The sequence below is a fragment of the Shewanella sp. SP1S1-7 genome, assembly GCF_031932105.1.
GTDB lineage: Bacteria > Pseudomonadota > Gammaproteobacteria > Enterobacterales > Shewanellaceae > Shewanella > Shewanella baltica.
The window spans coordinates 173,014-230,684 of record NZ_JAUOEU010000005.1; the positions used below are offsets into that span (position 1 = coordinate 173,014).

Here is a 57,671-nt window from a genome sequence, read left to right on the forward strand (position 1 = left end):
CAAATTTAATACCAAAGGCTTTAGACGGACGATAACGCAGCTCGGCCTTTTCGATCATCACCTCTCCTCCAGCTTCGACTTCTGTTTCGAATTCACCGAACTCATCAAAACCATCGTATTCTAAAGCGACGCCTGTGCCACCATGCTCATACTCTATCTCGACTTCCATGCTCCAAGCATCGGTAAACTGATAGCCGAACTCAGTTACAACACGTTCTAAATCGAAACGATTACGGCGCTCTGGTGTGGTGTCTTGGACGTTATCAAAGTACTCATCACTGGTATAAACGGCGGTACCGTAGGATTGAAATGAAAACTTGCTAAGTTTATCGGCGGCGGTTTCAACACGATCTACCGCGACACTGGTCTTAGTTTGATAGTCTGTCTGCTGAACTTGCTGCTGTTTCTGTTGCGCAGCTAATTCTGATAATTGCTGCTTTAATTCTTGTAATTGAGCCTCTTGTCTTGCGATAGCCTGCTCTAAAATCGCAGGGTCCGTCGCTGCCTGTGCAGTGCAATTAACACTACCTATGAACGCAGTGACCATGATGGCCAATGAACTCAACTTTAACTCTGCTCTCATTTCTTTCTCCGCGCTGTGTAACAGCTTCCCCGTAAATGCGCGAACAAAATAGATCAATTGAGAATGATTTGCATTAGAATTTACAATTAAATTTACAAACAAATTACATTAGTATCTGATTGTATAGCGGATCTGACGGCCGTATTTTTATTCAAAGAAATCGCTATATTGATTCATAAACCACACACTCTTTAAGCGTTAAGTGATCTAGCCTATTAGCCAAAAAAGCATTAGCATTTGCACACTTATCGCCTGAGTCCATATCCATGAAATCCATTCAAACCAAAGATCCTAAAGCACTCTTGCTGTGGATGACCTTTGTGATGTCGCTTGTGTTTGCCGTTTGGCAGGCACTGCTCAATAACTTCGTGATTGAAAAAGCCCAGTTCACCGGTGCTGAAATCGGCATGTTACAAAGCCTGCGCGAGATCCCAGGTTTCTTGGCTTTCACCGCCATTTTTGTGCTTTTACTCATTCGAGAACAAGCCTTCGCCCTACTCTCGCTGGCCTTGCTTTGTATCGGCGTGGCGGTGACAGGTTTCTTTCCTCAAGTCATCGGCTTGTATCTGACGACTGTGTTGATGTCCGTCGGGTTTCACTATTTTGAAACCATCAACCAATCACTGACGCTGCAGTGGGTCGATAAAAAAGATGCGGCGGGTTTTATGGGTAAAGCACTGGCGTGGCGCTCGGCCGCAGCCTTAGTGGGTTATGCAAGTATTTGGCTAGTGATGACCTGGTTGAAGTTAGACTATCAACACATGTATTTAATTATTGGTGCGTTAGGTCTGGTCATGATGCTGACCATGACTTGGTATTACCCTAAATTTGAGACCACGGAAGTACAACATAAGAAAATCATTTTGCGTAAGCGCTATTGGCTCTATTACCTGCTGACCTTTTTCTCGGGTGCGAGACGACAAATCTTTATGGTGTTTGCGGGCTTTATGATGGTCGAAAAGTTTGGTTATAGCGTCAGTGAAATCACTGCGCTGTTCTTAATCAACTATGCCGTTAATCTACTGTTTGCGCCTGCTATTGGTCGTTTGATTGGACGTATTGGTGAGCGTAATGCGCTTACTGTGGAATATATTGGACTCATCTTAGTCTTTATCAGCTATGCCCTAGTCGAACAAGCCCATATGGCGGCAGCACTCTACGTCATCGATCATTTACTGTTTGCGATGGCAATTGCGATGAAAACCTATTTTCAAAAAATCGCCGACAGCAAAGACATTGCCGCCACTATGTCAGTCAGTTTCACCATAAACCACATAGCGGCTGTGATTATTCCTGTACTTTTGGGCTTATTATGGTTAACCGATCCCGCCTTTGTATTTTACATAGGGGCGGGCTTTGCCGTATGTTCGTTACTGCTAGCGCTGAATGTTCCGCGCCATCCTGAACCGGGTAATGAAACCTTATGGTCTTGGCCAACTAAAAGTGCGAAATCAATCGCTAAAGTCGTTAAATAAAACGGCATAATAACGAACCAAAGAATTGGCTTAACGAGATGCTCAAACTAAAGAGATGATCATCTAAAGTAAGCTACAACCGAATGTAAGAGTTCACTAAACCCTCATCTCAACCACAGTGCAGGCTCAAGGATTAATAACGCGATGAAGGATTCAGATATTTTACTGTTGGCAGAAGAAGGCGAGTCAGCATCCGAGGTATCCGCTCGCAAAAAAGCCCTGCTACTCGGTCGCCAATTAGGGCTCGCCAGTGAGCAAGAATATCGCCCTGCGAACGCCTCAATAGCCGAGCGAGCTCAACATAGAGCACGCAAGTTATCGAGCCAGTATCAAGCCAATGTGGAAACCATTTTTGCCTTAGCCCTCAGTTATACGCCATCTGATGTGACTGGAGTCGATCTCGATCCCGACTGGAGTCATCAATTCTTTTTGATGGCGGAGCAAATCCATAACCGTAGAATGCAAGACTTGTGGGCACGGATATTATCGAGCGAGATAGTCAATCCCGGCAACTTCAGTCTGCGCACCTTAGCGCTACTCAAGCAACTGACCCACAGGGAAGCACAAATTCTTGAAAAGGCCCTTGGCATGGCGGCTAAGGTCAATAGCGAACAGCGTCTAAAACTCATCAGTGGCTACCGCTTGTCGGGTGGGATTGGCCAATATTTCCGTAAAACAACCTCAGTCAATTTAGGTTTATCCCAGTTTGGCCTACCCTACTCCAGCATTCTGACCTTAGTCGATGCGGGTATACTGCACAGCAGCGAGTTCGAAACTGGTTTACTCAACAATAAAACCCCCATTCAATTTGCCCTGCAAGGCATACAAATGAAGCTTACGCCCAAGAGCGGTAATCTGCTTTTTAGTTATTATCGCTTAACACCGATTGGTGATGAACTCGCCCAACTCGTGCAACCTAAACCGGATCAAGAATACCTCAAGGCACTGCAACTCTTGTTCGCTAAGGATTTTAAGATCGAGTAGCGACATAATCGCTTATATTATTGACTAATAGAAATATTTGCTTGAATAAACTCCATCTGTCGCAAATACTCTATGTATAAAAAATGCTCGTTTTATTTGCTGAGTGAATAAGGATGCGAATGGCATCTCAAGGATGGAGAGAATAATTAGTCAAGAACAAAATGTCTTTTTTTTAGACGAACAACCGTCACCACAACACCTCGAAAATCAAAAAACAGTCAAAATACTCACGGTGGACGATGACTCAAACTTCCAACGTTCGACCGCCTTCGCGTTATCAACCCTCAAAGTATTAGATTGTAAAATTGAGCTGGCCCAAGCCTTTAGCTATGCAAAAGCCTGCCAAGTGTTAACTAAGGAAAATGATTTTGCGATCGCCTTAGTCGATGTGGTGATGGAAACCGAAGATGCAGGGCTACGGTTAGTCCGTGCTATTCGGGAAGTGCTCGGTAACGAAAAAATCCGCATTATACTGCTTACAGGTCAGCCCGGTATGGCCCCTATTTTCGATGTAATGCGAGATTACGATATCAACGACTATTGGACTAAATCCGAGTTATCGGCCGATAGACTGCAAACTATTCTCACGACTAACCTGCGCTCATATCAACAAATTAGCAGTATTGCCAATGCTAAGCGTGGTTTGCAACTGATTGCCGAGTCCAGCGGCGCGCTCTACACCTCACGCAATATCAAAGAACTCTCAGGCAAGATGCTGCGACAATTATCCCAGCTATTAAACCTGCCCCATGGTGGCATTGTGTGCGTGAAATCAATGGGGGAATTAACTGAACAGGGTATTTCCCACCAAATCATTGCCGCATCGGGCGAGTTTGAACCTTATTTTGGCTATGCTTTACAGCAGCTTGAGCAGCAACACATACGGGCACAACTTGAACTTTGCCTGAGCCGCAGGGAATCCCGTATCGAAAATGACTTTACTTGCCTCTTCTTCCCCGACGAACTCGCAGGCGCCGATTACTCCGTTTATTTAGCCACAGGCAGACCACTGGATATCACGGAAACGGAAATGATCCGTGTGTTTAGCATGAATATTTGTGGCGGCCTGCATAGCGTGTCGCTCATGAGCCAACTAGATAAGATTGCTTTTGAAGATCCGCTCGTCAAAATCCCTAATCTCAACGTGTTGCTCCGCACCTTAGAAGGCGTGCTGGCGGAAGATATTCGCGAAAAATTTAATTTATTGATTATTGATATTGATAAGTTTTCCGACTTTAATCGTGTATTTGGTTCGCCCCAAGGTAACGAGATGCTCAAACACGTTGCCTCTTGTTTGCGCGAACACTTTGATGCTTGTGTGTTAGTCGCTCGCCTCAAGGATGATAAATTTGCCGTGCTCGGCCCTAAAACCTTAGTCACCGCTGACATTATTAGTCGACTGTTCATTGAGCCCTATCAGCAAGGAAAATCGAAGATCACGGTTAATATCAGCACTGTCACACTGCCACTAGAATTAGCCGATGGCACTGCGGTCGATGCCATAACGCAAATCAACATGGCCCAGAAAACCGCCAAAAAGTTAGGCATTAGACAACATGTGACTTACCAACAAGCCAATGACGATAATGTGGCCTATCACTTCGAACTCTTACAAGCGCTGCAACACAGTATTACCTGTAATGACATCCATATTGCACTGCAGCCGCAAGTCTGTATTAAAACGGGTGAAGTCGTCGGGGTTGAAGCGCTGGCTCGCTGGACCTTGCCAAATGGTCAAAATGTGCCGCCGTTGGATTTTATCCCCATTGCCGAAGCGACAGGTTTGATCACCCAACTCGGTGAGCAACTATTCGTGCAATCTTGCCAAGCACTCTGCACACTCAATGAGGCGGGTTATACCAATTTATGTATGGGAGTGAACTTATCGGCCATGCAGTTCGAACAGGAGAACATAGTCGATATTTTAAAGCAGCACATTGCCGACGCTAACATGCCTCTAGGTCAGATAGAAGTAGAAGTCACTGAATCGATTGCGATGCAAAATTTCGAAACCATCCGCAAGCAGTTAAATGACTTACGCTCGATAGATATTAGAGTCGCAATTGACGATTTTGGTACCGGATTTTCCTCATTAGCCTATCTCAGCAAACTGACCTTCGACCGCATTAAGATTGATAAATCCTTTATCGACAATGTCACCTCAGATGATGGCGCCGCTGCGATAGTCGATAGCATTATCTTGTTAGGACAACGCTTCCACATGAATGTGATTGCCGAAGGCGTTGAGACTAAAGAGCAAGCGAAATGGCTAAGCGACCGCGGCTGCCACGATGCCCAAGGCTACTTTTATGCTAAGCCAATGCCACTACCGGAGTTATTAACTTGGCTTAAAAACTACCAAAAAACACCACTATGACAGCGCCATCGCAATTGACTCAGCCTACCTTCTGGGGCTACTGGCTCAGATTCATGCTGCCGTGGTTATTGTTGGTGCCCATACTCACCACTTTGCTTTATCAAAAGCGCCATGAAGATGCCATGGTGCCCTTATACCAAGAGGCGAACACCCTTTTAGGTGATGCCGCTAAAACCATTGCCTACCATATTGGTAATATTAAGCGCGACGCCCTATTTCTTGCTAAATATCAAACACTCCTCGATGCGGCGGCGGGAAATGAGCAAGATCTCACTCAGGTCGAACATTTCTTCAAGAGCTTTAGTGCCGCATCACAAAACTACGATCAGGTACGTTGGCTCGATAATCATGCCTTCGAGAAAGTGAGGGTTAACCTTATCCAAGAACGTCCGCAAGTGGTTGCTAAGCCATTATTGCAATCAAAAGCCGAACGCTACTACTCCATCCAAAGCTTACGTTTAGCGCCCAATAGTTTTTACTTTTCGCCCTTAGATTTGAATGTTGAGAAGGGGACAATTGAAACTCCTATCAAGCCCGTATTAAGAGTCACCACTCCCGTGTTTTTACCCTCAGGCGAGCGCCAAGGCTTTATTGCCCTCAATTTTCTCGCCCAATCAATGTTAGACGCCATTGCCAAAATTACGGCTAACAGCAATGTCGAGCTTTCACTGCTGAATAAAGAGGGTTACTGGCTACTCTCATCCAATTCCGAACTCACTTGGGCATTTATGTTTAATCGCCCCGAATTAACCTTAGCTAAGCTCAATCCCGATGCCTGGCAACAGATTACCCAAGATAGCGAAGGTGCTTTTATCACCCCCGAAGGGCTCTGGGATTATGAAAATGTACAAGATGCGACCAACACTTCTGACCAAGATTGGAAACTCGTGATACGGGTTCCCAATGATCAACTTTCAAAGATTAATCAACGCAGCCTGCTGGAAGCGCTCAGTCTAGGGATTTTATTACTATTACTCGGCGGTGGGATCTGCTGGCGCGCAGCAAAGTCCATGCGAGTAAGGGACAAGTTGAATCAAGAGTTAACCGAGCAACAGCAAAAACTCACCCAATCCAATACCGCGTTAGCCGAATCGTTACAGCACTTACACGACACTCAGCAACAACTCATCGAGACGGGAAAACTCTCATCCTTAGGCATGATGGTGGCGGGCGTCGCCCATGAACTCAATACCCCTGTCGGCGCTGCACAGGTCACGTTATCGAGCATGAAAAATGAATGCACTAAGCTACAAAACGCCTTCGAATCGGGTCTTAAGCGATCTGATGTCGATACTTACTTTATTCACTTCCATGAAGGCGCGGAGATAGTGCAAGCCAATTTAAGCAGAGCCGCAACCTTAGTCAGTAGCTTCAAACGCTTAGCCGTGGATAGAACAAGGGAAGAACGCCGTAGTTTTAAGCTCACAAGTCTCGTTCAGGACATGCTACATACCTCATGGCTACGGATGAAGAAGCAATCCCATGAGCTCGAAATCGACATTGATGCCACTATCGAAATGAACAGCTACCCAGGCGCACTCGGACAATCCCTTGAAAACTTCGTCACTAATGCGATAACCCATGCTTTCGAAGGAAGGGGAAATGGCCAGATAAAAATCTCGGCAAAGATGATAGAAGATCAAATAGTCGAAATCACAGTCTCAGACAATGGCATAGGGATGAGCGCGGAAACGATGAAACAAATCTTCGACCCCTTCTTTACCACTCGCAGGGGAAATGGCGGAACTGGGCTGGGGTTACACTTAACTTATCAACTCGTCAGCCAACTTCTTGGCGGGAAAATTACGGTCAGCAGTAAGTTAGGTAAAGGCAGCGTTTTCAGCCTGATAATCCCAGTAACAGCGCCAGAAACCGCCGAGCTGAACCTGAATTAACCGCTTATACGCAACGGCGATAGATAGCCAGTATGCTGGCCGAATATGATGCTAAAACTTGATATCTAACCATGATGCTTGAACTATTCTGTTTGAACGCGGTGCTTAAACCATATTGCTTGAATATCAGCATTGAACATAGTGAACTCATTGCGCCCAAAATAAAACAGGAGCCCAAGGCTCCTGTTTTTTATGAGCATTCAATCACTTGCTAAGGCAAGATTTAATATGGCTAGGCATAACTAGTCATAACACTAGGCGAGTGCTTTAGCCTTATCGGTATTGATAACATTGATTGCCGTCAGATAATCGATTAAGGCGCGCACTTGAGTCGCTAAATCGCCTTTACTGGTATCTATGGTTAACTCAGCGGCTAATGGCGCTTCATAGGGTGATGAAATACCAGTGAAATTGCTAATTTCGCCACTGCGCGCTTTCACATACAACCCCTTAGGGTCACGCTGCTCGCACACACTCAAAGGCGTCGCTACATGCACTTCAATAAACTGCCCCGCAGGAAAACGGGCACGAATACCATCACGTTCTTCACGGGTCGGGGAAATAAAGGCCGATAACACCACAAGCCCCGCATCCACCATCAATTTAGCCACTTCACCCACACGACGCAGGTTCTCATCACGGTCTTCAACCGTAAACCCTAAATCTTTACACAGGCCATGGCGCACATTATCGCCATCGAGCAAATAAGTGTGGAATCCCGCCTCAAATAACGCCCGCTCTAGTGCACCCGCCAATGTTGACTTGCCCGCGCCAGAAAGTCCGGTAAACCAAAGTAGTACTGGGTTTTGGCCTTTCTGCTCGGCTCTGGCGGCTTGGTCTACAGGATGTTGATGCCACACGATATTTGTCATAAAAACTCCTCAATCCCCATGTTGACTAACCGCTAACATAAGGGCAATAAACTCAAGCTAATCACTAAAATGGAAAGATGATCGGCACCATAAATATCACTATCAGGGAATACAGCACAGATAACGGCAATCCAAGGCGGACAAAGTCACTGAAGCGATAATTACCCGCATTAAATACCATCAAATTGGTCTGATAGCCGTAGGGTGAAATAAAGCTCGCGCTGGCACCAAAGACAACGGCCATAATAAAGGGCCTTGCATCGACACCGTAATTAAGCGCGATCGCGTAAGCGATAGGGAACGCCAGCGCCGCCGCTGCGTTATTGGTCACCAGTTCAGTCAGCAATAAGGTCATTAAATACACGCCGACAAAAGCGCCAAATACCCCATAACCGTTAATAACTGAGAGTAATCCTTGGGCTAAACTGTTCGCAAGGCCTGTACTCATCATCAAGTTGGCAAGCCCTAATGCACTCCCCACGATCACCACTAATTCCAATGGGAAACGGCGTTTAAGCTCAGCCAGTGTGACTGCGCCTATGGCAAAATAACTGAGCAGCAATATCACTAAACCTTTAGCCAAGGGTAATATGCCAGTGACACTCAGGACGATCGTTGCCGCAAAGCTCAGCAATACCCAACGACCACGGCGACTGTCTAGACGCACATTCAAATCTAAGCCACTGATCGCTGCAAACTCTGAACTCAGCTTTGCGCTATTGCTAAAACCATCACCTGGCGTCAATAACAACACATCACCGGGTTGCAGAATAATGTCACCGAGTCCGCCCTTCAGCGGATGATTTCCGCGGCGAATGGCCATCACAGCCGCATCAAATTGCTCACGAAAACGCGATGCTTTCAACGAACTGCCCACTAAACTGGATGACGGTGCGAGTACAGCTTCAACTAAATTTTGTCCTTTGGCTTGATGTTTACCAAACCAATCTAAACCATCGAATTGGTGCAATAACTCAACCGATTCCACCGCGCCACTAAAGCGCAGCACATCGTCCGCTTGTAACACTAACTGGGGCGGCACAGGGCAAATACAAATGCCACTGCGTTCTAATTCAACCAGATATAACTTTTTTAGTGCCCTAAGTTTGTTATCCACCACACTGCGACCGACCAAGGACGAACCTTTCGCCACATGGGCTTCGAGCAAATATGGCAGCGCTTCTTCACCTGATTCTTCCCGTCTGTCGGGCAGAATGTTCGCCAGTAAGGTCAATAACAAGATGCCTGCGACGACGATCACCACTGCAACTGGCGTAAACTCGAAGAAGCCTAAGGCGGGTAAGCCGGCGTTTTCTACAAAGGAGTTCACAATCAAGTTGGTCGAGGTACCAATCAGGGTCAGTGTGCCACCTAAAATTGCCGCATAATTTAACGGCAATAATAACTTAGCTGGCGCGTGTGCTTGATTGCGGCGCACAACACCAATCAGTGATGCCACAACTGCAGTGTTATTGGTAAATGACGACAGTAAAGCCGTCGAAAAACCGAGCTTTGCCATTGTCATAGGCAAAGAACTATTGCCTATGACTTGACTCAACTTTCCCAGCAGGGACGTTTTTTCTAACGCCGTCGCGGCCAACACCAACAGGACAAGCGTGACTAAGCCAATATTGGTAAAGCTTGTTAATGCGGTATCGAGCGCAACCATGCCAAGCAAATAACAGAGCAAAAATGCAAATAAAAACAATACCGCTGGATTGATACGGCCACTAATTAAGCCAGCCACAAGCCCTATCAAAATAATCGCTAATAGCCACAAGTCACTCACAAATTAAGCTCCAAGCTTAGTGATATCTATCGCTTGCCAATGGGGAAAGTGTTTACGCACTAAGGCATTAAACTCGACTTCAAAGGCACTAAATTGTGACGCTGTTTGCTTGTTAACATGTTGACCCGACACCACCATAACCGCGGCAACCGTCGCATTACTCAGGCGGTCGATTAAGATCATTCCGCCCGTATCACGCACTAACGAATATGCATCAAACACTATGTCTTCGGTCAGCTCTAAGGTCACACGCGCAATCGCGTTTAACCCAAGCGTGTCCGTCGCACTGCGCGCTAAGGTGTTAACGTCAACCACATAATCGATAGCAGTCACAGAGGCTTGCGTCTTCTTACCAGCCACTTTGATGTCGTATAACTGATCGAGTTGTAATGGCTTTTCATCCATCCACACTATATCAGCGCTGATCACGTTAGCAACGGCTGGCGCAGAATCCGGTCTTGCCAGTAAATCGCCACGGGAAATATCAATTTCATCTTCCAGCGTGATCGTCACAGCTTGGCCTGCAACCGCTTCTTGTATGTCACCATCGAAGGTCACAATACGTTCAACCTTGCTGCGTTTGCCCGATGGCAAAGCGACTAACTCGTCACCGACATTGATAATGCCAGAGGCTAAAGTGCCCGCAAAACCGCGAAAATCTAAGTGAGGGCGCGACACATATTGCACAGGAAAACGCACAGGCAATGAGCTGAGTTCACGTTGAGTATCAATGGTTTCTAGCAGTTCAAGCAGAGTACCGCCTTGATACCAAGGGCTTTGGGTGCTGCGCTCAACCACGTTGTCACCATTAAGCGCCGATAACGGCACAAAGTGGATATCGAGGTTACCGAAATCTTTAACGAAATCCGTAAAATCGGCACGAATACGGTTGAATACTTGCTCGTCAAACCCAAGCAAATCCATCTTATTCACGGCCACAACAAAGTGACGAATACCCAGTAATGACGCGATAAACGCATGGCGCTTAGTCTGAGTCTGCACGCCGTAGCGGGCATCGACTAAAATCACCGCTAAATCACAGGTTGATGCACCCGTTGCCATGTTGCGAGTGTACTGCTCATGCCCTGGCGTATCGGCGATGATGAACTTGCGCTTATCACTTGAAAAATAACGATAAGCCACATCGATAGTGATGCCCTGCTCGCGCTCAGCTTGCAGGCCATCCACCAGTAAGGCTAAGTCAATGGCTTCACCTGTGGTGCCCATCTTGGCGCTGTCGCTCTTGAGGCTTGCTAATTGATCTTCATAGATCTGCGCGCTGTCGTGTAACAGGCGGCCGATTAAGGTACTTTTGCCGTCATCCACACTGCCACAGGTTAAAAAGCGCAGTAAGCCTTTGTGTTGCTGCAGGGCTAGATATTCTTTCACACCATGGAGGGTAATTTCTGCCGCCATGAGATTGGTTTTATTGACCGCTTTGTCCATCTTATTCTCACTCTTGATCTGCTTGGCTGAAGGTCGCGCTTTACTTGCGCCACCTTCGCGAAATAGGGTTAACCTTGCCGAGATTAGAAGTAGCCTTGACGCTTCTTCTGCTCCATCGAGGCACTTTGATCTGAGTCGATCAATCGCCCCTGACGTTCGCTTGAACGGGTTAACAGCATCTCTTCAATAATCTTCTCTAGGCTGTCGGCCTCAGAATGCATGGCGGCCGTAAGTGGGTAGCAACCTAAGGTTCTAAAACGCACCAATTCTTCTTTAAACTGCTCGCCTTCGGCTAACTTCATCCGCTCGTCATCGGCCATGATTAACTGACCGCCGCGCTCAACCACTTGACGTTTAGCCGCAAAATACAAAGGCACTAACTCAATGTTTTCTTGATAGATATATTGCCAAATATCCAGCTCAGTCCAGTTAGATAACGGGAACACGCGAATACTTTCGCCCTTGTTCACTGCGCCGTTATAGGTGCGCCATAATTCTGGACGTTGGTTTTTAGGATCCCATCTGTGGTGACGGTCGCGGAACGAATACACGCGTTCTTTGGCGCGAGATTTTTCTTCATCACGACGAGCCCCACCGAAAGCGGCATCAAAACCGTATTGGTTAAGTGCTTGCTTTAAACCTTGGGTTTTCATGATGTCAGTGTGTTTCGCACTGCCATGGTCGAAAGGGTTAATCCCCTGCGCCAACCCTTCTGGGTTGATGTGCGTCAGTAACTCGAAGCCAAATTTCTTTGCCTGCGCATCACGAAACGCGATCATCTCTTTGAATTTCCAACCCGTGTCGACATGCAGCAACGGGAATGGGATCTTGCCCGGATAAAAGGCTTTACGCGCTAAGTGCAACATAACGGAAGAATCTTTCCCGATGGAATACAACATCACAGGATTATCGAATTCGGCTGCAACTTCACGAATGATCTGGATGCTCTCGGCTTCCAGTTGTTGTAAGTGGCTTAATTCACGCCCGGCCATACTATTCTCCGTTTACCTTAAATTCGCTGCATTACCACAGCATGGGTTAGCTTAATTTGTTCAATATATTAGTTACTTAGCATCACTAACTGCTAAGTATCTTTAACTGTTTGCGGCTTAGCTTATCGACGCGGCGACACGCTAACCGATTGAGTGTGCTCATCACTGGCTTGAGTCGATTCAATCGCTTCAGGGTTGAACCAGTGCAAGGTGTCACTCAGCGCAACCACTTCACCTATGATCATCAAGGCTGGCATTTGTAATTCAGGGTCGGCGGCAAGCTGTTCGAGCTCACCTAAACGGCCGATAAAACGACGTTGTTCTTTAGTGGTCGCCTTTGACACTATCGCCACGGGGGTGTCAGGGCTTCGGCCCGCATCGACTAAACCTTGGCGAATAATGCCAGCGTTTAGAATTCCCATATACACGACTAAGGTATTGTTAGGATTAGCATAACCTTGCCAGTCCATAGGGCGACTCTCTAACTGACAATGGCCAGTGATAAAAGTGACACCTTGGGCATGGTCTCTGTGAGTCAGGGGAATTCCCGCATAGGCCGATGTGCCGCTGGCGGCGGTAATACCGGGGACGACCTCAAACTCAACCCCCGCTTCGACTAAGGTTTGCAACTCTTCGCCACCGCGACCGAAAATAAAAGGATCGCCGCCCTTAAGACGCACCACATTTTTACGGGTGTAGGCTTTAGTCACGAGTAACTGATTAATCTCGTCCTGTGCAGCGCTATGCTTACCCGCACGTTTACCTACGGCAATCTTTTCAGCGTCTTTAGGAATAAGAGCTAGGATATCTTGACTGACTAAAGCGTCGTATAGCACAGCATCTGCAGTTTTAAGGATGCGCCATGCCTTTAACGTCAATAACTCAACGTCACCAGGACCTGCACCCACCAGCCAGACTTTGCCTTTGGCCGCTTGGCCCGGTAAAGATAAAATTTCCATCAGTATCCCCAAGATCACTTTAGTCTGTAGAAATATAGCGCGTCTTATATTCCATAATAAATAGATAATTATTAGTTTTTATATCTTTTAGATATAAAAGAAATCACTGACGTCGATTTAAATTGGAAAAATATTGAGTTTCAAAATCAAAAATGCCACAAAACACTAATAACCAGTTGAATTTAAATAACTTAATGTAGATTCATCTGTTATCTAAAACGAACACCGCTCAGCTAAGTGTGTGATTCTGGCACTATGTTATTGCCAAAAATTCTACCCAAACCTGCCCCAACAGGGTGAAAACCTCACTAACAAGATAAATTGTCACCAAATGACGCAGAATTTTTACATAACCATAAATTCACTTTCTAATGGTAAGCTGGGCATAACTATCTTTGTTGAGTACGACTGACAAATACACAAATAAGCACATCAAGGAGGGCCGATGAAACGACTTTATTCAGGTATTGCAATGGCTGGGCTATTAGCTTGTACGAGTATAAATGCCGAAGAATCATTAGTAGAAGGAAGAGTCAAAGATGAACTTGCCACGGCAGAACTGCCTTTTGTGATTACACCCCATAAAGTGAATTACATTTTACCTGCGACCTATAGCCCAGATCCCAACATGGCACCGTTCGCTGAAGATGCCCTCATCAATCCCTACACCTTGGATGAGTTCGAGGCTAAGTTTCAAATCAGTTTCAAATTCCCTATTTGGTACAATGTCTTTGGTGATAATGGTCATTTATTCTTTGCCTATACCAATCAATCCTATTGGCAGGTTTATAACAAAGACACCTCATCTCCGTTCCGTGAAACCAATCACGAGCCTGAAGTCTTTATGCTGTTTAATAACGATTGGAAAATAGGCAGTGTGACCAATTCCTTTTGGGGCGTTGGTGCTGTGCATCAATCAAATGGTAAATCAGGACCGCTTTCTCGCAGCTGGAATCGACTCTATGCCACTATGATTTTTGATGCCGGTCCACTCGCCTTCTCAACCAAAGTCTGGTGGCGTATTCCTGAGGATGAAAAAACCGATCCGCATCAAGCTCGCGGTGACGATAATCCCAACATTGATGACTACATAGGAAGAGCTGAATTTATTGGTGTCTATGGTATCGATGAACATAGATTCACCTTAACCCTTAGAACAAACCTAGAAGATATCGACAGAGGTTCGGCAGAAGTAACCTGGAGTTATCCTATCGTCGGCAACTTACGCCTTTATACTCAATACTTTAATGGCTATGGCGAGAGCCTAATCGATTACAACTATCACAACCAACGTATTGGTATCGGGATTTCGCTCAACGATATTCTGTAGCAAATATAAAAGTGACAGAGTACAAAAATCAGCCATAATTTGCTGCTAATCTACAAAACCTGCTGCTAAATTGCTCAGATGGACCTGAGTTTATGGCCGAGCGGGACGATTTACATTGATCCGAATGGCATTTAAGCCGATAGTCGCACACCTTTTTGTGCCCTGAAGCTACGCCTTAACATCATGGAGGAATATGAGTTTTAGCTACCGCAGCATAGTCGTGCTACTCAGTGTCATTATTTTCGCGAGCTTACTTAAGCTCGCGTTTTTTGCTGTGCCAAAAGATAACACTGCACCTATGCTTAATGCGCAAGAGGTACGCCAAGATCTCTATACCTTATTGGATCAAATCGAGCAACACTCGGCGTTTTATGCGTTAACGCCCGACAAAGCCAGTCCGCAACTCAAATATATGGCGAGCCTGATTGTCGAGCAGTACCAAGACATCACTCCCAATGATCGCTTTGCCGCTGAAATCACTAAACTACTCAATAGCCTCAAAGATCCCGGCGCTCAAGTACACAACTTCGATGATCAAAGCGGCGATCTCCCGTTAACCTTACGGCCACTCAACGACCAGTGGTTAGCCTTAGATAGCAGTAATAGTCCAATCAACAACGACTTTCCCTTTGTGACTCATATCGACGGTTTACCTATGAGTAAATGGGTAGCAGCCAGCCAAGCCTATTTACCTGAACCTGCAAAACAGAGCCAAGAAATGCAGTTACCTTGGCTGAAAAAACTTAACCTGCTGCGTGAAGATTTAGGGCTCAGCATCAAGCCCTATGTGCTGGTTACGCTGATTAATGATGATCTGCAAACCCAGCAGGTGACTCTCGCCCTGCCAAGCCGCGAACCGCAGACTCAATTAGTGGAAAATAATCAAGAAGATCAGACACAAGATATGAGTGTTTTGGAATTCATTAATCAGTTGTCTCAGTTTGAGCGCACCGAATTCCAAGACGTTCCACATCAATTAGAGACGGTTAACAATACTACGGTCAAACTGAAAATCAGTGATCTGTACGCCTTTGAATTAAATAGAGATCTACAGCAAGAACTGCTCAAGGGTATGACACATCCATTACTGATCATCGACTTACGTGACGCTAGTGGTTTTAGCCCAAAGCTATTGAGCCTGTTATCGCGATATCAAGATGCTGATTTAAATAACACTTTAGCGCCAAACGTGATGGGATTTGCACACTATCGCCGCTCACCAGAACTGAGAAATGACTATCTGCAGCCACTCAACTTTAAGCCTTTAGATGCGCTCGAATACAGTGTGCCTCGACTAAAATCCCTCACCCGCAACTTACCCTCAGTCGATGAAGATAAATTCAGCCCTTGGTACGTTCGCACTAAACCTGCGGTGACTCCTGAAGGGCGAAATCGCTTAGCGCTGCTCGTGAGTCCCAAATGCCGCCAAGAATGTGAGTGGATTGCCTATCGCACTAAATCTTGGTCTAGGGCGAATTTGATTGGTGAAAAAACCTCGGGCGACTTTGCTCGACAGTCCCATTTTAAACTGCCAAACAGTGGATTAGACATAAGATTCAGTAGTTCATTGACCTATGACGCACAGGGAAAACTCTTGTCAGGTGCTGGGACTGAGCCCGATATTTGGCTTCCCCAAAACAGTGATATTCAATGGCAAGGATTAGTGAGTTTAGTGCGTTCCGCTAAACCAAAAACTCAGATAATTCAAACATCACAACCCACTAAGCTAGCTCAAGCTAAGCTGAATTGAATCAAAAAAAGAGCCAGCAATCTGCTGGCTCATTTCAAACATTGATTCGTTAACTGATATCAGTTAGCTAAAGAATGGATTCTAGAATTATTTCTTTTCAGTCGCTTTAGAATTGGCAACTGAACCTATAACCAAACCTTGCTTATTCACATCAAAGCTCATTTGAACTCGCATGTTGTAATCTTTAAGCATTTTCATTTCTTCAGGGATTGGCTCGCCGCTCATTTCTAACAACGTCAGCATTGGAGTGAACATCTTGCCGTAGTCAGCAGATAAGCTGTACATGCCATTCGCAGACAGTTTCTCGCCCGCTAATTTGTTTGCCAACGCCAGACCTTTATCACCGCTATACACCACTAAATGCTGACCTTTAATCGCGAGCATAGGCTTAACACCTAACTCAGGAGGCAACATCAATATGGGTGATAAGTCAGTGGCATCGCCGTTATCGGCTAATTGCACTTCGGCCAACATAGGCGCGAAAGGTTTCACCATATTGAACAACATAGATGGATTTTCGGCGCTGAGGCTGACTAACGCATCTAAGCTTTCTAACTTAGGCTCTTGATCTTGTGTGCTCATTTTAAAGTCGAGCAATGAAACGCTCATGCCTTTCACACCGTTCGCCATACCAGTGAACATGCCTAGCATAGCTGGGCTCTGTTGGCTCAACTCAGCTTGCAACTCGGCCAGTGGCGCACAGGTCAATTGCGGCTTTTGCAGATCATCCCAAATAGCCGTTAATGAAGGTGCAACTTCGTTGACATCTAAGCCTATGCCCATAGAGAAGATAGTGCTGTCGATATCCGCCAGATGTGCAGGAATAAAGCCACGCATCTTTTGCATTGCCGCAAGAATTGGTTGATTCTTAGTTTCAACCACAAATGAGGCCGCCATATGGCTTTCTTTTTCTGTCACAGAAAACGCGGTTAAACCCGCAACCGTGCGCGGCCAATTAGCAGCAATGGCGGTTAATTCGGTGCGACATTCAGGTGTTCTAATTTGCGCTAATGGATCTTCACCGACGCTTTCATTAGCAAAAAACTTTGTCAATTGCTTGGATAACATATTGCTATCGGCTGAAGTCAACGCCTTCACGATTTCAACATGGTTGATAAAGCTGATGCTGTCATCTTTAAAACCATGGGTCTTAATAATATCGTCTAATATGCCAGAAGCGGCTAATGACTGCGGCGCCTTCTTAATACCGAATGCCATTTCTAATAATTCAGGCTCGGTAATAGAAGTGCTGAAAGTAATCGTTAATATGCCATCTTTTTGGGCAAATAACAGATCAGCTTTTTCAGTTGAAGCTTCATCCGATAATGCATAAGCGCGATAATCAACATCACCCACTTTACGCATTTCGTGGGTCACGCCACTGTCTTTTTCGGCTTTATCTAATGCAGCCCAAAATGCATCCGCTTGATTGACGTCAATCTTGAATACAGGCAAAGCACCTAGCGTATAGAAATATGGTTTAATTTCATCAGGAAAACCAAAGGTTTTCAACAGTAAGGCTGGATCTTTAATGCCATCCATATACTGCTGATAAATGCTGACGAAGAACTTACCCATAGGGCTATCCAGCTCACCAAAATCGGCAAGCGCGTTACTTGGATATTGCTGATAATTTCCAGAAATAGACTGTAAATACGCTTTCAACGGGAAGGGTTTTAGCTGACCCGAAAATATCGGCGTATCAGCGGGCACATAGTCGAGCAAAGGGTTTGCAGAGGCACTCGAGCCAGCACCATTCTGCGTATACCAATAACCACCCGCACCAGCTGCAATAATTGCCGCGGCAATCACAATCTTTTTCATTTAAGAAACTCCATTTAATGACCATTCAATTTTATGAAATCAATACCTAAAGTAATCCCTAGGTATTTGAATATTTATCCGCTCTTACATATCCCTTACGCAGATAATGCAAAATCAGAAAACTAAGGTATAAATTTTGCCCGATAATTTAACATTAAACCGATACAGAAGCGAACAGGATAGGGAATCAAACCGTTAAAACGCATCAGCGTTAACCTTAATTCAACAGGTTTCCAATCTTATTTCAATTCAGTAATAAAAGATCTTTAAGTCGTCGACGATTAAACAAAGTGCCCAATGACACATAAATTCATCTGTTCCAAACTCACACGCCAGAACTTCATCCCGTTTCGTGGACTTTTTTAAGCGTGACGTCACCTAACTGGCGCATTTGTTTGCGGATCCACGCGGAGCGCTGCTGCACATAGGACGATGGAGGCGACACTTTATAACGCCAAGGATTGGGTAAGATGGCTGCGAGTAATGAAGCCTCATATTGGGTTAGTTTTGCCGCAGACTTTCCAAAATAATGCTTTGATGCCGCTTCGGCGCCGTAAATACCTGGGCCAAATTCGACGATATTTAAATACACTTCAAGAATGCGCGACTTATCCCAAGTCAGTTCCATCATTAAGGTAAACCAAGCTTCTAATCCCTTACGAAAGAAACTGCGGCTAGACCACATAAACAGGTTTTTCGCCGCCTGCTGACTTAAGGTACTGGCTCCGCGAACTTTAGTGCCTTTCTGATTGTATTTCAGCGCCGAACTTATCGCGGCTAAATCGAATCCCGTATGCTCGGCAAAACGTTGATCTTCTGCGGCGATCACCGCCAATTGTAGCTCAGGAGAAATGTGCGCTAAATCGCGCCACTGATGCATGACTTCCCCCATAGGTGCAGGTGGAAATAAGGCGCGCTCAATCCGCCAAGTCCACATGGGTGGATTAACGAATCTGAGTAGAATAACCAATAAGATTGAGCAAATGAATGCCCATACTAATCCCTTGAATAGCCAAGACAATAAACGACGAAAGCCACGCTTACGCCTCTGAGGAGCAGGACTACTCGACTTATTGGCACTAGGACGCCTGACATGATCTCGCATCGCATATAAAGGGGCCGTCATTTACACCATCTCATCCGCGCACTCTCATCTCTCGTTTATGATATCCAGTCAAGCCAATCCATTAGGCATTCTTTACAACAACCAAGGCTTATTAGAAAACCGCCTAAAGCCTTAAGGGAGTTGCGGGTCGATCATGCTACGACAATAGAGGAAACACCAAGGATATCTTACTCGAGAATCAAAGATAGGCAGAGAAATAACCACAATGACAAATCACTATTGAAGATGGCGAGGGCTTGACTTAACTTGACCTCGGCAGCTTTGACGACAGCTGACCGAGGTAATGATGGCTGATTAACGAGGGCTAGCAAGTCAATCAAACTGCTTGATACTCGCAGCTGCGAGTCCGGTTTTCAACGCTTTCACTGCATCCAGTCGAATGATATCAATACACAGCAAACCCAGCCCATAAATACCGATATACAACCACTTAACCTCGGAAAAGACATGAATCATGTCAATTTCACAGTAAAATCCCTCAAAACCATCTACGGGAACTTCAAAATATAGTTCAGGCTTAACCAATGTGCATAACTCTGTGAGTAAAAATGTACAACATTTTTATACTTTAAAGAGCCACTAACACTAACCCTATGAATATCAATATATCTCAGTGAAATGACGCTTAAATGACATCGATTCGCTTTATCGTCAATCCAGAGTATTAAATTCAACCAAAGATAACACTTATCACACAGAGATAAAAAACGCCCCAATGGCAATTGAGGCGTTTAATACTTTAAATCAATAAGATAACTAGATATCGTAATGCAGGCCACACTCACGTTTCAGCCCATTAAAGCGCGTTTCTTCCTCTGTCATGCCTAATTCAAGTGGTTTACTCGAATGGGTATCACCAACAGAAACATAGCCTTGATCCCAAAGTGGGTGGTACGGCAAGTCAAATTGAGTCAAATATAGGTGCACATCTTTATTCGACCACTCGATAATCGGCAGTAACTTAAAGCGAGTGCCATGAATCGCCAGTATCGGCAGCGCCTCACGAGTGCTGGCTTGGCTACGTCTCAGACCTGCAAACCAAGTACCGACGTCAAGATCGGCTAAGGCGCGTTGCATAGGCTCAACTTTGTTTAAACGGTTGTATTGCTCTAGCCCGTCTAACCCTTGCTCCCACAACTTACCAAAGCGTGCCTCTTGCCATGCGGCTGTCATCGGCGCTTGATATACTTTTACATTCAGTGACAAACGCTGTGTCAGCTCATCGATAAACTGATAGGTTTCAGGGAACAAATACCCTGTATCCGTGAGGATAACCGGAATATTCGCCTGTGCCTGACTCACCATATGCAGCATCACTGCGGCTTGAATACCAAAACTTGACGACAGCGCATGATTACCGGGCAAATAAGTTAAGCCCCATAACACTCGTTCTTGTGCGCTCAATCCGGCTAAGAACTGATTTATGCGCTCAAGCTCTATCGTTTGCTCGGCCTTGGGCGCACTCAATAGCGCCGTTAACTCGGCCGTGCTGACCACAGTCGGCACTGTATCACTGGTTTTTTGTTGATGATCAACCATGAAAATCCTTAGCGGCATCAATCACCGCCTTCACAACGCCCACGCGGACGGTGAAGTTACCAAAGGTTTCGCCTGCATCACGCTCAACGGCGTAGCGGCCAAACAGGGCATCCAATTCGGCGAGAATTTCCGCCTCTTGGATATTTTCTCTGTGCATCTTGTTCAGACGAGTCCCTTCAAAGCTTGCGCCTAAGTACAAGTTGTAACGGCCTGGCGCCTTACCCACAAGCCCGATTTCAGCGGCAAATGGACGCGCACAACCGTTTGGACAACCTGTCATCCGCACCACAATCGCTTGCTCACTGATGCCGTGTTTTGCCTGCAGCGCATCGATATGATCGATAAACTCAGGGAAGTAACGCTCAGCTTCCGCCATCGCTAATGGACACGTCGGCAAAGCCACACAGGCAATCGAATGACCGCGGGTTTGCGTCAACACTTGGCCCAGTAGTCCGTGTTTGCGGGCTAAGCCTTCAATGGTGGCTTTATCTTCTGCCGCCACACCTGCGATGATCATGTTTTGATTCGAGGTCATACGGAAATCGCCTTTGTGGATCTTAGCTATTTCACGCAGTCCCGTTTGCAGGGTTTGGCCCGGTAAATCTTTAATGCGGCCGCTTTCGATAAATAAGGTTAAATGCCATTTACCGTCAACGCCTTCAACCCAACCATAACGGTCGCCGCGGTCGCCAATCACTACATCACGCTTAGGCTCAAACTTCACCCCAGCGCGCAGTTCGACTTCGGCTTTAAATTTCTCATAGCCATGGTCGACGATAGTGTATTTAAGGCGTGAACGTTTACGGTTAACACGATTACCCCAGTCGCGTTGCACTGTCATGACAGCTTCGGCAAACTTCATCACGTCTGCAGTTTTGATAAAACCAAAGTCATCTGCAAGACGTGGGAAAGTCTCCACCTCGCCATGGGTCGAGCCCATGCCGCCGCCCGCCGTTAAGTTAAAGCCAACCAGCTCGCCGTTTTCAGCAACAGCAATAAAGCCTAAATCATTAGTGTAAACATCAACATCGTTATCGGGAGGAACCGCAACCGCCATTTTGAACTTACGTGGCAGATAAGTTTTGCCATACACAGGTTCAACGGTTTCATCTTCGGTTGAGAGTAACTTTTCTTCGTCTAACCAAATTTCGGCATAAGCACGCGTGTGTGGCAGCAGATGATCAGACAGTTGTTTCGCCACCGCATAGGCCTGCTCATGCAGTTTCGATTCCACCGGATTAGGATTACACATCACGTTACGGTTAACGTCACCACAAGCAGCAATCGAATCCAGCGCTTCACGATCTAAGTCTTGAATAATAGTCTTCAAGTTACGCTTAGGAATACCGTGGTATTGGAAGGTTTGACGGGTCGTTAAACGAATGCTGTTTGAGCTCGTTAAGGTCGACGCAATTTTGTCTACACCTAACCATTGCTGCGGTGAACAGATACCACCAGGCACACGAGCACGCAACATAAAGCTATATAAAGGCTCAAGTTTTTGCTCTTTACGTTCGTTACGTAAATCGCGATCGTCCTGTTGATAGAATCCGTGGAATTTGATCAACTGCTGATCGCCGTCACTGAAACTGCCGGTTACCGCAGAATCTAAGCCTTCTTTAATCGTACCGCGCAGGTAATCACTGTCGGTCTTTAGGTATTCGTTTAACGCTAACTTTTGCTCACTCATGGCAACTGCCTCTTCAAATTCGGTTCGCTAACTGCACAGGTCATCACGTGTGCAGCTTTGGCTATTCTTATGCGTTTCTTATATGCGCAACGGTTGAGATTAATACACGTCTTTTTGGTAACGCTTATCGCTGCGCAATGTTTCAAAATAGGCTTCGGCCGCTTCGGTATTCAAACCACCGACTTCGACAGCCACCTCAATAAAGGCTTGGTGAACATCTTTTGCCATACGTTCAGCATCACCACAAATGTACAGATGCGCGCCGTTTTGCAACCATTGCCACAGGGCTTGGCCTTGTTCTTTAATACGGTGCTGCACATAAACTTTATGGGCTTGATCGCGCGAGAACGCCACGTCGATACGGCTTAAATCGCCATTTTTCAAATACTGTTGCCACTCAGTTTGATACAAGAAATCCTGCTCAAAGTGTGGATTGCCGAAGAATAACCAGCTATCACCTTGGATCCCTTGGGCCACGCGCTCCTGCATAAAGGCACGGAATGGCGCAACACCTGTGCCAGGGCCAACCATAATAACTGGCGTGTCTGGATTCTCGGGTAAACGGAAATGCTTGTTCGACTCAACATAAACCTTAACCTGAGTGCCTTCCTGCGCAGAGGCTAAGAAGTGTGACGCGCCGCCAAAACGGGCCGCGCCGTGACGCTCATCTTCCACTAACGCTACGGTTAAATGGACTTCGGTTTCCACTTCACTTTGGCTTGAGGCGATAGAGTAAAGTCTTGGGGTTAATGGGCGCAGTAACTCAAGCAATCTGGCCGCGCTTAACGTGACAGCGCTATTTGTTAACGGATACTGGGCGACTAAATCCGCAAATTGATGCTTAAGGATAAAGTGACGCACTTGCTCTTTATCTTCGCTCAACGCTAGCAGCTCAGCGCTGCCGCTCAGTTCGGCCCACGCTTTGACTAATCCAGGATACAACTGAGTCAGCTCTTTCTTCTCAAGCAAAGCTTGCTTAAGGGTCAAGGATTCTGTGCCTAAGGTCACTAACTCATCGGCGGCCAACGACAGACCCACGAGGACTTCATCGACTAACACTTCATTATTGCTAAACCACACACCGAGGGCATCGCCCGCTTGATAGCTTAAGCCTGAATCGCCAAGGTCAATTTCAACATGGCGCACATCTCGGTCTGAACCGCGGCCGGTAATTTTTTGGCTCGCTAGCACTTCAGCGCTATAGGGGTTTTGCTTAGTAAACTCGCTTTCGCCAATCGTTTTAGCGGTACCGATAGATACCACACTGGCGGACGAGGTTTCGATAAGCGGCTTAACGGCCTCTAATACATCGGCGTGCCACTGACCAGCGGCGGCTTCATAGTCCACATCACATTCAACCAAAGGTAACAATGACTTAGCACCCAGTAGCGCTAGACGAGTACTAAAGTCTTTACCGGTTTGGCAGAAGAATTCATAACTTGAATCCCCCAGCGCAAGCACTGAGTAATGTAGATTGTCTAACTTAGGCGCACGTTTCGATGCTAAAAACTTATGTAATTCAATCGCGTCATCCGGCGCTTCACCTTCACCATGGGTGCTGACCACCAGCAAGAGCACAGTTTCTTGTTTCAGTTGGCGAACATTGTATTCGCCCATTGAAGCCAGATTGACCGCATAACCTTGTGCCTGCGCCTTATCAGCGAGCGCTTTGGCGACACCACGGCCATTACCCGTTTGGCTGCCATAGAGAATCGTCACTGTTTGAGCAGTTTGCGCCTCTGCGGCGGGAGCTAGTTGGCCAGCATTGGCGGTGGCAGCAAGATAGCCACTCACCCAAGCCAGTTGCACAGCACTTAACTCAGAAGTGAGTTGTTTTAGCTTCTCGACTTGTCCTTGAGACAATGGCGAAGCCAGCGATGAAAGTTCTTTTAACAACATGAGACGGCCCTATGACAGTGTAATGTCCACAAGCTTATCGCGGTTTAAGAAAAGCAAAAAAGAATAAAATCGGATTTTTAATTCCATTTTGGAATATACAAAGTGCAAAATTTAAGCTACAAAAGTGTGCACTGGTTAAAAGTTTTTGATCCGACCAGTGCAGAAACGGCCTGCTTGAGAAATATGCACTTGTGCCAAGCTAAAGTATTGCCACAATGGTCATGAGCCTGTCGAACAGAAATTTCTGTTGCCCACAGAATAGTTTGTTTTTTAAACAAAAAGTGTCCATCCTAGATTGAATGCCCGAACTGACTCGAATCACCAGCCGAGTAATCACTGGCGATGACAGATTTTGCAGTTGAGTACGATGAAGGAAGCACAGCAGGCGGAACGATTATATAAACCATCAGGGAGTAGTCATGCAGATTGGAATACCGAGAGAAAGTCTCGCCGGTGAAACTAGGGTCGCCGCGACTCCAGCCACCGTCGAGCAGCTTAAAAAACTCGGCTTTGAAGTTGTTATTGAGGCCAATGCGGGTCAACTGTCAAGTTTCGATGATGCAGCCTTTGAGGCTGCAGGCGCGAAAGTGACAACTGACGTTTGGCAAGCCGATCTGATTTTTAAGGTCAATGCGCCAAACGACGCTGAAATCGAACAAATCAAAGACGGAGCAACTGTCGTCAGCTTTATTTGGCCCGCACAAAACCCTGATCTGGTTGCGAAGTTAGCTAAACGCAAGATCAACGTGATGGCGATGGACATGGTGCCACGCATCTCCCGTGCCCAGTCACTCGATGCCCTTTCCTCTATGGCCAACATTGGCGGTTATCGCGCCGTTGTTGAAGCCGCGCATCAATTTGGCCGTTTCTTTACCGGTCAAATTACCGCGGCCGGTAAAGTGCCGCCCGCTAAAGTGCTAGTGATTGGTGCTGGTGTGGCAGGCCTTGCTGCCATTGGTACTGCGGGTTCGCTTGGCGCCATAGTGCGCGCCTTCGATACCCGCTTAGAAGTGGCCGAGCAAATCGAATCCATGGGCGGCCAGTTCCTTAAACTGGATTTTGGTAACGAAGAAGGTGGCTCATCCGATGGTTATGCTAAAACCATGTCGGATGAATTTATTGCCGCCGAAATGGCGTTGTTTGCTGAACAAGCCAAAGAAGTCGATATAATCATCACTACGGCGCTGATCCCCGGCCGTCCTGCGCCTAAACTCATCACTAAAGCTATGGTTGATAGCATGAAGAGCGGCTCAGTGATCGTCGATTTAGCCGCTGCAACTGGTGGTAACTGCGAATACACGCAATCGGGTGAGCTGTTTGTCACCCCGAACGGTGTAAAAGTGATTGGTTATACCGATCTACCCGGTCGTCTACCGGCGCAATCGTCACAGCTTTACGGCACTAACTTAGTCAACCTGATGAAGTTAATGTGTAAAGAGAAAGACGGTACTGCCAGCATCAACTTCGATGATGTGGTCATGCGCAACATGACTGTGATTAAAGAAGGTGAAGTGACCTTCCCGCCACCACCGATTTCGGTTTCTGCGGCGCCAGCAAAACCTGCCGCAAAAATCGCGCCTAAAGACACCACCCCGAAAGCGCCATCTAAGCTCAAATACGTGCTCGCCGCCTTAGGCGTTGCTGGATTTGCAGCCGTGGCATCGGTTGCACCGCCAGAGTTCCTGTCCCATTTCACGGTATTCTTGCTGTCCTGCGTCGTCGGTTATTATGTGGTGTGGAACGTATCTCACTCACTGCATACGCCTTTGATGTCAGTCACTAACGCGATTTCGGGCATTATCGTGGTCGGCGCCCTACTGCAAATCGGTCAGGGTTCAACTTTGGTCACTGTACTGGCGTTTATCGCCGTGCTGATCGCCAGTATTAACATCTTCGGTGGCTTTACCGTCACTCAGCGCATGCTGAAGATGTTCCGTAAGGATTAAGGGGGTTTAACGTGTCTCAAGGACTGGTAACAGCAGCTTACATTATTGCCGCCATTCTCTTCATCTTCAGTCTCGCGGGACTGTCGAAGCAAGAGACGGCAAAACACGGCAATTTATTCGGTATCTTAGGTATGGCAATCGCCCTACTGGCTACCATTTTCAACCCTGATACTAACGGTATTGCGTGGATCTTAATCGCTATGGTGATTGGCGGCGCGATTGGTATCCGTTTAGCATTAAAAGTCGAAATGACTGAAATGCCTGAACTGGTTGCCATCTTGCACAGCTTCGTCGGTATGGCCGCGGTATTGGTTGGCTTTAACAGCTTTATCGACTTACACCCACAGGAAGTGTCGCAAGTCGTCGTAGCTGTCGGTGGCGATATTAATACGACCCTCGCCGCAGTGCACGATGCCCTAAGTGAAGCGGCCAAAGCCGCCAGCAAAGAACATCTCACTGGCGCCATGCTTAACATTCACTTGGTCGAAGTCTTCCTCGGGATCTTCATCGGTGCGGTCACCTTCACAGGTTCTATCGTTGCCTTTTGTAAGTTACGCGGCGTGATTTCATCTAAACCTTTGATGCTGCCACATCGCCACAAGTTGAACCTAGTGGCTGTGCTCGTGTCTTTTGCCCTGTTAGTGTACTTCGTCCAAACTGGCGGCACTATGCCAGCACTGCTGTTGATGACCTTGATTGCCTTCGCCTTTGGCTGGCATTTAGTCGCATCGATTGGCGGCGCAGATATGCCAGTGGTGGTGTCTATGCTGAACTCCTACTCAGGTTGGGCAGCGGCGGCAGCGGGCTTTATGTTGTCGAACGACCTCTTGATTGTCGTTGGCGCATTAGTGGGTTCATCGGGTGCAATTCTGTCTTACATCATGTGTAAGGCGATGAATCGCTCGTTTATTTCTGTAATCGCTGGTGGCTTTGGCACAGATGGTGTGGCCTCGACTGCCGATGAAGAAATGGGCGAATACCGTGAAACCAACGCCGAAGATGTGGCGGATATGCTGAAAAATGCCACCTCTGTCATCATCACCCCAGGTTACGGAATGGCAGTGGCGCAGGCGCAATATCCTGTCGCTGAAATCACCAAAAGACTGCGCGATCTTGGCGTGAAAGTCCGTTTTGGTATCCATCCTGTTGCTGGCCGTCTACCCGGCCATATGAACGTACTGCTGGCGGAAGCGAAAGTCCCCTACGATATCGTGCTGGAAATGGACGAAATCAACGAAGACTTTAACGACACCGACGTAGTACTCGTCATTGGTGCCAACGACACGGTTAACCCTGCGGCAATGGAAGATCCAGGTAGCCCAATCGCAGGCATGCCTGTGCTCGAAGTATGGAAAGCACAAAACGTTATCGGCTTTAAGCGCTCGATGAATACAGGTTATGCCGGCGTGCAAAACCCGCTGTTCTTCAAAGAAAATACCCAAATGCTGTTTGGGGATGCCAAGGCCAGCGTCGAAGCCATTTTAAAAGCACTGTAACCTCGGGATAGCTGACCGCAAATAGATTAACGAAAGGGAGCCAATGGCTCCCTTTGTTTTGATATTAAACTTCGGGTCATCCCCCACAAAAAAAGAGCCTTAAGGCTTCTTTTTTAACCTGCAATCAACGCGCCCACATAGAAATGCACCTATAACACAACACGTTATTTATTAACTATTAATGATAGAATCATATCTCATTATTTTTTGGCCTAGCACAAAAACTCAACCCTTCAAAATATCCCCAAATTAAAATGGAATGAAAAGTAATATTGTAAGCCAAACACTTAATCCATTAATAAGAGTTAATTCATTAAATTTAAAGAGCCATAAGATTCAATATGGCTATATGTCACTGTTTCTACAGTATACCAAGCTACAGGCTTGCATCCATGAATATAAGCTTGGACCTTTTTCCCACTTGCAAATGCCGTTAATATTGCAGCATAAATTTGCTCATACTGAGGATGCGACTTAAGTATAAAAATTTTGTCCGTCACAGTACATGCGGCCGGATTACCAAATGCACCATACACCAGAACGCCTTGACCTTGCACAATATCGACTCTTATTGGTGTTGCCGCAGAAGTAAAACCTCCAGCATAAACACTAGAACTAAAAAACATTACAACAAATAATAACAACACCCATCTGCTCATATAACCACCAAATAAAAACAGTAACAACTCACTTTAAAATTAATATTAAAATGACTTCCTTAAATTACAATAAAATTTCCTTCATAAGCTCTAAGACTTAAACTAATTATGTGCACCTTACCAGAGACATAAGTGGTCAAAGCTATACTTAGCAATAGTTAAAGCCTCTTGAGGATGTTTATCATATGCAAATTCAGCGATAAAATTACATATAAGATCCAAGTGCAGGCACTCTCATTGAAATACTGTTTCACTCTCTTTTAAGTACCAAAATCAATATCGTTAACATCTACAGCACCAACAAAGAACACCAGTGCATAAATTATATAATTGATTATTGGTATGTCCTGACAAGAAAGGCAGGTGTGCCGTAGTCTACTTTACCGCAGTCATAGCCATCCTGTAGGTATTCAACCATTACAGGTTTACCTGACATCTGAGCACTAAGCAATGCCGCATATCTTTCCTTAGTACCATCATTATTATTAATAGCTCCTAAAGTTCTCCAGGTTGCTCCTTCCTGTAAATACATAATTTTTAAGCCCTCAAGTTGAATATTTATCACTTTAGCCACCGGACAATCACAGTTCTAGCATGAGCAGGCTTCAGTACAAGAACAAGCATTATACTAAGCAAGGCAAAATATTAGACTTCATTATTTTATTGAGCCTATATAGACAGGTACTGGCGCATTAGAATATGTAGTCAATGTTGCGCAAGTTCCATCTCCGCTATAATAAAAAATTGCTTTTTTGTTGTTATTTTGCATCGATTGCAACATTCCAATCCAAAGTGAGCAAGTCACGGTATCTACGCCTTTAAAGGTGCCTTTAGTATTACAAATAACAGTATAATCGCCTCTGCCAGAGTGAAGAACATTTACCGTCCCATCACCGTATACCAGAATTCGATTAACATCTGCCTCACAGTTAAAGACTGCATACGACTTGCTTATTAAGCACAATGATAAAACTAAAAACATTAATATAGATTTACTCATTTAAAACACCTTAACATTACTTACATCACATTTATAATAATAGAAAAACTTAATAAAATAGTTGGCAACTGATATTTACTGCATTTTAAAATGTCGGATATTCGCTTTTTGCCAACTGCCCCAGCCATTGCAATCACTCGGAACTTGATCACCATCAAAATGCATGCTTGCAATTGACTTTTCTGACATTTTGATAGCAAGAAAAGTAGAATACAGTGTCTTACATGTTTCCGGCCCTGTAACATAATGAGTCCCCGCAACTTTCCATTCAATATCGGGACTACAGAAAAATACTGCCTGATTCATACTAGACAGCTTAATCATCAAATTATTGGGAGAATGATATGACAAAATATCAACTTTGCCATTACATATCAATTCCGCTGCATCACTACTAGCTGCGTAAATAAATAATAACAGCATTACTAAGATACTTCTCATAACGACTCCACATTTAACAAACTATTGAAAATAAATTTTTAATCTGAATTACTTATTTTTAATTAAAGAGCAAGATTTATGGATTCGTTGTCCAAAAGAGCGCCTTAGTCACTCTGCTTCCGGTTTGAAGTCCACATTTATCAGCATGTTCGGTTTCCACATTCACTCTATGATTAGATACTTTGGCCGCCATCAAACTGGATAAAACTGCTTTTTTATCATCCTCAGTCCAACCCGTAAAATAACTCCAATAGGAGCCAGAGCTATCGTCGCGGTTATTCAAATATACCACTGCCTTTAAACCAATGCCCTTCTCGACCCAAATTCTGCCTACATACAAGTTTTGACAATCAGTCGTAGATGCTTCTGCAACGTTAGAAATCAACAAAGCAAAAAATATAATGACTATCTTCATGCAATCTCCATTAAAGTAAAAAATCTATAAATCATTTTTAGCCAATAATTAACCGCGCCATCACTTCCAAAGGACTCTCTCCGAAGGTCATAAATAGCAAGCTGCTCTTGAAAATTTCATTATAAATAATCATGGCTGTGTATTAACTTTTAAGATGCTATTCCTTGAGCCAAATTCTATCTATTTTAAGGTAGCCACTGACAGTGCCGTGCATTTGCACAGAAACATTCCTCTGACTCGCCTGTGCCGCCAGAGCGGTGGAATAGAATAACTTGGCAAATTCAGGATTTTCGTCAATTTTAACTATTCCGGCATTACCATTGGAGGCCGAAAATCCAGCGACACTGGCATTGGCAGGATCCATGGGGGTATCGAAATACATCAATATCGTATTCCCGGAATTAACATAGAGATTGGCCACTTTTCCAGTGTATTGGCAATAACCACCCGATGCACTACTGCAGCTAGGCAAGGCTGCCTGCACACTTGCCAAAGGCAACAGAGCCATGAACGCTAAGGGTGATACCTGAAAAATTGTTTTAATACTCATCTCGTCATTCCTATATGGATCCATTGTTCAAGCGGTTTGCTCATCGTATTTAGCCAGTATGTTATGACTAACAAAGCTGGATTTGAAAATTGTGGCATCACTAAATTCAGCCCTTAAAAATTTAGAAAAGATCGCTATAAACGTCTCAGTTATTATTATTTTAAAAAGCGTCACGCCTGCCAAGGATTTATCCATAATTAAAGTTAGCTAAAAACAATTTTACAATGTAAATAATATAAATAACTAAAAACTAACCAACTCGATGGACACGTATATAACCATCCCCACCGTCTCCTGCATTATCGAAACCTATATTAACAGGGATCTTAGTCGTATGTGCAACTAACAGTCTAGATAACATTCTGCTTACTGCAATATCAGTTACATTAGTAGCAATTGCAAAATAACTACTATTACAACTAGCATGGGAGGATGGTTGATTATGTAAGCGAAACAGTATCAAACCATTGGCATATGTCATAACAGCAGTCACTTCACCAACCATATTATCGTTATAACCCGCATATACTACATTAACATTTGCCAATATAAAACTTAAGATAAATATCATTTTCTTCATAAGTAATTCTTACTCCAAATCAGTTTTTATATGCCTGTTACAGCTATATCATTTAGTGAATGATTCAACACGAAAAATTTCGTGTCTATGCCTCAGGCGTTAAAACGCTTTATACTATTTATGTAAGTTTAAAAAAGTAAATGCATACCAACCATTTTGACTTGTGGTTTCAGCCGCTACACTTACTTTATAATCGGCAGAGAATGCAGTAAGCAACATGCTTAAAAACATTTTTGCTCTTTCATTTGGTTCTTCTGAGTTCCCCCAATAGTAAAAATACATTTTCCCGTCGGTGCCTTGAAATGTAATCCAATGTTTATCCCATTGTGGATATACGTTTACAACACCAACACCTTTTCCTTTATAATTATTGTCGGTCCAACTGACGTCAGCGACACAGAGATTTGATGTTAGTAACATTAAGACAATTGCAATAACTTTCATGTTTTTCCATATTAATTTAACCCTGAGTGCCGTGCCACCAAAGAATACAATAACACTACAACTATAATAAGGGGGCATGGGCTATGGCCCCTTTATCCCAGCTCTTTAGCCCAACTCGATATTAGCTTACCGACTAAGCGATATTATTTATCCTTATTCTAAGGCCATTTCAATTAAATCAACATCACAATTAATTGCATAAGTATCGGATGAGTCTTGGTAAATACCATTCTCATCAATACTTCTTACTCTCACTTGATATGCTTCACTACTCCTTACATTAAAAAGTAGTAGATCATTTGGCGACACTAAAACCTCCAAATAATAATCTTCACTTGGATTACCTTTCGGAATATTCCTCTTCCATAAGGGTTTATACGTTAGCAAACAATCATAGAAATCGGAAAATCTAATCTTCACTTCTAGATTACGATTCCCTTCTAGTTTCATGGCCTGATATGCTTCTGAATTACTAACACCCTTCATCACACGAATAAAGTTATGATCATCTTTCATGATAACGAAATAAATAAATAATGGTGGTATCAATAAAAAAATAATACAACCAATTTTAATAAACGTAATTCAAACATCCAATTCTACTCCTGGCTATTATTTCACTACCAACCACTTTTCTCAAAGAATGTCACACCATAGCCTACGTTATAATATCCTTCCGGTAATGGAAGGATACTGGGTGACTCAAGCGTTAATGACAACTGCTCACCGATGATATCTGGCGCATTTGGAACCGAAATTTGGCCACAACTTTAGAATCTTCCCAAAATCGTCGCTCTGATTCATTTGGGCTCAATCCTGCATTGTAATGATTAATCTTGGGGACCCTTATTCTTTTTCTTCTCGGCTTCTTTAATTCTCACTTTTTCTTCACGTTCAGCATCCATACAGTCAACACACTTATTGGTGAAAAATGTCTTCCAGTTGGATGGGGCATCGGCCCATATGAGTCCCCTTTTGCAGCGAGGGCACTTCACCCAGGTCATGGCAACGAAATTCATCCCCAATATCCATATCAGGAAAAACACTACAGAAAACCAGGGGTACATGAAGGAAATCATCATTCCAGAGATCCCTACGCAGAATAGTAAATAATAGTAAGTTCTATATTTCATTTTAATACCTGAATAACTCTATTGTCTCAGCTGTAACCGTGGAAATGCTGCTACCGTAACCTCCTCCAATGTCAAATCCTCCAGCTTTATTCAAACCGTAACCTTTTGAAAAATCTAGTCCACCAGTATTTAAGGCACTATTTGGAGATGCTGGCAGAGGCACACTGAAATCTGCACCCACAGGTCCAACTTGGAGGCTGACCTGAGCAGAAGTGCCTCCAAGGGCTTCGACTGAATATGCGCCATCGATAGTCACTGCCGCAGACAGTTCCGCCCCGCCCCACACTTCACCATTCACTCCTGACACTCCGACGCCAGATTTGACATAGGTTCCCACGGCACGATTTACTGTGTCAACGTAGAAGCCGCCACCGCCAACAATACCTGCAACACCAAACACACCCGTACCTTCCACACCAATTGAAATAACAGTAGGAAGCATACCACTTGTTGCCCCAACTGCTGGTGTAGCAAACATGTCTGGACTGTGGATAGTACCAAGTTGTGAGTCATATACTCCGCCTTCAAATGAGCCAGTACCATATTCAACAAATCTGTCAACCTCTCGTGCAGCAGATGTTTCTACCCAACCTTCCCGAGCCTGAGCCGAATATGTCTTTACACCCTTACTAGCTCCGGTTCCTTCATTGCCCCCCCCTTTGCCAAGGGTTCCCTCTGTCCCCGTGCCCTTGGCGCTGGACATGGACGTCAGTCCGGACACTGCCCCATAGGCACCATAGGCCGCCATAGCGGCACTGAAGACGGCGCCGAATCCTCCTTGTCCATACTTGAACGCCTGCACTGAGTTGTAAATGGTATCTACGGCAGTATAAATGACATAAATGTAGTAGGCGACTACGACTATATCCGCTACAACCTTGGCAGCCACCAGTGCCCCTATTACTTGGGCAATAATAACCACTGGATTATAGCCACTAGGATCTACTGCATTAAGGGGATTATTACGCACATAGCTGTATCGATTGTATGCCTGTAAATCGGTACCATCGGCAACCAATGGATCGACCGACAGGAAACGCGCCAACCGAGGATCGTAGACACGGCCATTCATGTGAATGATACCCAATGCGTCTATATGTTCATGGCCAGTGAAGCCGCGATTGTAATCTTTGTGAGCAAAAGCCAATGCACCGTTGAGCAGTTTTAGCGGACTAGTAATACCCGTATTAAATGCCCGACGTTGACCCCAAACATCGAAGCTATGCTCACTGACCACGGCGCCATTGATGTCCGTCATCACAGTAACTGAGCCCAAATGATCACGGTAAAGAAAATGAAACTCCTGTCTGGCGTTCCCCCCTAAATAGTCCAACTCCACCGCGACTCCGGCAAGATGACGCTGAACTAAGGTGACCATACCATTGGTCTTAGTGTACTCAACGTTACCCACATAGAGAGTCTCTTTACGGGTGTTGCCGTCGATATCTGTGCGTTTAAAACGCGTTCCGCCGAAGCCATATTTGAATTCAGTGCGCTGACTGCCCGCCTCGATAAGGGTCGGCATGTCAGAAGTGTTGTAATCGACGCGACTGCGGCCACCCCCTTGCATCATGTTGCCGTTAGCATCATAACTGAAGCTACCAGCCAACTCGCCATTACTGATCCGACTTACAGCATGGGGCCTCGCCGTCTCATAATGATAGTTACCCACTCCGGTTTTAAAGAGGATATTTCCCAATTCGTCGTAATCAACTTTGGTCAAACTGTTGCCACTGCGATTAGTCAGATTGACTTTGGTCAGACGATGTAAATCGTCATAACCAAAATGCTCTTGTACATTATTTAGGTTATCCCAGCGGAATTCTAGATCACCATAAATATCGAAAAGATAGCTCAGACTCTGCACTTGACCATAACTACCCGTTTCTATGGTGTTAAGGTTACCATTGTATGGATCAAATTTTTGCTTAGTAACCAGACCATTGCCCAGTTTGTATTCTAGTGTGTTACCCCAAGCATCGGCCTCGCCGAAGCGCCACAACAAGCGATTATTTCTAAGGTTAGTTTTCTCAACTAAGGTATGATCGACATATTTATGGCTGATGCCGTGCCCCGTCGTATCAAAGGTAATTTTAGCTGCGTAGGCATGTTCTGGACCGTAAAAAAAGACCCTTTCTTTATACCGCTGTATTGCTGCACCAGTACCAAATTCAACTATTTGCGACTTTACTTTTGACAGCCAGTGATATTCAAAATGTTGAACTATCTGATTAACATGGTCAGTTATTCGACTGACTTGCCCCTTACCATTAGGCTTCTCATCATATGTCCAAGTCGTGTGTTGATCTAATACGCCGTTAGCAAACTGACGCTTAAATGACAAAGGACGACTGAGGGCATCGTATTCTTGAGTCGTTACTTGGCCCTTGTTGTCTTTTTGCCAGATGACATTACCCAGCGCATCATAACGATATTCAATGGTGCCTTTGTCTGGGTCTACCATCTTGACTTTACGCCCCAAGTGATCGAAATCATTGCGGGTAACTATCTGACCACTCTTGCCCGATGCAGACGAATGATTCCTTGCTACTTTGACCAAGCCACCAGCAGCATTGTAGCTATAACTGAGCTTGATACCATCAACATCGCTTGCCCCAACCAGTTCGCCAATAGTATTAACCGTTTTACTGGTACTGCGTCCATCGGGGTCAGTTTCCGTGATAGTGTACATATCATAGGATGTAGTCCAAACATTACCTTTGGCATCCGTGGTCGCTATCTTGCGATCTAACTCATCGTATTCTGCACCTAAGTAGCCACGAGGTAATGCTGTGATATCACTTCCCTTCTCAAGCTGCACTAAACCTAGATCGCTAAAGTGTGGTACTGAAGTGGCGGTTACCCGCCCCTGTTTATCGTAGCGATAACGCGTCCACTGCCAGTCCCTCGTCAGAGAAGAACCAGCATAAGATCTCGCCACGTTTGTTTTCTCAGCTAATTTACGACCATATGAGTCAAAAAACTCCATGGTATCACCACCATGGCTATTGGTCGTCAGCTGATAATAATAGGCATCTGTGACGCATTCTGAGACACACGGCTGTTGGTCGATAGTGCTATGAGTGCCGTCTGGACTCGATTTGAAATTAAGTCGACCCAATTGACTATATCCGTACTCAGTAATCAGACCATTAGGATCTTGCTCGCTAATTCGGCTACCGAAAATGGGGTGATAACGATATTCGCTGACAAAGGTAGTATCGTCTGTGGGGAAGCCTCGGTAATGCGTCTCTTTAACCGGATAACGACCATAGGGGTCGTAGTTGTATTCTACAAATTGGGTCTTAATGCCATCACCCTGCGTTTTTTGCACGACAATATTACCAAAGCCATCGCGAATATAGGATTTTCTTAAATAGTAGTTTGCACTAGAAGGATCATTACTCGATTTTCCTTGACCTTTAGCTCCATCATTTTCTTCAGCAGCCAATAACCCTAAAGAATCATATTCGTAATGACTAATTCGACTGATATCATCAATCAATCCACTACGAGAATAACTGACTTTTTGATGTTCTAATCTCCCGCCGATGAAATCACTAAATTTGCCATAAGCATTTTCAGTCACAGTTTTATACCAATCGTTCGAACCTGCTGATTGCCTACTGATGACTTCAACTTTACCTTTGTTACCCCAGGCATCCATAAGGCTATTAGTTGTAATGCTATAGCTCAACTGTGCACCAGATTTAACATCATAGTTACTGACAGTTTCACTATACGGATATATATAACCTTTACCAATGCCGTTACCTGTATACGTTTTATACTCAATGCTCGTCTCGGACAGCAAGCGAGAGCTGTTGTCTGCAGTATCATCACTGGCATCATTCACCGACACAATGGAAAGTGGCATTGCCACTTTAGGTTTGGGACAAATTTTACCTGGAAAGCAGGGCTTGGGCTCGCAGTCATGGCAAGGGGGCCGAGGAGGTGTAACTGAATCAACAGGTGTCACATGATAGGTCTGAGTCTTATACAGTAAACCTGTATAGGGGAAATCCTGACGATAATAGGCTACGCGCTTAGTCGAAGTTAACTTTTCATAGTTTGAAACTTCGGCAAAACCCAATATACCACGCCCATGCTGTGCCTTAAGACCCCTGTACTGGTAAGTCAAATAACTGTCTTTAGTCTGGACTGAAGTGACAACCTTAATGGGTTGAGCCACGTCGAGCACTATTCCACCATTACCCCACCGTTTTTGAGGGGCATCTACATCACGAACATAGTATTTTGCGGCTGCTTGCTGAGTAATAGTGCCGTATCGAAATGAGGTCGAATTATTGAAGCCATCCGTAATTCCCTCAATAACATCTCTTAGTCCACCAGTATTTCGCCAATTACTCAAACGCCCATAATGGGAGATAAAGTCGAGGGTACCGTCAGCATTGATATCTGCAAACTGTGTGACAATGTTATTTGCAAAAGGAATATTAGTTAATTGGGTTTCAGATGTTTTCTCACCATCAAAATAGTAGACATCCCAGTTATTCCCCCCGCTGATTAAAGTCAACAGATCTGCATAACCATCCCCATTGAAATCTTTTATATCGAAAACTGGGTTATAACGCTCATCTACACCAACCTTACCCAATAAAATCTCAGAACTATATTGATCGGCACCTGTATTAAGTTTTGCATATACAGACTTATCAGCCCCCAGCCCCCTTACATAGACAAAATCAGCTAAGCCATCCCCATTCAAATCAACAATTCTTAACGACTGCCAAACATTTGCTCCACTATGCCATTGCCAATTCCCCCCCTTACCACCTACAGGTCTATAGTTTTTATAATGCGTTGAATTATATTCCCCCAAAAAAACTTTTTGGCAATTTCACCATCTCGGTTTTTAGATGCCAGTAACCATTGACCTGAATAACCTATGAAAGTTTTACCACGATATATCTCAGCATCAACAATCGGCACTAAAAACTCATTTACACCGTCATTATCTATGTCGACGACTTTCAAAAAATCGTTTAAATCATAGTTATTAACGAAATCTGGGAATTTTGTATGAGCTTGTGCAAGCTCTGGTATTAAAAACTTAACAGGAGTGGCAAATGTACCTAAACCATGGATTAAATATGTATTATAGTGGACATATATCTCACCATTATGAACATATGAAATATCAGCATAACCATCGCTGTTAAAATCTGCAATTTTGATATTACGATTAAGCACCTCTACATTAGTTCGTATTGGAGGGTTTCCCATATTATAGTCAATTTTGTCTGGTTGTGCGGCATCAAGAACTGAATGATAAATATGCCACTGCCCGCCCTGATTAAAGATAACATCATCCCGACCATCATTATCGACATCTATAACTTCTGCGCTGGTCCTGAACTCAAAACTTGCCTTACCATTAAAGTATGCATATTGCTCAAAGTTATCCCCTCCCGTAATAAAAATAATATCGTCATATTGACTATTCGAAACAGCCCTAATCTTCCAATAATCCAGTTTACCATCACCATTCATATCGAGTAACAAATAAGGCAACAATCCTTGTACTCGATTATTATGGTAACTTGAGTTTTCATTATTACTATATTTTAATTCTGGTGAATAATTAAAACTACCCTGTTTCCAGTCAAATACTGTCTTGGGGAGATAGCTGCTTCCTCTACTCGCTTCGATAGATTGTAACAAACTACGATTGGAAGTTGATGACTGAATGTACTCTAATGAATAAGTTCTCAGCTCCTGTGAATCGACATAAGAAATGACCGATTTCAATCGTTTGCTTACATTAAACTGGAAGCCACCAGCATAGCCAATTTGACTATCAGGTCTATCTTCATAATTAAACTCTATATTATTCAACCCATTTGCATAGACAACATTTTTCAATCTGTAACTCAGACTGGAAGGAGAGTTCGACTCGTACTCGAAATTAATTTCATTGCCCGCAGCATCAATTTTCTTAGATAATGGCCATGCCGCAGCAGGACGCCCCAAACGACCATTATCTGTCGCGGAAGGTATTAAATTCATTGCACTGTATACTAACGTTGAACCATCATTACTCTTAATAGTAAATTCTGTCGGACCATCAACATCAGCATCGGTAATTTCAATATCAAGAGGTTCATTTGTTTCAAATCGATACTTTGAACCTAAATAACCATAAGCGCTTGAGTCTACACCTTTTATAAGTAACTTCTTAGAGTCTAAACAAAATCTGTCAGTATTACTGAAGTTAACCGCTAACGCCTGACCATCTTGCTCTTTATTCTGGGAACAGCGACTTATAACGGATACACCATTAATACTCCATCCCATACCAAGCCAGCCATTTCCTTGGCTACTGTCATATTGCAAAGATAAATTAGGTGTAATGCCAGCACTTCCTGGACCTTGCTCTATTGGCACTGAATAAGAAGCCGTCCCCATGGGGGTCACTTTCAATTCGGCAGGAATAGAACCTACAACTTCGCCATTATCCGTGTCTTCCAACGGATTTGCGACAGAGGTTGGTTTAATTTCTGCTTCAGGATTGGGTTCAAGAGGATCGATATCAGAAATAACCAATATTGAATGATATGGTGATGCTATATCCAAAATAGCAAAGCCGGGTAATTGATTCACTGCGTTGAACCGCACTTCAAGATCCAAGCGACCATCACCATCATAGTCACGATAAGTGAGTTGATAGCCGCTTTTCTCAATTAATAACTTACCGTTTAATTGTGCAGAGTTAACTTGATACAGACTCCAAACCCCAGAAGAATCCGTGAGCAATAGAGTCGGGATATCACTGTCTATAAAAAGTGGTATATTGATATTACCCGCAAGCAAGACAAATTTCTTCGGAGGCTTTAAATAAAAATTTCCGTATTTATCTGTAAGTAACTTGTAATCTAACTGTTTAATAACTCCTGCAGAAACTGACTCTTGCTGAGTTAAAGTTACAAAATATGCATAACCACTGCATTGACCAAACGAACAAGTTTTAACTCGATAGTCATATTTTCCTTGCGACGTCGCCAATAATATATTGGTCTTATTCCCGACATAAACCTTACTCCATGAACCACCATTAAGACTCTGTTCAACAACACTATCTTGTGGTGAAAAATCCCCATTCGATGGTAAAGTCCATTTCAATTCAACACTAGAAAATGACGGAGTATCAAGACTTAGTTGAGCAGGGAGGCTCAGTGGTTTCACTGAAACTTTTACAGGCGTTGAGTAAGCTGAACATGCCCCAGCAGCATGACACTCTTGATACCGATACTCATAATCGCCAACGGGTAAGATACCCTGATGAAGTATATTTGAGCTTCCTTCTATTGATTCTCCTGGAAGTAAATTTTTCGAACTTACCTGATTACGAAACCACTTTAATGTTCCGCATGAACTAGAGACATTCGATAGTGAACTTTTGTCATCACAACTAACAGATTGACTTAAATAGGGTGTTGTATCTTGAACGATATTCAGTGAAAAATTACCTTCAGCAAGATAATTTTTTTGGATGCCACCGATAGAGATAGCATAGGTAGATGAGGGCACTAATATAGTAAAAAACAAAACCATAAGTCTCATCCATAAATTAACAGCATTCCCTATCATACGACCAAAATCTCAATAATTAATAAAAATACCACACATTGTTACATGTCATCTACATAGTTTGCAATCACCCCTCCAGATTAAATCCCTTCAAAACCATATTTCGCCAACAAATACAGCATGCCAAACCGTTTAATTTGGATAGTAAATTTAATTAAATCCATATGGCACATAAATACATCAACGAGGAATAATTTAAGCAGCAAAAATGTATTCCGTTACACTCGGTGCAAATACTCACAACATCACGATTAGACAATATAGAATATCGAATATCACAGCTAATAAAAAAGGAGCCATCAGGCTCCTTTTTTATTAGCTGTCGCAGTGATTATCTGAATTCAGGGTGAATCCATTTATGCCGCTTTTGCCACATCGAAGTTTGATAGCAACATCACAGCCGTACGGCCCAACAAATGGTTGATGGTACGATCACCCGCTATGCCTAATTCGGTAATAGCTTGCTGACGCGCCGTGCTCACCGCTCTAAAGAGGGTGATTTCATTATTAGCCCCACCACAGAGACTAAAGAACAGCCTCAATACTGCACGGTAATGCTCTTCTTGCATCGCCTGCATCCAGGATGTTTCCAACGCTTCTTGGCTAGAGAAATCCAGTGCCGCCACAAAAAGATTGCCAATACGGCCATCTAAACGTACTAAAAAGTCGGTTTTGCGTGGAAAATGATGACTAATACCTGTGCGGCTAATGCCAGTAGCTTCAGATAACGTGGTATAAGACATAGTCTCAAAGCCAATAGTCAAAATTTGCCTTAACGCTTCATCCATAATCTGATTTATGGTCTGCTCAGTTTGTACTCGCGAGCGTTTAGCCATAGTAAAGTCCCCCTTTTATTTTTAGGGTCAGAGCTTACCAAAGCCACTTAGGGATTACTGCTGTTCACTCGTGGTAGACGGGCGTATTTCGTTTTTGTTCAGCTAAGGTTCAGATTTTAACAGTGTTGCACACGGTTTACATTAACATCTTTATAACATTGAATTTTGTACCAACCAGTCGCGTGCTTCAGCCTCTCCCATGAGCAAAACTAGCGTCGGTTTTAAATATTCTCCCAAGGCGGCTTTGCGCCAAAAAAGATACCTAGGAAGCGGTTGCAACACACTCGCCCCAAAAGTACGCTGCATTAAACTGGAATATTCCCGCAATACGCTAGGGGTTAATTGATCGATATTAGGATAAAAAACCGCCAGAAAATCCCGATAATCGGTGAATCTCGCCACTTGAGCCACTTCGTAGTGACGCAACACTTGTATCATCATTGGCGAGCTCCAATGCGACAAGTATTGCGGACTTGTTAACGCATCAAGGTTGCGTCTATGGTATTGCTGCCACGCCAAGGCAAAATCACCTCGCTCCCGCGCGATACGCCAAACCAGATAGATATCGGCTAGCCATTCATGCTGATATGCGCTCAATTGAGTCGGTAACACTGTGCCTTGCAGGGCAAGGTTCTCCAAATGACCAAGCTCATGCCATAGGGTTAATTGCGGCTGTTCGAGCAAAGGTAATTGATAAGTCACGAGATCGACACTGGCTAACTGCACTTGCGGCGTCTGCAACTCATTGACTAAGACTAGGCCCGCAATCTTATTGTCATCGACGGGCATGACCATGGCACTTCTGCGGCCTAAATCGCGCTTAAATTGATCTAGCGTGGCCGGAAGCTGCGCCAACACTTGCTTAGGCAATAATGCCAAGCAAGTGCCAAGCTCTGGTAAAGGGCAAATCAAAGCCTGCTTATCGGCAATGGGCGTCCAAGACAAGCTAGATGCAAATACCAGAGCAACTAAGCTCACTGATTAGCCATGATATTTTGAATAATCGCCGTGGTTGAAATACCATCCTCAAAGCCCAGCACTTGTACTTGACCACCGGCGGCAATCACTTCAGCGCCGCCTGCGATGTCTTCGAGCTTATAGTCGCCGCCTTTAACCAGTAGATTTGGCAGCAAGCGAGTGATAATACGCTGCGGCGTATCTTCACTAAAAGGCACCACCCAATCGACAGAGGCTAAGCCCGCCAACACGGCCATACGACGATCAACCTGATTGACTGGACGACCATCACCCTTTAGGCGTTTAACCGAGGCATCATCGTTTACTGCAACAATCAAACGGTCGCCTAAGGCTTTGGCTTGTTTGAGGTAACTCACGTGGCCCGCATGCAAAATATCAAAGCAACCATTGGTCATCACCACACGCTCACCGCGCAGTTTAGCCTGCTCTAAGGCATAGGCGAGCTGATCTTCACTCACCACACCAAAACCCGATTCTCCATGATGCAAAGCCAAAGCTTCAATAAGCTCAATGCGGCTCACGGTAGAAGTGCCAAGCTTACCAACCACTACGCCAGCGGCGGTATTCGCAATTGCGCAAGCCTGCGGTAAATCGGCGCCCGCAGCTAATGAGGTTGCTAAGGCAGAAATCACAGTATCGCCAGCACCCGTCACGTCATAGACTTCACGGGCAACGGTAGGAATGTGCAGCTCGGGCGCATTAGCGGTCACTAAGGTCATGCCCTTTTCAGAGCGGGTGACTAAGATGGCATCGAAATGATGTTGCTTAAGTAAGCCACGGGCTTTTTCCAGCAGATCCGCTTCTGAGGTCACAGTGCCAACAACGGCTTCAAACTCGCTCATATTCGGAGTGATCAACGACGCGCCCTGATAACGGCCAAAGTCACTGCCCTTAGGATCGACTAACACCATCACACCTTTTGCGCGGGCAAGCGCAATGAAATCTCGCGGCTGATCGATAGCGCCCTTCGCATAGTCAGACAACACCACCACATCGACGGAATTGAGTAAAGCCTCAGATTGCTTGAGCAAACGCACACTATCGGCCTTGTCGAAGGCTTCTTCGAAATCGAGTCGGATCAACTGCTGGTTACGTGATAACACCCGTAACTTAGTGATGGTTGGCTTGTCAGCAATGGTTAACCATTGGGGTTCAACCCCTAAGGTTTGCACGCCAAGCGTTAAGGCGTTGGCGGTATCGTCTTGACCGACGAGCCCAGCAAGTAGGACTTGACCACCTAAGGTCGCGATATTGAGCGCCACGTTGGCCGCGCCGCCGGGTCTGTCTTCGACTTGATTAATCTTCACCACAGGTACGGGGGCTTCGGGGGAGATACGTCCCGTAGGGCCAACCCAATAGCGGTCTAACATCACATCGCCGACGACTAACACTCTGGCTTTTTCAAATGCTGGCAGAGAAACCTTCATAGTGCTCTTATCTTTATGCAGAAATTAAACCGTGATTGTACCTAATTTTCAGTAAAAATTGAGTTAGAATAAGCAGTAATTTTCAAAAGTAGTGAGTATTTTTGTGGTCGAGAAAGCCGAGTTTTCATCTTCTTTATATCATCCTAAGCATTGGCCCATGTGGTTTGGCGTATTTTTAATGCGCTTAACTCAGCTTCTACCGCTCTCTTGGCAGATGAAACTGGGTAAAGGTTTAGGTCGCTTAGTGATGAAATTTGCTGGCAGTCGCACTCATACGGCGCGCCGTAACTTGGCCCTCTGTTTCCCTGAAATGTCAGAAGCACAGCGAGAAGATTTACTCACGCGTAACTTTGAAGAAACGGGCAAAGCCATTTTCGATACCATCAATGCATGGTGGTGGTCCGATGAAAAAGTGCAGCAGCACATGAGCATCACAGGCAAAGAACACGTGCAAGACACCCTCGATGCTGGCCACGGCGTTATCCTGTTTGCCGTGCATTGTTTACCGCTGGAAATGGGCGCACGTATTTTCGGCCAATTCCAACCCGGCGTGGGGGTTTATCGCCCACACAACAATCCTGTGATGGAATACCTCCAAGTGAAAGGCCGTTTACGCTCGAATAAAGGGCTTGTTTCTAAACGCGACTTGCGCCAAATGGTGCGTTGCCTGCGTAATCCCGATGTCATTTGGTACACGGCCGATCAAGACTTTGGCCGATCAAGCGCGGTATTTATCCCGTTTTATGCCATGTCAGATGCGGCAACGATTACGGGGGCCACCACGTTAGCCAAACTCGGCAAAGCCAAAGTCTTACCCTTTTTTGTGGAACGTACCGAAGGTGATGAGGGCTATCGGATTGAAGTGATGCCACCGCTGGATAATTTCCCCGGCGAAGATGAATTAGCCGATGCCATTCGCGGTAACAAGATTATCGAATCCATCATAGATAAAAACCGCGCCCAATATATGTGGTTGCATCGCCGCTTTAAAACCCGTCCAGATCCAACAGACAAATCTTTATATCAGTAACTCATCCAGTTTTTGAATACAAAAATGCCAGCAAATAAGCTGGCATTTTTTATGGCGACTTTCGATTACAATTGTCGATGACAACTTTCAACTTCAACTCTCTATGGCAACTCTATATGGCAAGAAGCATCTAGCGCATGAGATTACAGCGAATGCTCGGTCGGTAAACGAATACCCACGTTAGTGACTTTGCCTTCATACAGCCCCGCCACCACCCAATGCAACGACTGCCATTGGAACTGATCGCCCAGCACAGGATTGGCGCCAAGCTGTGATACCACCAGATCGGCGACTGTCATATCATCGGCGAGATTATCTAAGCTCAAGCCATAAATTGGTGCGAGATCTGCAAGCTTAACGTCTGTTTCAATAAAGAAATCACCGAAGAAGCGTTGCACTTCTTTATTTTCAGGCGCTTGGCTAAAGAGGTTACTCAAGGCTTCTAAACTTTTCTCCTGACCCAGCACACAGAGTATATCTCCCGCTTCGAGGCGAGTACTGCCCGACGGATGCAGTAAAGTGTCATTCCTAAATACCGCCGCAATCCGTGTTCCATCAGGCATAGCTAAGCGTTTTAGCGGCTCACCAATGCACCACTTACTTTCACTCAAACGATAGACAAACACTTCCCATTCGCTGCTCGGGTAAATTTCAACTCCCGAACGCGAAACGGGCAACGGCTTTGGGGGCAGTTCCACCTTAGCTAAACGCGCCGCAGTGGTCAAAGACGCACCTTGAACCAGTAACGATACTAATACGACGAAGAAGGCTAAGTTGAAGTACAACTGAGCGCCCGGTAAGCCCGCCATCATAGGGAACACCGCCAAGATGATAGGTACAGCACCGCGTAATCCTACCCACGAAATAAACCAGCGGTCGCGACTGCTGAAGCTCTTAAAGGGCAATAAACTGATCCACACAGCGACAGGACGAGCGAATAGAATCATCCCAAATGCCAGTGCAAAACCTGGGATCAGGATATCGACTAAATCTGAAGGGGTAAGCAATAACCCTAATACCAAGAACATACCGATTTGGCTGACCCAAGTCATGCCATCAAGTACGTTTAAAATCGCATGGCGACCACGAGTCGGCTTATTGCCGAGGAAAAGCCCGACTAAGTAAATCGATAAAATGCCACTGCCGCCGAGTTTGTTAGACGCAGCATAAATAATCAGACCACCGCTTAAGACTAAAATAGAGTACAGGCCGTCGGCTAATTTGCTCAAATTAACCAGCTTCCACAGCATCCAGCCGCCGCCTAAACCTAAGCAAATACCCAGACCAAATTGCTTAATAAAGCTGATAAACATAAAGCTGAAGGACATCTCAGTGTCCACATTGGCGAGAATCGCAATCAGCGTCACGGTTAAAAACACCGCCATAGGGTCGTTACTACCGGACTCGATTTCTAAGGTTGCCCCAACCCGCTCGTTGAGACTGCGCCCTTTCAATAAGGAGAATACCGCGGCGGCATCGGTCGAGCCCACAATCGCGCCCACCAGCAAACCTTGCAACCAATGCAAGTCAAACAGCCATGCGGCCATCATGCCAGTGATACTGGTTGTGATAGCGACGCCAAAGGTCGCTAGCGATAATGCAGGCCACAGTGCCACCCTAAAACTGGCGACACGGGTACGCATACCACCATCGAGTAAGATGATAGCAAGCGCTAAGTTACTGACTAAATAAGCGGTGGAATAATCATCAAACAATATTCCGCCAGGGCCATCTTCACCGGCCAAAATACCCACGGCGAGGAAGATCAAAAGAATCGGGATACCCAAACGCGAAGACATGGGACTGAGTAAAACACTCACTGCAGTTAGCAAGGCGCCAATCAGAAAAAAACTATTGATGGAATTTGCATCCACAAACGCCTCCTTATACAGGTTGTTTAGTTAAACGATAGACAAATCACCGAGGTTAAAAATGACTCAACTTACAATTTTATGATTTTATATTAGCACAAAAATAGCGAATTATTGGAGCGTTAAATATTAAATTTCAATCATCTACATAGAAAACGCCATAAATGTAACTTTGCATTAACCTTGAGATAAAGGCTAACGTAAAACCTAAAGAACCGCAGAACATTTTCACACGACTTATAAAAATTAAAATAAATGAATATCATATAGTTAAAAATAACAAACTAAACGTAAACTTAAATCATTCAAGCAAAATTACGCTCATAAACCTGTATAAACTAGGGTTATCATAGTGAATTCAGTACCAGACAAAACAATGTCGACTGAAACGGCGAATATTCGAACATCACCCTCAAGCCAATTGTTTTCACTCCATTTATCCGACAGTCGGCTCAGCTAGGCGGACTTTGTCAGGTTGAGCATCACCCCGTTAGAAAAGTACTTTAAAAAAGTCTCGCAAACGCTGTTTTCGCAAAACCCATCAATTCAGCCCCCTTAATTCGCCATCAAAAGCAGACACTATGCATAACGTCAATATTTTAGACTGAGCGATCACCATAGAAGCGTTGCAACACAGCAGCTTAGATCAGGGATTTGCAGCACATAGAGCAATAAAGCAGGCACAGGGTTTAATGATAAGCCGAAATACTGACAATCTTAGTCGCCGAGGAAAACCGTTAAAACAAAAATTAAGCGATAAATACGCTGTACGGATCATATTTCAGTTGAAATAATGTCCAAAATAAGGAAGGATGCGAGCTTCGCGCGCCAGTGCATTTTGCTCGTCAAATTGCCGCTCTCGTTTTAAGAGAGAAAGCTGCGTTAAACACGCTTTTTTATTAACAGGAATCGTAGTATCCGCTTATGAGTATGCTTCGCACCACAGCTTTATTATTGACTTTGGTTTTCCCTAGTCTGTCCGCTTTAGCAACGGAATATCCTTTACCAGCCGCCCAAAGCAGGCTAATTGGCGAGAACCAGTATTATACGGTTCCAGAGGGTAAACACACTCTCGAAGATATTGCAGCCAAATACCAGCTCGGTCTCAGTAACTTACTCGAAGCTAACCCAGGTGTAGATCCATTTCTGCCAAAGCCAGGTAGCCAACTGTTAATTCCATTACAACTGATCCTACCTAACGCTCCCCGTGAAGGCATAGTGATCAACGTGGCCGAAATGCGTTTGTATTACTATCCAAAAGGCAAAAAAACAGTTGAAGTCCTGCCTATTGGTATTGGCCAAATTGGTAAAGACACACCAGAAAACTGGGTGACCACAGTACAACGTAAACGTGCTAATCCAACTTGGACACCGACACCGCGCATTCGTAAAGAATATGCTGCTAAGGGTGAAATCCTGCCAGCAGTATGGCCAGCGGGTCCAGACAACCCTATGGGACTGTATGCACTGTATATCGGCAACTTGTATGCGATTCACGGTACTAACGCGAGTTTCGGTATCGGTTTACGTGTCAGCCAAGGTTGTGTGCGTTTGCGCCACGATGATATCGAGCACTTGTTCAAGAATGTCCCAGTGGGCACCCGCGTACAATTCGTGAACCAGCCGATTAAAGCAACCGAAGAGCCAGACGGTAAGCGCTACTTAGCCGTGCATCAACCTCTGTCTCGTACTGTGGCTGAGTTTGAATCCAATGAGCCAGTCGCGATTTCATTACCTAGAGATATCGCCAAGTTTATCGCTAAAGCTGACACAAATTCTTCTGTGATCAAAAAGCTGCTCGATGAACGTACTGGTGTGCCGATGCGAATTAATCAATAATTCACTGGCAAATATCACCTAAAAAAATACCCGCTATCAGCGGGTATTTTTTTGTCATTTATTAGATGATTAAACACCTAATAGAATAACAAGATCAATCACATAAAGGTGCACATAGGGCTAAGAAGTGAGTCATAGCAGCACTGTTTGCCAATACGCGTTGGTCGAAGTTTTGCAGCGCTGGCGTTTCGGTACAAGCACCGACACGGGCACCACTTCGCACTAAACACGCTTCAAACGACGTATCGAAGTGATTGAAGATCAAGCCATCCTTCACAGGACACGCATCAATCTCGCCATCCATAGCAATCGGGAAATAACCGCCTAAGGTATCGCGCAAATCGAGGCTAAAGCGTCCTGGCACTTGGCTTGGCTCAAAAGAATACACATAGGCTTCACGGCTCAAGACATCTTCGTGGCAAGTTAAAATACCGTCACGGCAAGCGGCAATCAGTAACTGCGCATGATCTAACAACAACTTACCTTCCACCGACGTATGTTCATTGGCTTTAGGTTTACCATTCTCAAATACAAAACCGCGATTTGGATTTTCGCCGTACTTGTTAAATCTATGGCCGCGGCTGAATCCGGTTGGATTAACGAGGGGCAATAAACTCAAGTTCACCCGTTCAAATAGGTCTGCTGAAGCTTCACTCAAAAAATGTAGCAAACCCCAAGGGCCTGCAGATTCTTCGCCATGAAATCCTGCGCTGATCAATAAAGAAGGTAAGCCTGACTTAGCGGCGGGAGACTGATACAAGCTAACCTTGTATTTACCGACTTCACCCAAATTCTTCTCAACCATGCCCAAACGGGTCATTTCCTGCTCAAGCAGCAGATAAAAATTATCAATATCAGTGCTTTCACAGTTAAAAATATCGCTTTTCCACTGAAAGGATTCGAACGGGGATCTGCTTACCATATCTTGTACTTATGCCAGAAAAAGAACTGTGCCATCATAGCAGTTCTTTTTAAAAACTGAATGCTATTCAACTGATTTCGATGAAATCCGAGCAGTCGCTAACCACATCGCAATCGGTATCGATACCTGTTGATGGGTTAATCGCCACTTGGTAACGGCATTCAGCTTCGATGAGTTATTTAACGAATTCAAAAAATATGCTCGGCAGGATGCACTTATGAGAACTCACATCGCCTTTTTTATCGCCCTTGCGACCAGTGCTTTTAGCAATTCGCTGCTGGCACAATGTCGCGCCGAGCATGATGCACAAGCCTTATACGCGCTCGAAGCGAACCTAAAAACCTACACTCTCGAAAATGGCCTGACGGTGCGGTTACTGCCCATGGCTGATAAACAAACAGTTACAATCGCCAGCCAATTTAATTTAGGTGCCCGCAACGAAGCCCAAGGTCAGAGCGGTTATGCCCATCTGTTTGAGCACATGTTATTTAAGGGCAGCGAAAATGCCCCCGGCGATACCTATGCCCAGCAGCTCAGTGCCTTAGGTGCACGTTTTAATGCCAGCACACATTTTGACTACACCAATTACTATGTGACGCTGCCAAGCCCAGCATTAGAACTGGGGCTGTATCTCGAAGCCGACCGCTTTATCCGTCCAAGCCTTAATGCCACTACCGTTAAAAATCAGCAGGAAACCGTACTACAGGAAATGGCCCAAACCATAGATAATCAGCCCTATGTCCGCAGCGCGATGGCGTTCTTACTCGACCAAGTGCAAGGCACGCCCTACGGACACGGTATTATTGGTAGTCGCGAGGATATCTTGCAAGCCACACCTGAAAGCCTAACCGCCTTTCACCGTGCTTATTATCGCCCCGACGCGATGCAGCTTTCCCTTGTCGGCAAGTTAAGTCCACAAACCCTGCAATGGATTGAGCAAGATTTTGCGACTTGGCCTAAACCAGCGACGACTGAGCCTAGATTCACTGAGCTGAACATCCAGCCTAAACAAATGCATGCTGAGTTAGTCGATGAACGCGGACCTTGGCCTGGATTACTGCTCGCTTGGCATACCGTAGGTAAAAATCATCCCGATGCGGCAGCGATTCAACTGCTCGAAGGCTATTTATTTCAAAATACCGCCAGTGCAATCGCTAAACTTAGCCAGCATAATCCCGCGCAGATGCTCAGCTATTCCCTGCCCTTTGAGCTAGAAAATCATGGGATTGCCAATATTGTCTTGGTTCCGCGAGCTCGCACTTCACTCGATGCCTTAGTGGAAAAAGTGCTGGGACTTGTCGCACAAACACAGCAAGAGACTCTGGATGAAACCAGCCTGTGCGCACTTAAACAAGTGTGGTTAAACAATCGATTACAACAACTCAGTGACACCCAAGCACTAGCCACGCAGCTTTCGGCGACCTCAGTTCAAGATAAAGACCATCCCTTTAGCGCGCAGTGGCAACGGATTAACGCAGTCACGGCTGGCGATATCCAAAGAGTCGCAAAACAGTATTTTACTCAAGACTATGTGCGGGTCGACCTACTGCCACCTTGGTATATTCGCTGGGGAAAAACACTGCTGGAATGGCTACCTAGTGACATGAGCGACAGCCTAGAGGATGCGGTATTATGATGAACCTAACTCCTGTAACTCACGGACGACCTAAACAACTACAAAGCTTAATGTGCTGCGCAGCGGCGTTATTACTGAGCGCCTGCCAGCAAACGCAAATCGTCTTTACGCCGACCGAACCGCCAAGCTTAGCGGGCTTTAACACGCCCTATCCTTTAAACAGTCATTTACCCGAAAGCGGCGTCATCATCCCCGCAACGGATCCAATGTTTAGCGATGAAGTTCATACCGAGTTGGATTTACCCTATCAGTTACATAGACTTGCCTCAGTACAAAGAAATCATGATCTAAACAGTAATAACCTAAGCACTCATGATCTAAACAGTAATAACCTAAGCACTCATGCTCTAAGCAGTAACAGTCTAAGCAGTAACAGTCTAAGCAACAGGGTCAGTTTAGCGGCGATAAGTCCGCAGGCTCCCTTCAATAATCCCGATATTTTACAGATTGCCTTGCAAGAGAAAGCCCGCGCACTGGCGATTAGCCTCGCAGACCCCTGCCTTGAAACTTTCAGTATTCGCGTCAGCTTGCATAGCATAAATCTAAGCCTCACCTGCCCCGACGATGTTAATCATATCTACGGTTTGCTAGTGCAATTTTGGCAGCCCAATACCTTTGTTGATGCGACAACCGCCCCCGTCGATATTGACAATATTCGCCGCCAACTCAAGCTCAATAAGCACTTGAATGCCTTTAGTGGCGCCGAGATAGATAAACTGTGGCGCGAAAAGCTACTCGGACCTGAACATCCTTACAATAAAGTGCTCAATAATAATGAGCTGTTCGATTCACTTAATCTGAATCAACTGCAACAGATCCAGCAGCAGGCGGTATCACAAGCACAGTGGCATCTGTTTCTACCCAATATACAGGCTAAAAACGCCGAATTTAATCTTCAAGCCAGCATCAAACAGTGGCCTATGTTGACGACATCCTTGCCTAAATCCTTTCCTAAGTCGTCATCGCACGCGGATAAGCTAGAAACAACCACACCTAAGCAAACCCAAAAGATTTACCTTATCGATGCGCCGGGCAGTGTGCAGACCCAAGTCCGCCTAGGCTATCGCATAGACTATCGCATAGACTATCGCATAGACTATCGCATAGACCATTCCATAAATCATGCCATAGGTCATACCGTAGATAGTGAATTAGGCGATACGTCCGAGACGAGTCAACTCAGTTCACAGGAAGTCACCTTAAGCTGTCGTAGTTTGTCCGCGCTGATGGGGCGCAGTTTTTCGGGTAGACTCTATTATGATTTGCGGGAAAAGCGCGGCCTCACCTATGGCATTTACGGTCAATGTGCCAATGCACCGCTGTCCAGTAGCATCAAGTTTTACGGCAGTACAGCCATAGAACATACGGGTGCGTTTGTGGTGGGCATACTTGATCACCTCGCGCTCGTTAAAACCCAAAGTGCCAGCCAAGGCGAAATCAATGCACTTAAAACCTATTTGATAGGTGAGGATTTACTCAGCCAAGACAACAGCATTCAGCGTGAAAACCAATATCTCCAACAAGTTGCGACAGGATTAACTCAAGTTGATGTGCAACAGCTAAATGCCGAGTTGCAGGCGCTAACGCCCGCAAGGCTGCAACAGTTAGCCAACGGGGCGTTTAGCGGTGAGCCATTGATTATCTTGCGGGGCGATATCGATAAAATAATCCCAGACTTAACCTCTAAGCTGCCAGAGTGGCAGCTTGAAAGGGTCAAGGTGGACTAAATTCTGAATGCAAAAAAGTAACAGATGAACAGATAGACTAGCGCACTCTGTGGTAGCAACGTTCGGGGCGACCGATGGAACCATAACTCTGATCCGCCGCTAACTCGTTACATTCCAACAAAAACTCTAAATAACGCCGCGCAGTAGAACGGCTAACGCCTAGCTTTTCACCCACCATTTGCGCCGTAAGTTTATCCTGCGGCTTAGCATCAAACACTTCACGGATTTTCTGTAGGGTCAATTGGTCGACCCCCTTTGGCAAACGAGCAGCAGCCTTGGTCGTCCCTGTCGGCACTTCCATAAAGGCATCGACCACGGATTGAGTAAGCTCCTCCGTGGCAGAAAGTTTGAGCTGGCGGCTCTCGAATCGACTCAGGGCTTGATCTAACCGGCTCAACAGTACAGGTTTCACCAAAAAATCGAACACGCCCAGCTGCATGGCTTTTTCTAAAATCTGCACTTCCTTGGCCGCAGTGAGCAACACCACTTCACTGCGGCTCCCTTGACTGCGTAATTCTGCCAGTAAATTCAAACCATTACCGTCGGGTAAATACACGTCTAATAGCAAAAGATCGGGTACGATTGCACCCAGTAATGATCGTGCGGTACTGATATCACTGGCCATGCCAATGACTTTATATCGATTGGTCGAGAACAAGTATTGTGCGACGAGATGCGCGACTTCGACTTCATCCTCAACGATAATGACGGTATGCATTAAACGGTACCTACTTCAGGCAGAAATTCAGGAAACAAATACGGTGCGGTTAACTCAGCAACACGCGCAACTTGGTCCGCAACAATCATGACGGTATGCATTAAACGGTACCTACTTCAGGTAAAGGTTTAGTGGGAATATACACAGAAAAACGCGCTCCACCTAAATCTGAGTCGGCAAACTCTAAGCTGCCATGGCAGGCACACAGGTAAGTATTAACGATATACATGCCCACACCGTGCTGCGCCCCCTGCTTAGAGCTGTAATCTGGATCGAATATCGTACTGTACTCGGTTTTAGAAATCCCATCGCCGCTGTCTTCCACATCAAAAATCAGGTTAGAGGCAGTTTCATCTAAGGTCACGACCACGCGGCGGGGCTTATGATTGTTCGCCCTGTGCACGGCCTCAATGGCATTATCGATAAGGTTGCCCATAATCGACACCATCCGCTCTAGCATAATGGCGTCTTGAACATCACTAAGTTGACTGTCTGGGCTGATTTGAAACTCAATATTGAGCTCTTTCGCCTTGTGATACTTACCCAAGAGTAATCCGGCTATCGTCGGCTCATGGATTTGCGACAGTAATAAATGGATTTGAGCCTGCCAACCTTGGCTTTCTTGGCCGATAAATTCGACCGCTTTGTCGTAGGCTTTAAGTTGCAACAAGGCGCCTAGAGTATGGAGTTTATTCGAGTAATCATGGGTTTGCACTCTGAGCATTTCGGCAAACTCTTGCACTTTGGCCAGTTGTTGGCTCAAGCGCTCAATTTCATCGGCGGGGCGCATCGTCAGCAGCAAGCCATCATTTTGATCCCGCACCTGAAACGGCACCCGCGACATCACCAGCCATTGCTCATTGGCAAATAACTCGAATCCCCTGATGGTTTTGTTTTGATTCGTCAGTAGAAAATCGGCGTGCTGCGGCAATAAATCACTCAACATTAGATCATTAGGTTGGCAGGTCGGAGATAAGGCTAAGATCTCCCGCGCCCTTTGATTCAACTTGCGGATACGACCATCGGCATCCAATGCCACCACACCCATTCGCACTGTGTTAAGAATCGCGTCTTGCTCGACGAATAAACGGCCAATTTCAGCAGGTTGCAAGCCGAACAACATTTCCCGCACTTGCCGCCCCATCCAAAAAGCCACCAGCACGCCCATCAATAACACTCCTAGGACTGTCATGATGATTTCAGGAATACGTTTATCGATTAACGCGCCCACGGACTGACTCAAAAAGCCCACGGAAACCAAGCCGATAATTTCGCCTTGCTCGTCAAGCACTGGCACTTTACCGCGAATAGAACGACCTAAACTGCCCTGCGCCTCGGAGATATAAGACTCCCCTTCTAATGCCGCTTGGCTGTCACCACCCTCCATCTTCTTGCCAATTTTATCTGAATCTGGGTGCACGATACGGTATTTATGAGTATCGCCCACCACGATAAAATCGGCCTTAGATGCTAGACGTATTCCTTCTATCGCGGCCAGCAATTGTGGGCTCGAATGCCCAGTCTGCAAAGCCGTAATCACATCGGCCCGTGTCGCGACCGCATGGGCCAGCCCTAATGCCTTAGCGCCCGATTGCTCAGTAATACTGCGGCTCAAAATTTGATAGCTGATGCCGCCAAATAAGGCGCACAGCAACAAACTCAGGCAAGTTACCCCACTGATTAACCAGGTTTCTAAGCGTTTAGGGCGTCTCATTAGCGTACCTTTACTTAAGAGGCTTTCGCCAATTTATCACTACGATGACTACGAATAAAACCGATCAAGGGCACAACCAGCATAGCAATTGCCACAATCAAGATAGTCAGCGTCAGCGGGCGTTCCCACAGGAAGCTCAAAGAACCATCGGAAGCGATCATAGCACGGCGGAAGTTACGCTCAATCATATCACCGAGGATGAAGCCCAGTAGCAGCGGCGCCATCGGAAATGCCAGCAAACGCAGTACCACAGCGACAATCGCAAAACCTATCATCAAGAACAGATCGAAAGTATTAAACGAGACTAAATACACCCCAATCAAACTGAAGAACAAAATCATCACAGTCAAAATCGACTTAGGCAAAGCCAGCACTTTGGCAAAATAAGGGATCAGCGGTAAATTCAACACCAGCAGAATAATATTGCCAAAATACATAGAGATAATCACAGACCAAAACACGTCTGGACGCTCTTGCATCAACATAGGGCCAGGTTGAATACCATAAGCGATCAATGCACCAAGCATGATGGCCGTGGTACCCGACCCCGGAATACCTAAGGTCAATAAGGGTACAAATGAACCAGTACAGGCCGCATTGTTAGCCGACTCAGGCGCCGCAACACCGCGAATCGAGCCCTTACCAAACTCATCGCGTTTCGCGCCGCGGGATAAATTACGCTCAGTGCCGTAGGCCATAAAGCTGGCAATAGTTGCGCCTGCGCCCGGTAATACCCCAATCAAAAAACCGAAAATAGAAGAGCGACCAATCACAGGTGCTATCTCTTTCACTTCCTCTTTGGTTAAGCGAGTGCTACCAATGGGCTGCGCCGAAAAGTTAATGTTTTCGGTCGACTTAGGCGGCTTAATCACATTCATTAAGGCTTCAGACAGGGCAAAAGTCGCCATGGCGATTAACAGAAAACTGATGCCATCGAGTAAATCTGGCTGACCGAAGGTGAAGCGTTCCATCCCCGAGAAAGGATCGATCCCCACTGACGAGAGCAACAAACCTAAGTGAGTCATCATCATGGCCTTGAGGAAATCGCCACGATTCGAAAACGCTGCAATGGCCGTCAAACCGAGGAACATCAAGACCACATAATCGCCCGATTGAAAGCTCAGAGATACTTGCGCTAATAATGGCGCCGCGACCATCAACATGATGGCGCCGATAGTGCCGCCGGTAAACGAAGCATAGGCCGCAATCGCTAATGCTTTGCCCGCCATACCTTTTTGCGCCATCGGATAACCATCGAATGACGTCGCAACCGTTCCTGCTACGCCCGGTGCGTTGATCAGAATTGATGAAGTCGACCCACCAAAAATAGCGCCGTAGTACACGCCCGCCATTAAGATCATCCCTGAGCTGGGGCCAATGCTGTAAGTCACTGGGATCATCAGAGCGATCGCTGTGATCGGCCCTAATCCCGGCAGCATACCGATCACTGTGCCGACCAAGCAGCCTAAGACCACATACATGAGGTTTTGCAATTCAAACGCGGTCGATAGACCAATAAACATTGCATCGAACATAGTTAACTCCAAAGAGAACCTGAGGCCAAGTAGATACCTAAGACTTGCGTCATCAACACCCAGAACACCAACACCACGGGCACAGAGGCGAGCAGCAAAATCTTAAAGCGGCGCTCTCCCATCAACCAAAATCCAGCGACCAAAAACAATAAGGTAGCGACAACAAACCCCAACGGTTCGAGTCCGGCGGCATACAAGACCATCAGCACAATCAGCGCCGCGGTTTGTTGTAAGGCGGCTTTAGTCAGCAGCGCCCCCCGCTGTTGAACCGTGTTTCCTTTCAGCAAGACAGCAACCAGAGAAAACAGACTAAACATCAGCCCCATGGCAGCATAAATCTTCGGCATAGTGGAAGACGTCACGACTTCAAATTCTTCAAACGGCAATAAGGGAATTTGCCATGCCAGCACGCCATATCCGGTAAACACGGCGACAAATAGCAAGGAACCAAGCAGATCACGATTCAACATCTGTCACTCCTTACTTAATAAAGCCCAGTTGCAACATAGTGGCTTTAAGCTGTTGCTCCTGTGCTTCCAATGACTTAATGAATTCGGCTTGGGGTTCAAACAGATTGATCCAACCATTACGGGCACGCACTTGTTCCCATTCTGGCGTCTTAATCAGCGCCGC

At 45.4% G+C, this 57,671-nt stretch carries 46 protein-coding genes (2 of these 46 only partly in view); 12 read left to right on the plus strand and 34 right to left on the minus strand.

The genetic code is table 11. The features are described 5' to 3' along the window. Positions 1–583, minus strand: the beginning of a protein-coding gene (locus Q4Q49_RS06430) for a hypothetical protein (RefSeq protein ID WP_311998927.1). Its footprint begins 824 nt before the window's first position; only the first 583 of its 1,407 coding nucleotides appear in the window; it begins with the start codon at positions 581–583; its stop codon lies beyond the left edge, outside the window. Positions 584–849: 266 nt separating this feature from the next. Between Q4Q49_RS06430 and Q4Q49_RS06435 the strand changes: the two genes are divergently transcribed. The 4 genes from Q4Q49_RS06435 (at position 850) to Q4Q49_RS06450 (ending at position 7,314) form a co-directional block, all read left to right on the plus strand. Beyond that, on the plus strand, positions 850–2,058 hold the full coding sequence (locus tag Q4Q49_RS06435; protein ID WP_311998928.1) for an MFS transporter: 1,209 nt from the start codon (positions 850–852) through the stop codon (positions 2,056–2,058). A gap of 144 nt (positions 2,059–2,202) precedes the next feature. Continuing rightward, positions 2,203–3,042 (plus strand): TIGR03899 family protein, encoded by an 840-nt coding sequence (locus Q4Q49_RS06440; protein WP_311998929.1) that lies wholly within the window; start codon positions 2,203–2,205, stop codon positions 3,040–3,042. Positions 3,043–3,184: 142 nt separating this feature from the next. Beyond that, complete coding sequence (locus Q4Q49_RS06445; protein ID WP_263168312.1) at positions 3,185–5,419, plus strand: EAL domain-containing protein; 2,235 nt, start codon at positions 3,185–3,187, stop codon at positions 5,417–5,419. Continuing rightward, positions 5,416–7,314, plus strand: a complete 1,899-nt coding sequence (locus Q4Q49_RS06450) for a sensor histidine kinase (RefSeq protein WP_311998930.1) — start codon at positions 5,416–5,418, stop codon at positions 7,312–7,314. Before Q4Q49_RS06445 ends, Q4Q49_RS06450 begins: the two co-directional genes overlap by 4 nt. 254 nt (positions 7,315–7,568) lie before the next feature. On the opposite strand, the gene cysC is transcribed toward Q4Q49_RS06450, so the two are convergent. The 5 genes from cysC to cobA form a co-directional block, all read right to left on the minus strand. After that, complete coding sequence (gene cysC / locus Q4Q49_RS06455) at positions 7,569–8,186, minus strand: adenylyl-sulfate kinase (RefSeq protein ID WP_263168314.1); 618 nt, start codon at positions 8,184–8,186, stop codon at positions 7,569–7,571. A gap of 64 nt (positions 8,187–8,250) precedes the next feature. Then, complete coding sequence (locus tag Q4Q49_RS06460; protein WP_311998931.1) at positions 8,251–9,975, minus strand: SLC13 family permease; 1,725 nt, start codon at positions 9,973–9,975, stop codon at positions 8,251–8,253. A 3-nt stretch (positions 9,976–9,978) separates the two neighbouring features. Next, entirely contained in the window at positions 9,979–11,421 is a 1,443-nt protein-coding gene (gene cysN, locus Q4Q49_RS06465; protein WP_311998932.1) for a sulfate adenylyltransferase subunit CysN, read from the minus strand. 83 nt (positions 11,422–11,504) lie between these two features. Then, positions 11,505–12,413 carry a sulfate adenylyltransferase subunit CysD gene (gene cysD, locus Q4Q49_RS06470; protein ID WP_012586925.1) on the minus strand — a complete coding sequence of 303 codons (909 nt, stop codon included), beginning with the start codon at positions 12,411–12,413 and terminating at the stop codon, positions 11,505–11,507. A gap of 122 nt (positions 12,414–12,535) precedes the next feature. Then, entirely contained in the window at positions 12,536–13,372 is an 837-nt protein-coding gene (gene cobA / locus Q4Q49_RS06475) for a uroporphyrinogen-III C-methyltransferase (RefSeq protein ID WP_311905170.1), read from the minus strand. Positions 13,373–13,817: 445 nt separating this feature from the next. Between cobA and Q4Q49_RS06480 the strand changes: the two genes are divergently transcribed. Both Q4Q49_RS06480 and Q4Q49_RS06485 read left to right on the plus strand, forming a co-directional pair. Further along, on the plus strand, positions 13,818–14,702 hold the full coding sequence (locus Q4Q49_RS06480; protein ID WP_311998933.1) for a phospholipase A: 885 nt from the start codon (positions 13,818–13,820) through the stop codon (positions 14,700–14,702). Positions 14,703–14,895: 193 nt separating this feature from the next. Next, positions 14,896–16,452: a S41 family peptidase gene (locus Q4Q49_RS06485; RefSeq protein WP_311998934.1), complete on the plus strand. Its 1,557-nt coding sequence runs from the start codon at positions 14,896–14,898 to the stop codon at positions 16,450–16,452. An 87-nt stretch (positions 16,453–16,539) separates the two neighbouring features. Here Q4Q49_RS06485 and Q4Q49_RS06490 read toward each other — a convergent pair whose 3' ends face one another. From Q4Q49_RS06490 to Q4Q49_RS06515, 6 genes are all read right to left on the minus strand, one after another. Then, entirely contained in the window at positions 16,540–18,276 is a 1,737-nt protein-coding gene (locus tag Q4Q49_RS06490; RefSeq protein WP_311998935.1) for a hypothetical protein, read from the minus strand. 340 nt (positions 18,277–18,616) lie between these two features. Further along, positions 18,617–19,402 (minus strand): monofunctional biosynthetic peptidoglycan transglycosylase, encoded by a 786-nt coding sequence (mtgA, locus tag Q4Q49_RS06495; protein WP_311998936.1) that lies wholly within the window; start codon positions 19,400–19,402, stop codon positions 18,617–18,619. Between the two features lie 312 nt (positions 19,403–19,714). Beyond that, the gene (locus tag Q4Q49_RS06500) at positions 19,715–19,858 is read right to left on the minus strand and encodes a hypothetical protein (protein ID WP_226059344.1); all 144 of its coding nucleotides are present in this window, start codon (positions 19,856–19,858) and stop codon (positions 19,715–19,717) included. Positions 19,859–20,158: 300 nt separating this feature from the next. Continuing rightward, positions 20,159–20,941, minus strand: a complete 783-nt coding sequence (locus Q4Q49_RS06505; RefSeq protein WP_311998937.1) for a phosphoadenylyl-sulfate reductase — start codon at positions 20,939–20,941, stop codon at positions 20,159–20,161. Beyond that, positions 20,934–22,631 carry an assimilatory sulfite reductase (NADPH) hemoprotein subunit gene (gene cysI, locus Q4Q49_RS06510; protein ID WP_259578367.1) on the minus strand — a complete coding sequence of 566 codons (1,698 nt, stop codon included), beginning with the start codon at positions 22,629–22,631 and terminating at the stop codon, positions 20,934–20,936. Before cysI ends, Q4Q49_RS06505 begins: the two co-directional genes overlap by 8 nt. A gap of 99 nt (positions 22,632–22,730) precedes the next feature. Further along, complete coding sequence (locus Q4Q49_RS06515; RefSeq protein WP_311998938.1) at positions 22,731–24,530, minus strand: assimilatory sulfite reductase (NADPH) flavoprotein subunit; 1,800 nt, start codon at positions 24,528–24,530, stop codon at positions 22,731–22,733. A gap of 419 nt (positions 24,531–24,949) precedes the next feature. Here Q4Q49_RS06515 and Q4Q49_RS06520 point away from each other — a divergent pair, with 419 nt between their 5' ends. Together Q4Q49_RS06520 and pntB are read left to right on the plus strand one after the other, a co-directional pair. Next, entirely contained in the window at positions 24,950–26,476 is a 1,527-nt protein-coding gene (locus tag Q4Q49_RS06520) for a Re/Si-specific NAD(P)(+) transhydrogenase subunit alpha (protein WP_311998939.1), read from the plus strand. A gap of 11 nt (positions 26,477–26,487) precedes the next feature. Then, positions 26,488–27,972, plus strand: coding sequence for a Re/Si-specific NAD(P)(+) transhydrogenase subunit beta (gene pntB, locus Q4Q49_RS06525; RefSeq protein ID WP_311998940.1), 1,485 nt, complete (start codon positions 26,488–26,490; stop codon positions 27,970–27,972). Between the two features lie 305 nt (positions 27,973–28,277). Here pntB and Q4Q49_RS06530 read toward each other — a convergent pair whose 3' ends face one another. From Q4Q49_RS06530 to hldE, 15 genes are all read right to left on the minus strand, one after another. Continuing rightward, positions 28,278–28,631, minus strand: coding sequence for a hypothetical protein (locus tag Q4Q49_RS06530; RefSeq protein WP_311998941.1), 354 nt, complete (start codon positions 28,629–28,631; stop codon positions 28,278–28,280). A gap of 334 nt (positions 28,632–28,965) precedes the next feature. Then, positions 28,966–29,196, minus strand: a complete 231-nt coding sequence (locus tag Q4Q49_RS06535; protein WP_311998942.1) for a hypothetical protein — start codon at positions 29,194–29,196, stop codon at positions 28,966–28,968. A 90-nt stretch (positions 29,197–29,286) separates the two neighbouring features. Continuing rightward, positions 29,287–29,631 carry a hypothetical protein gene (locus Q4Q49_RS06540; RefSeq protein WP_311998943.1) on the minus strand — a complete coding sequence of 115 codons (345 nt, stop codon included), beginning with the start codon at positions 29,629–29,631 and terminating at the stop codon, positions 29,287–29,289. Positions 29,632–29,706: 75 nt separating this feature from the next. Next, a complete protein-coding gene (locus Q4Q49_RS06545; protein ID WP_311998944.1) occupies positions 29,707–30,072 on the minus strand; it encodes a hypothetical protein in 366 nt (121 codons plus the stop codon). Between the two features lie 76 nt (positions 30,073–30,148). Next, positions 30,149–30,487, minus strand: coding sequence for a hypothetical protein (locus Q4Q49_RS06550; protein WP_311998945.1), 339 nt, complete (start codon positions 30,485–30,487; stop codon positions 30,149–30,151). A 157-nt stretch (positions 30,488–30,644) separates the two neighbouring features. Beyond that, positions 30,645–31,037, minus strand: coding sequence for a hypothetical protein (locus tag Q4Q49_RS06555; RefSeq protein WP_311998946.1), 393 nt, complete (start codon positions 31,035–31,037; stop codon positions 30,645–30,647). Positions 31,038–31,287: 250 nt separating this feature from the next. Beyond that, positions 31,288–31,617, minus strand: coding sequence for a hypothetical protein (locus Q4Q49_RS06560; protein ID WP_311998947.1), 330 nt, complete (start codon positions 31,615–31,617; stop codon positions 31,288–31,290). 114 nt (positions 31,618–31,731) lie between these two features. Further along, positions 31,732–32,061, minus strand: a complete 330-nt coding sequence (locus Q4Q49_RS06565) for a hypothetical protein (RefSeq protein ID WP_311998948.1) — start codon at positions 32,059–32,061, stop codon at positions 31,732–31,734. A 153-nt stretch (positions 32,062–32,214) separates the two neighbouring features. Then, a complete protein-coding gene (locus Q4Q49_RS06570) occupies positions 32,215–32,577 on the minus strand; it encodes a hypothetical protein (RefSeq protein WP_311998949.1) in 363 nt (120 codons plus the stop codon). A gap of 314 nt (positions 32,578–32,891) precedes the next feature. Next, entirely contained in the window at positions 32,892–33,143 is a 252-nt protein-coding gene (locus tag Q4Q49_RS06575) for a hypothetical protein (RefSeq protein WP_311998950.1), read from the minus strand. A 52-nt stretch (positions 33,144–33,195) separates the two neighbouring features. Then, positions 33,196–38,037: an RHS repeat-associated core domain-containing protein gene (locus tag Q4Q49_RS06580; RefSeq protein ID WP_409373156.1), complete on the minus strand. Its 4,842-nt coding sequence runs from the start codon at positions 38,035–38,037 to the stop codon at positions 33,196–33,198. Further along, positions 37,992–40,769 (minus strand): SpvB/TcaC N-terminal domain-containing protein, encoded by a 2,778-nt coding sequence (locus Q4Q49_RS06585; protein WP_311998952.1) that lies wholly within the window; start codon positions 40,767–40,769, stop codon positions 37,992–37,994. Before Q4Q49_RS06585 ends, Q4Q49_RS06580 begins: the two co-directional genes overlap by 46 nt. A 392-nt stretch (positions 40,770–41,161) precedes the next feature. After that, entirely contained in the window at positions 41,162–41,641 is a 480-nt protein-coding gene (locus Q4Q49_RS06590) for a TetR family transcriptional regulator (protein ID WP_311998953.1), read from the minus strand. A gap of 150 nt (positions 41,642–41,791) precedes the next feature. After that, a complete protein-coding gene (locus tag Q4Q49_RS06595; protein WP_311998954.1) occupies positions 41,792–42,619 on the minus strand; it encodes a hypothetical protein in 828 nt (275 codons plus the stop codon). Further along, positions 42,616–44,046, minus strand: coding sequence for a bifunctional D-glycero-beta-D-manno-heptose-7-phosphate kinase/D-glycero-beta-D-manno-heptose 1-phosphate adenylyltransferase HldE (gene hldE, locus Q4Q49_RS06600; RefSeq protein ID WP_311998955.1), 1,431 nt, complete (start codon positions 44,044–44,046; stop codon positions 42,616–42,618). Before hldE ends, Q4Q49_RS06595 begins: the two co-directional genes overlap by 4 nt. A gap of 103 nt (positions 44,047–44,149) precedes the next feature. Between hldE and Q4Q49_RS06605 the strand changes: the two genes are divergently transcribed. Continuing rightward, positions 44,150–45,076 carry an LpxL/LpxP family Kdo(2)-lipid IV(A) lauroyl/palmitoleoyl acyltransferase gene (locus Q4Q49_RS06605; RefSeq protein ID WP_311998956.1) on the plus strand — a complete coding sequence of 309 codons (927 nt, stop codon included), beginning with the start codon at positions 44,150–44,152 and terminating at the stop codon, positions 45,074–45,076. A gap of 143 nt (positions 45,077–45,219) precedes the next feature. Here the strand turns inward: Q4Q49_RS06605 and Q4Q49_RS06610 are convergent, their stop codons facing one another. Continuing rightward, positions 45,220–46,950, minus strand: a complete 1,731-nt coding sequence (locus Q4Q49_RS06610; protein ID WP_006082903.1) for a potassium/proton antiporter — start codon at positions 46,948–46,950, stop codon at positions 45,220–45,222. Positions 46,951–47,871: 921 nt separating this feature from the next. Here Q4Q49_RS06610 and Q4Q49_RS06615 point away from each other — a divergent pair. Further along, the gene (locus Q4Q49_RS06615; RefSeq protein ID WP_300476378.1) at positions 47,872–48,786 is read left to right on the plus strand and encodes a L,D-transpeptidase family protein; all 915 of its coding nucleotides are present in this window, start codon (positions 47,872–47,874) and stop codon (positions 48,784–48,786) included. Between the two features lie 94 nt (positions 48,787–48,880). On the opposite strand, the gene Q4Q49_RS06620 is transcribed toward Q4Q49_RS06615, so the two are convergent. Further along, complete coding sequence (locus tag Q4Q49_RS06620) at positions 48,881–49,708, minus strand: M14 family metallocarboxypeptidase (RefSeq protein WP_311990999.1); 828 nt, start codon at positions 49,706–49,708, stop codon at positions 48,881–48,883. Between the two features lie 217 nt (positions 49,709–49,925). On the opposite strand from Q4Q49_RS06620, the gene Q4Q49_RS06625 reads away from it, so the two are divergent. After that, on the plus strand, positions 49,926–51,344 hold the full coding sequence (locus tag Q4Q49_RS06625) for a pitrilysin family protein (protein WP_311998957.1): 1,419 nt from the start codon (positions 49,926–49,928) through the stop codon (positions 51,342–51,344). Further along, positions 51,341–53,071 carry an insulinase family protein gene (locus Q4Q49_RS06630; RefSeq protein ID WP_311998958.1) on the plus strand — a complete coding sequence of 577 codons (1,731 nt, stop codon included), beginning with the start codon at positions 51,341–51,343 and terminating at the stop codon, positions 53,069–53,071. The genes Q4Q49_RS06625 and Q4Q49_RS06630 overlap by 4 nt, the downstream gene beginning before the upstream one ends. Before the next feature lie 37 nt (positions 53,072–53,108). Here Q4Q49_RS06630 and Q4Q49_RS06635 read toward each other — a convergent pair whose 3' ends face one another. The 5 genes from Q4Q49_RS06635 to Q4Q49_RS06655 all read right to left on the minus strand — a co-directional run. Further along, on the minus strand, positions 53,109–53,789 hold the full coding sequence (locus tag Q4Q49_RS06635) for a response regulator (protein ID WP_006085944.1): 681 nt from the start codon (positions 53,787–53,789) through the stop codon (positions 53,109–53,111). Positions 53,790–53,889: 100 nt separating this feature from the next. After that, positions 53,890–55,503: a sensor histidine kinase gene (locus Q4Q49_RS06640; RefSeq protein WP_311998959.1), complete on the minus strand. Its 1,614-nt coding sequence runs from the start codon at positions 55,501–55,503 to the stop codon at positions 53,890–53,892. A gap of 14 nt (positions 55,504–55,517) precedes the next feature. Then, positions 55,518–57,038: a tripartite tricarboxylate transporter permease gene (locus Q4Q49_RS06645; protein WP_311998960.1), complete on the minus strand. Its 1,521-nt coding sequence runs from the start codon at positions 57,036–57,038 to the stop codon at positions 55,518–55,520. Positions 57,039–57,040: 2 nt separating this feature from the next. Further along, positions 57,041–57,508, minus strand: coding sequence for a tripartite tricarboxylate transporter TctB family protein (locus Q4Q49_RS06650; RefSeq protein ID WP_006085948.1), 468 nt, complete (start codon positions 57,506–57,508; stop codon positions 57,041–57,043). Positions 57,509–57,518: 10 nt separating this feature from the next. After that, positions 57,519–57,671 carry the 3' portion of a tripartite tricarboxylate transporter substrate binding protein gene (locus Q4Q49_RS06655; RefSeq protein ID WP_006082913.1) on the minus strand. Its footprint extends 801 nt past the window's final position, so only the last 153 of its 954 coding nucleotides appear in the window; the start codon falls outside the window, past its right edge; its stop codon occupies positions 57,519–57,521.

Coding starts and splice junctions, on each gene's coding strand:
- Q4Q49_RS06435 (WP_311998928.1), top strand. CDS start 850: ATGAAATCCATTCAAACCAAAGATCCTAAAGCACTCTTGCTGTGGATG.
- Q4Q49_RS06440 (WP_311998929.1), top strand. CDS start 2,203: ATGAAGGATTCAGATATTTTACTGTTGGCAGAAGAAGGCGAGTCAGCA.
- Q4Q49_RS06450 (WP_311998930.1), top strand. CDS start 5,416: ATGACAGCGCCATCGCAATTGACTCAGCCTACCTTCTGGGGCTACTGG.
- cysC (WP_263168314.1), bottom strand. CDS start 8,186: ATGACAAATATCGTGTGGCATCAACATCCTGTAGACCAAGCCGCCAGA.
- cysN (WP_311998932.1), bottom strand. CDS start 11,421: ATGGACAAAGCGGTCAATAAAACCAATCTCATGGCGGCAGAAATTACC.
- cysD (WP_012586925.1), bottom strand. CDS start 12,413: ATGGCCGGGCGTGAATTAAGCCACTTACAACAACTGGAAGCCGAGAGC.
- cobA (WP_311905170.1), bottom strand. CDS start 13,372: ATGGAAATTTTATCTTTACCGGGCCAAGCGGCCAAAGGCAAAGTCTGG.
- Q4Q49_RS06480 (WP_311998933.1), top strand. CDS start 13,818: ATGAAACGACTTTATTCAGGTATTGCAATGGCTGGGCTATTAGCTTGT.
- Q4Q49_RS06485 (WP_311998934.1), top strand. CDS start 14,896: ATGAGTTTTAGCTACCGCAGCATAGTCGTGCTACTCAGTGTCATTATT.
- Q4Q49_RS06490 (WP_311998935.1), bottom strand. CDS start 18,276: ATGAAAAAGATTGTGATTGCCGCGGCAATTATTGCAGCTGGTGCGGGT.
- mtgA (WP_311998936.1), bottom strand. CDS start 19,402: ATGACGGCCCCTTTATATGCGATGCGAGATCATGTCAGGCGTCCTAGT.
- Q4Q49_RS06500 (WP_226059344.1), bottom strand. CDS start 19,858: ATGATTCATGTCTTTTCCGAGGTTAAGTGGTTGTATATCGGTATTTAT.
- Q4Q49_RS06505 (WP_311998937.1), bottom strand. CDS start 20,941: ATGGTTGATCATCAACAAAAAACCAGTGATACAGTGCCGACTGTGGTC.
- cysI (WP_259578367.1), bottom strand. CDS start 22,631: ATGAGTGAGCAAAAGTTAGCGTTAAACGAATACCTAAAGACCGACAGT.
- Q4Q49_RS06515 (WP_311998938.1), bottom strand. CDS start 24,530: ATGTTGTTAAAAGAACTTTCATCGCTGGCTTCGCCATTGTCTCAAGGA.
- Q4Q49_RS06520 (WP_311998939.1), top strand. CDS start 24,950: ATGCAGATTGGAATACCGAGAGAAAGTCTCGCCGGTGAAACTAGGGTC.
- Q4Q49_RS06530 (WP_311998941.1), bottom strand. CDS start 28,631: ATGAGCAGATGGGTGTTGTTATTATTTGTTGTAATGTTTTTTAGTTCT.
- Q4Q49_RS06540 (WP_311998943.1), bottom strand. CDS start 29,631: ATGAGTAAATCTATATTAATGTTTTTAGTTTTATCATTGTGCTTAATA.
- Q4Q49_RS06545 (WP_311998944.1), bottom strand. CDS start 30,072: ATGAGAAGTATCTTAGTAATGCTGTTATTATTTATTTACGCAGCTAGT.
- Q4Q49_RS06550 (WP_311998945.1), bottom strand. CDS start 30,487: ATGAAGATAGTCATTATATTTTTTGCTTTGTTGATTTCTAACGTTGCA.
- Q4Q49_RS06555 (WP_311998946.1), bottom strand. CDS start 31,037: ATGAGTATTAAAACAATTTTTCAGGTATCACCCTTAGCGTTCATGGCT.
- Q4Q49_RS06560 (WP_311998947.1), bottom strand. CDS start 31,617: ATGAAGAAAATGATATTTATCTTAAGTTTTATATTGGCAAATGTTAAT.
- Q4Q49_RS06565 (WP_311998948.1), bottom strand. CDS start 32,061: ATGAAAGTTATTGCAATTGTCTTAATGTTACTAACATCAAATCTCTGT.
- Q4Q49_RS06570 (WP_311998949.1), bottom strand. CDS start 32,577: ATGAAAGATGATCATAACTTTATTCGTGTGATGAAGGGTGTTAGTAAT.
- Q4Q49_RS06575 (WP_311998950.1), bottom strand. CDS start 33,143: ATGATGATTTCCTTCATGTACCCCTGGTTTTCTGTAGTGTTTTTCCTG.
- Q4Q49_RS06585 (WP_311998952.1), bottom strand. CDS start 40,769: ATGGTTTTGTTTTTTACTATATTAGTGCCCTCATCTACCTATGCTATC.
- Q4Q49_RS06590 (WP_311998953.1), bottom strand. CDS start 41,641: ATGGCTAAACGCTCGCGAGTACAAACTGAGCAGACCATAAATCAGATT.
- hldE (WP_311998955.1), bottom strand. CDS start 44,046: ATGAAGGTTTCTCTGCCAGCATTTGAAAAAGCCAGAGTGTTAGTCGTC.
- Q4Q49_RS06615 (WP_300476378.1), top strand. CDS start 47,872: ATGAGTATGCTTCGCACCACAGCTTTATTATTGACTTTGGTTTTCCCT.
- Q4Q49_RS06620 (WP_311990999.1), bottom strand. CDS start 49,708: ATGGTAAGCAGATCCCCGTTCGAATCCTTTCAGTGGAAAAGCGATATT.
- Q4Q49_RS06625 (WP_311998957.1), top strand. CDS start 49,926: ATGAGAACTCACATCGCCTTTTTTATCGCCCTTGCGACCAGTGCTTTT.
- Q4Q49_RS06630 (WP_311998958.1), top strand. CDS start 51,341: ATGATGAACCTAACTCCTGTAACTCACGGACGACCTAAACAACTACAA.
- Q4Q49_RS06635 (WP_006085944.1), bottom strand. CDS start 53,789: ATGCATACCGTCATTATCGTTGAGGATGAAGTCGAAGTCGCGCATCTC.
- Q4Q49_RS06640 (WP_311998959.1), bottom strand. CDS start 55,503: ATGAGACGCCCTAAACGCTTAGAAACCTGGTTAATCAGTGGGGTAACT.
- Q4Q49_RS06645 (WP_311998960.1), bottom strand. CDS start 57,038: ATGTTCGATGCAATGTTTATTGGTCTATCGACCGCGTTTGAATTGCAA.
- Q4Q49_RS06650 (WP_006085948.1), bottom strand. CDS start 57,508: ATGTTGAATCGTGATCTGCTTGGTTCCTTGCTATTTGTCGCCGTGTTT.